Origin of the sequence: Pseudoalteromonas shioyasakiensis (assembly GCA_013391845.1) — a bacterium.
Taxonomy (GTDB): domain Bacteria; phylum Pseudomonadota; class Gammaproteobacteria; order Enterobacterales; family Alteromonadaceae; genus Pseudoalteromonas; species Pseudoalteromonas apostichopi.
The window spans coordinates 1,275,515-1,333,185 of sequence record CP058414.1; the positions used below are offsets into that span (position 1 = coordinate 1,275,515).

A 57,671-nucleotide genomic window follows, 5' to 3' on the forward strand; every position below is an offset into this window, starting at 1 on the left:
TTTACCCACTTCGTTATCGTTAAAGTCGTGGGCAGGCGTGATTTTCACACAACCTGTGCCTTTTTCCATGTCTGCATGCTCATCGGCAACAATTGGAATACGACGGTTTACGATAGGCAGTAAAATTTCTTTTCCGATTAGGTCTTGGTAACGCTCATCATCAGGGTTAACAGCAACACCTGAATCACCTAGCATTGTTTCAGGACGTGTTGTCGCAACAATGATGTAGTCTTTACCATCTTTGGTTTTTACGCCATCAGCAAGTGGGTAACGTAGGTTCCACATGTGACCTTGTTTGTCTTTGTTTTCAACTTCAAGATCAGAAATCGCTGTGTGTAGTTTAGGATCCCAGTTAACTAGGCGCTTACCACGGTAAATTAAATCTTCTTTGTGAAGACGTACAAATACTTCTTTAACTGCTTCAGAAAGGCCTTCGTCCATAGTGAAACGCTCACGGTCCCAATCTACAGAAGCGCCTAAACGACGTAATTGTTTAGTGATCGTGCCGCCTGAGTGGTTTTTCCATTCCCAGATTTTATCGATAAATGCATCACGGCCTAAGTCGTGACGTGTTTTACCTTCTTCAGCAGCAAGCTTACGCTCAACAAGCATTTGTGTTGCGATACCCGCGTGGTCAGTACCTACTTGCCATAATGTGTTGTTGCCTTGCATACGCTTTAAGCGCGTTAGCGTATCCATGATGGTATCTTGGAACGCGTGGCCCATGTGTAAGCTACCCGTGACGTTTGGTGGCGGGATCATAATTGAGTATGCGTCACCTTGGCCAGACGGTTTAAAGTAGCCATTTTCTTCCCAGCCTTGGTATAAAGACTGTTCAATATCTTGCGGATTATAGGTTTTATCCATTACACAGAACCTTAAATAAATGCTTAAATGTCAATTTCTTGCGTTGCAATATGGGCGCCCAGTTGGCGAAGCTTTTTAAACCGCTCACGGGCGGCTTGTTTAGCATTTGGCTCAACGGGTACGAAATCATAAACCTGCTGAAAACGACGGATAAAATCCGGTAGGTGTTCAGCTAAGTTGATTAATATTTTTCTGTTGCCGACAGGTGGAGTCATACCAATCTCAACCGGAGCGCCACCTTTAGGGCCTTCACCTTGTAAGTTGTGAGGTACGAAACTATCTGGTTCAAATGACCAAATAATGTCGTCGATTGTGTGGGCCGTGTCGGTGTTATCGGCGTAAATAAATACGCGATGACCTAGACGATACTGATCTGCAGCAATTTTGGCTGCAAGATCGAAAACAGCGTCTGCCGTTTGGTGGACACTATCATCTTGTTTTAGAACGTAAAATTGTGCGTTCATATTCATAGTGACTTTCGTCCCCACAGATACACAGATCAAAGCAGGGATTTTGACATAGAACGCGAATTGCTTCAATTAATAAGGCGCCATTTGGCGCCTTATTTAGGGTTAGTTTTAAGCTTTCGACAAGGCTTAATCGTGACTTGCTTCACTTATGCCCGCACGGTTTAACAAATACTGGGTTAACATAGGAACCGGACGACCAGTTGCACCTTTGTTTTTACCGCCGCTGCGCCATGCTGTACCTGCGATATCTAAATGCGCCCAGTTGTATTTTTTGGTGAATTTAGATAAGAAGCATGCTGCTGTAATCGTACCTGCAGCACGACCACCTAAGTTGGTAAAATCAGCGAATGGGCTTTCAAGTTGCTCTTGATAGTCATCCCATAGCGGAAGCTGCCATGCGCGGTCGCCACTTTGCTCAGACGCTTTAAGTAGGTCATGGGCAAGTGGGTTATGGTTAGATAGTAAGCCCGTTGCATGTGAACCCAGAGCAATAATACACGCACCCGTAAGTGTTGCTACGTCGACAACAGTATCTGGTTCGAAACGCTCAACATAAGTTAGGGCATCACACAGCACTAAACGACCTTCAGCATCAGTGTTTAACACTTCAACTGTTTGACCTGACATCGTTGTTAAAATATCACCAGGGCGATAAGCATTTGACCCTGGCATGTTTTCACAACCGGCTAAAACACCGACAACGTTGATAGGTAACTGCATTTGTACCAATGCGCGCATAGTACCAATAACACCCGCTGCACCACCCATATCGTATTTCATTTCGTCCATGGCTTCGCCAGGCTTGATTGAAATACCGCCTGAGTCAAAGGTTAAGCCTTTACCTACTAATACGATAGGTGATTGGTCTTTGTCGCCACCTTGATAGTTGATTACTGACATAACTGATTCATTAGCACTACCACGACCTACCGCTAAGTATGAATTCATGCCAAGCTCAGCCATTTTTTCTTCACCAATAATATCAACGCTTACATTATCGAAGTTATTAGCAAGCTCTTGTGCTTGTTCTCCTAAATACGCAGGGTTACAGATATTTGGTGGCATGTTGGCAACGTCTTTACATAATTTGCTACCTGCAGCGATTGCTAAGCCATGCTCAATGGCGCTTTCGCCAATTGTTAACTCGCGGCGTGTTGGCACGTTGAAAACAATTTTACGAAGTGGGCGACGCGGATCGCTCTTTTTGCTTTTCAGTTGGTTGAAGGTGTATAAGCAGTCTTGAGTTGTTTCAACTGCTTGGCGCACTTTCCAGTAGGTGTCGCGGCTTTTAACGTGTTGCTCTGTTAAAAAGCATACTGCTTCCATTGAACCGGTTTCGTTTAGCGTGTTAATCGTTTTTGAGATGATTTGTTTATATTGTTTGTCATCAAGCTCACGCTCTTTACCACAACCGACTAACAACACACGCTCACTCAGTACATTTGGTACATGATGTAATAGCAATACTTGGCCTGGTTTACCTTCAAGGTCACCGCGGCGTAGCAAATTTGAGATATAACCGTCACTGATTTTATCTAATTGTTCACCAATGGGGGATAAACGACGTGGCTCATAAACGCCTACTACAATACATGCGCTACGTTGCTTTTCTGGACTACCACTTTTTACGCTAAATTCCATTGTTACTCCTGATATTGAGTCGTATAACCTTAGTTTATAAGGGTAAGAAATTCTTTTTCGAGTCCTTTCTTACATTTTTTAGTTTAATAGCACTAATCTTAGTACATAAACTATGACTCTATTTATGTGTTTTTGAACTTTATCTTAATGTGAATATCAATATCACATAATAGACGCCATCTGCACCATTTATGCAAGATTATATGTTCTTGCTAGGTATGATATTTAACTTTGATGGCATATAATAAAGTGAGTAAAATAACTAGTTTACTCAAAATTCCTTACTATTCCAGTGAAACTCGATGTTTAACAGGGGCGAGCATTGCTAATTTTTCGTTATTTGACCACTGAAGTCTTCAAGTCGCAGGTCGCCGTATTTTTAACTTTGATGACTATTTTTGTGTCTCAAAAGTTTGTCGTTATCTTAGGAGACGCCTCTGAAGGGGGTCTTCCAGCTAAACTTGTGCTTTCGATGATTGCACTAAAACTTCCTCAACTAGCTTCTCTTATACTGCCTTTGAGTATCTTCTTGGGTATTATTTTGGCGTACAGTCGCATTTATGCTGACAGCGAAATGACTGTTTTCAAAGCCTGCGGTGTTAGTGAGTGGTATGTGGTTCGTGTCACACTTATCTCAAGTACTGCGATGGCTGTTTTAGCTGGGGCGCTGACACTTTATGTTGCGCCATGGGCCAGTGAACAAGAATATCAATTAAAAGAGCAAGCAAAAGCGGATGCTGGCTTATCGGCACTTCGTGCAGGGCGTTTTCAGCAAACTGGAAACGAAAAAGCGGTTGTTTTTATTCACAACATCGAAAATAGCGGAAAAGAGCTACACAAAGTATTTGTTGCTCAGCTACCCGATCGTGAAAAAGGTGACTTAGCACGTTTGGTGTATGCAGAACGTGGTGTGGTGATTGAGCAAGAAAACGGTGAACAGCAACTTGTTCTTAACGATGGTAAGCGCTACGAAACAGATGGCGAGTCTGCTGCGTTAAACTTAACAGAGTTCGATGGTTACAGTGTGCAAATTCAAGATCAAGAAATTGAACATCAGCGCCGTAAGTTAGAAGCTATTTCAACGCTTGATTTATTCAAAATGAAAACCTCTGAAGCCATTGCACAGTGGCAGTGGCGTTTAGCTATCCCGCTTTCAATTCCATTATTAACCTTATTAGCAGTACCGCTAAGTGTGGTGAATCCGCGCCAAGGTAAATTCGCTAAATTGGTGCCCGCAATCAGCTTGTATTTAGGGTATTTCATTTTACTGAATGCCGCTAAATTTGCAGTTGAAGATGGCAAAATCCCACCTTCAATTGGCTTGTGGTGGATTCATTTATCAGCTTTGTTTATTGGTGGTTTCTTGATTATTAAAGGTCGTCCGCTCGGCGCATGGTTAAGGTCAATTGTGACTAAGCGGGAGCTAAGCATATGATGAAAACTCTCGACTGGTATTTAGGCCGCAGCATTATTCAAACAACCGGTTTTGCTTTAATGGTACTGGTGGGTATTAGTACCCTGATTAAGTTTATTGAGCAGTTAAAATCGGTTGGTCGTGGTAGCTATGATATTGCAACCGCGCTGATCTACACCATATACAGCATGCCGGGTGATTTGGTTATTTTCTTTCCTATGGCTGCACTGATTGGCGGATTGACCGGTCTTGGCGCTTTAGCATCCAACAGTGAGTTGGTGGTAATGCAAGCCGCGGGTATGTCACGTCTGCAAATTATTACTTCAGTTATGAAAACCGCTATGTTTATGGCGATTTGTATGATGGCGCTTGGTGAATGGGGCGCCCCTGAAGCACAGCTCAAGGCAAAAGAAATACGCAATCAAGCAATTTATGGTGGTGATGTTTTTAATGCCAAGCAAGGTGTGTGGGCAAAAGATGGCAGCAATTTTATTAATATCGAAGATGTCGACCAGCAAGGTACGTTACGTGGCGTGCATATGTATCACTTTGATAAGTCGTTGCAACTTACTCAGATCACAAAGGCTGAAGAGGCATTAAATCGTAAAGATGGCTGGTTACTTCGTGATGTGAATAAGGTGGTGATCACACCTGAGCAGATCAGTACTGAACAGCACAAGGAAGAGTTTTACGACTCGCAGCTGACCGCTGAAAAGTTAGGAGTTGTATCAGTGAAGCCCGAAGCGCTTTCGTTTACTGGGCTTTGGTCATATTTAGGTTATTTGCAGCAAAATGAGCAAGACACCAGCACTTATGAGTTAGCTTTATGGCGTAAGGTTATGCAACCGGTATCTATAGCCGTTATGTTGTTAGTTGCCTTATCGTTTATATTTGGTCCGCTTCGCACAGTAACAATGGGCGCACGTATTATTATGGGTGTAATAACAGGTATTACTTTCCACCTAACTAATGAGATTTTTGGTCCTGTGGTGATGGTTTATCAAATTCCAGCTGTGGTTGGTGCTGTGTTACCAAGCTTACTGTTTATAGGGTTTGCTACTTATCTATTGAATAAACGAGTGTAATGCTCGTTTAAAATGCACAAAAAAGCGTGGTTTGTTGCCACGCTTTTTTTGTACTTGATGTGTTGCTTAATCACTTAATCAAGTGAGCGATAAATACGTTTATTTTCTTCTTTGGTGAGGGTGATCACTTCAGTTTTTGCGATGTAATCTTGCAATGCGCGCTTATTTTTAAAATCCACCAACACCACTAAATTACCTAAACCTAATAGCGCAGTAATGGCTCTAAGTGCACCTTGTTGCCAGCTAATTAATTGACCATCGAGGGTTTGCACCTTTAAACGCCATGCCCGCATACCAATTGTTTGGCCACTCTTAGCCCAAAAGTAGCTAAAGAAACTAATACTCACTATTACCAATAATGCACTTCGAATGCCATACAGTAATGGCGAGTTTTGAATGAAAGCAGATACATCCTCAGCGTCACCAATGCTTAGTAAGTCTAAAGAAATTAGCCCTTGAACAGCTAATAAATACAGTACGGTAGTCAGCATCGCAAAGGCAATGATAACCAAGGTATCGTAGATTAAAGAGGCAAAGCGGCGCCAGAAACCGGCACGTGGAAACTCAGCTGACATAAACAATCTCATCCAATTAAATTGCGCAGTAGTTTAGCAAAGTCCTTCGCAAACAAGAAATACTTAACGGCCGTTTAGCAAGTCGACAAACAGGTCTGACCTGCTATAGTTGAGAAAATAATAAAAAATGAGCACACAATTATGGCCGTTTCTCAAAGCGAAACCCATCAGGTATTTAATCAACCCAAACCACTTGAAAACTACAATGCCTACGAGGCTGATACCGTATTACAGTATTGGCAAAACCGTTTTGCAGGGCAGTGGGGAACTGTGCATTTAGCTGCGTTTGGGGAGCAAGTGGGTGGCGTATTACTGCAAGCTGGTTTTTTAGCAAACAAACACTTACCAGAGTTAACGACTCACAGTCGGTTTGGCGAACGCATAGACCAAGTTGACTATCATCCAAGCTATCATGAGCTGATGCAGCATGCCATAGAGCAAGGTCACTGCGCATTGCCTTGGCAGCAACAAAAAGCCGGGAGTCATGTTGTAAGAGCTGTGATGGCAGTGCTGCACAATCATGCAGATCCGGGCTCCGGCTGTCCATTAACCATGACTTTTGCCAGTGTGCCAGCTATTGCCAGCCAAGAAAATATCGCAGCTATGTGGCTACCTAAAATAATGGCAAATCATTACGACCCAGATAATAAGCCTTGGTCTGAAAAAAAGGGTGTCACTATAGGTATGGCGATGACCGAAAAACAAGGCGGCTCTGATGTTCGAGCCAATACCACTAAAGCCGCAGCTATTAATGAAAGTGGCGCAGGGCAATTATACGCTTTAACTGGGCACAAATGGTTTTGCTCAGCGCCCATGAGTGACGCATTTTTAGTACTCGCTAACACTGATGAAAACCAATTATCCTGCTTCTTAGTGCCGCGCTGGCTCGAAACTGGTGAGAAAAATGCCATGTATATTCAGCGTTTAAAAAATAAGTTAGGTAATCAATCGAATGCGAGCTCTGAAATAGAGTTCAGAGGCGCGCATGGCTGGTTGCTAGGAGAGCCAGGGCGAGGCATTGCAACTATTATTCAAATGGTCGCTTTGACTCGTTATGATTGTATGCTTGGTTCAAGTTCGTTGATGTTGCAAGCTGTGAAAGAAGCGATATGGCACACTTCAGGGCGAAGTGTATTTGGTAAAAACCTGCACCAGCAGCCACTAATGCTTAATGTACTGGCAGATTTAGCTATTGAGGCTGAAGCTGCACTTGCTATTTCCATGCGCATTGCACATGCTCTTGATAATCAAGGTAATAGCAATGAAGTTGCATTAGTACGCAGTGCCACTGCAATAGGTAAATACTGGATCTGTAAGCGTGCGGTGCAGCAGACCTATGAGGCTATGGAATGTATTGGTGGCGTGGGTTATGTGCAAGACAACATTATCAGTCGACTTTATAAAGAAGCACCTGTTAACTCAATTTGGGAAGGTTCTGGTAATGTACAGTGCCTTGATCTTTTGCGTGTATTTAATCGTGAGCCTGAATCTCTGAAGGTGCTTATGAATGAGCTTGAAAAGGCACGCAGTTTGAGCCTCGACTACGCGACAAAGTTAGATGAACTACAACGAATGCTCACTGATGCCGCGAATCTCGAAATGCATGCTCGACGCATAATTGAAAGGCTTGCGCTACTTTGGCAAGCATCAACGCTATTACAATTTGGCGAGCCACTTATTGCAGACGCGTTTGTGAAGAGTCGTCTAAATGAAGTGAGTTTTAGCCAGTACGGCTGTCTTAGTCATGACATCGATTGTCAGGCTATTGTTTCACGAATGATGCCAAAACTCTAAAGTTAACAACTTGTTTAATTATTGTGCGGTTGAGTAGTGGCACCGCATAAAACGCTTGCTGCCTTACCTATTCTTTGTATAATGCTTGGCATAGAGACAAAAGCAGTTTAAAAAGCTTTTGCTCTAAAGTGGTTTTTCTTTATCTTCTCGTGTTTAGAAGGTTAAAGAAAAATGAAGCCAGTATGATGGAATTGGTAGACATGACGGATTCAAAATCCGTTGCCTTCGGGCGTGGCGGTTCAAGTCCGCCTACTGGTACCACTTTTATGACCCCAGCAGTTTTGCTGGGGTTTTTTTATGCCTGAAAGCTATCAGCTATCAGCCGAGTGATCGCCTATCGCCTAGTACCCAGAACCTAGGACCCAGAACCTAGGACCCAGAGCATATAACTCAAATTTAAGTACCAACTCCACCACTATTAAAGCAACTTTTGTTCTATTTATAACCGACCAAGTTCAAACTATGTTTGATCTACAAATAACCATGAAAAATGTGTGCTTATTTGCTTGGAAAGTAACCGTTTAAGACTAGAGTACGATGGTGTTTGCATGCGTCTTATAATACAATTTGTTTTCTAAACTATAAGTGAGGTCAATCACTTAGTGCACAATATCGGGTAAGGTAACTTAGCGTGGGTACATACGACTTAAAGCGTATAGTTGAAAGTATTTCAAATTTAAAAAGTGAAAACTTTTATAATGCAATATGCCTGTCTTTATCGGAAGTGCTTGGTGCTTCTCATGTTTTTTTAGCTCAAGTTGATGAGTCGACTTTGCATGCGACAACCATCGCTTTGGCTGAGCATGACGAAATTGTAGAAAACATCAGCTACGATATCCGCTGTACGCCATGCAACGATGTAAGGTGTGGCAGTATCTCAAGTTACAGCTCTGGAGTTCAGCAGCTATTCCCTAACGATCAGTTACTTGTTGATATGGGCATAGAAGCCTATGTGGGTGTGCCTTTACAAAGTATATCTGGCAAAACAGATACTATTCTTGTCGCACTATTTCAGCATGAAATAAACGATGCGATGCAAATAGAGTCTTTCTTCTCGTTATTTACAGGTCTTATTCAGCGAGAAATCGAAAAAGACCGCTTTATTGCTAAACTTGATTTTGCAAATCAACTTATCGAGCAAAGCCACGAAGCGATTTTTATTTGCGACCATAATGTACATATTACTTATGCAAATACGGCATTTACTGAAATGACCGGTTACTCGCTGAGTGAAGTATTAGGGCAAAACCCAAAAATTTTAAGCTCAAACAAGTATGATCCACATTTTTACAAAGCGATGTGGCATCAAATTAATACAGAGGGTAAGTGGTCTGGTGAAATAACGAATAAAACCAAACAAGGTAAGCTGTATACGCAATTTTTATCTATTACCAAAATGCAAAATAATGGTGAAGATTGCTATGTTGCGTTTATTTTGGATATCACCGAGAAAAAAGAAGCTGAACAGAAAATCTATTTTCACGCAAACCATGACCAACTCACCGGTTTAACCAATCGTTTTTACTTTAAAGAGTATTTATGCAAGCTAATATCGTCTTTGTCTTACCAAGATGATGCGAATACTAACTTAGCAGTGATCTACTTCGATGTTGATAAGTTTCAAGACATCAACACAGTCTACGGCTTAACGTTTGGTGATAAGGTACTATGCGAGCTGTCAAAACGGCTTAATGGCAGTTTTAAAGAGTGTGCTTTTTCGCGTATTGATGGTGATAGCTTTGCCATCTTACAAACTTATCAGCACGTTAGTGAACTTGAGCATGTTTGCAAACAAATTACCGCGTTACTTGTTGAACCTTTTTCGATTGGTGGAATTAGTCAGCAGGTTTCAGTTACGCTGGGAATGAGTCAATTTGAGCAAACTGAAACGGCTACTTCAAATTATAAAATTGAAAAGGTTGCCCGTCGTTTAATACGCCAAGCTGAACTTGCCACCTTAAATGCCAAGCAAACAGGTGATGAGTACCTGTTTTTCTGTAAAGAGATGGATAACAAGGTCAAAAAACACAATTTGTTAGTAGAACAGCTTACCCAAGCTGTGAAAAACAATGATATTGAAGTGTATTTTCAACCTATTATCGATATTGAAAATAACACAGTTGCTAAATTCGAAAGTTTAGTACGCTGGAATAATCAAGGCCAATGGCTATCACCTGCTGAGTTTATTCCTTTGGCTGAAGAGTCTCGGGTGATTATTCCACTCGGTGAACTCGTGTTGACTAAAACTTGTCAGCAAGTGAAAGAGTTAGAAGCAAAAGGTTATGAAAATGTTGTTTTTAACGTAAACCGTTCTTTATTTGAGTTTACTGAGTATAACCCTGAGCGTAATACATGGCTTGAGATTATTAAAGGACAAGGGGTTAAACCATCCCAAATTTCATTTGAATTAACCGAAAGTGTTTTAGCTCCAGAAAATACCAATCATCTAGATGTGTTAAGGCAGTTGAAGCAAGCAGGGTGTTTAATTTCATTAGATGATTTTGGTACGGGTTATTCGTCTCTTAGCTATTTACGCCGTTTTCCTGTCGATGTACTTAAGCTAGATAAGTCTTTTATAGATGAAGTACATGTTGATTCAGGTGACGAAGCGCTGGTCAAATCAATTATTCAAATGAGTCGTGTTCTGGGTATTAAAGTTGTTGCTGAAGGGGTTGAAGAACGCGAACAATTGGCTGTACTAACAGAAGCTGGCTGTGACTATATCCAAGGCTATTACTTTTCAAAGCCATTGCCAGCAAGCGATATACTGCCATTTTTAACGCAATTTCCTCGAGCGCAGTAGGTAATTACGGTATGATTTTGATATCAACCTGCTAGTAAAAGCTTACTATGTCAAAATCAACTGCAAAGCAAAATATAAAGACGATAGTTTCAGCTATTAAGGCTGAAGAGCAGTCGCTAAGAGCGCTTTATCCTATACTTAATCAGCAAAACACGATTGCTATGGCTATTCTACTCGTGTCGTTATGTTCACTGTTCGGCGTTGCGACACTCTATTATTTAGCTATTATTCCTGCATGGCTGTGTATCATTTTGGCTGCTTTTATTACCTCGATATCGCATGAACTTGAACATGATCTGATCCATAAGCAGTATTTTAGTAATCGTCCTTTTACACATAACCTGATGATGCTAACCGTGTGGCTAATGCGGCCAAATACGGTTAACCCTTGGTATCGCAGAAAAATTCACTTACATCACCATAAAGTATCCGGCACCTCGCAAGATTTAGAGGAGCGCTTAGTGGGCAATGGCATAAAATCACCATTTTTGAGGGTGTTGGTTATCACTGATGGCTTGCTAGGTTTATTAATTAATACCAAGCGATTTAATAAAGAAATTAGTGGCTTTAAGTTTTTACGAGTTTTTAATGCTGGCTTTCCTGTTGCAACAGCGTATTTTGCGACTCTTTATGGGGTAATTGCTTACTATGCTCTGCAATTTGTGCAGCCATTTACATTACCCGCTTGGGGAGTAGAGTTACTTACTGGGGCTGAATTCTTAATGGTGGTACTTATCGTGCCTAATATCATTCGCTCAACGTCTCTTAACTTGGTGACATCTTCAATGCATTATTATGGTGGTGTAAATAATTTGCTAGAGCAAACGCATGTGATTACCAGTCGCTGGTTTTTACCGTTTCAATTATTTTGTTTTGATTTTGGTCGTACACACACAATCCATCATTTTGTACCGAATCAGCCCTTTTACATTAGGCAATTGATCAGCAAAAAAATACATCCTATTATGGCCCAGCATGGGGTACGTTTTAATGACTTACAAAGCTTAAAACATGCCAATCACTACCCAGTAAAAGAGCAGTCATCTCAACAAGGAATTTAATATGAAGGTAACAGGTCGTTGTCATTGTGGTGAGGTAACTTACAATGCAGAAGTTGATGAAAATAAAGTGATTAACTGTCACTGTACAGATTGCCAAATTATCTCGGGTGCGCCTTTTCGCACTGTTGTGGTGTCTGTGCCAGATGGGGTTACCTTTACAGGTGCTGAGCCAAAAGAATATATAAAAATAGCCGAAAGTGGTAATCAGCGTGCGCAAGGCTTTTGTGGTAACTGTGGTACAGCCTTGTACGCGACTTCTGTAGGTGCAGGTGAGCGTATTTATGGCTTACGTATTGGCGCTGTAGAGCAAGCTGATGAGCTTATCCCTAAAGCGCATATTTGGTATCGTTCACATAAGCCTTGGCTCGATAACCTAAGTGATATGAGTATCTTTGAAACCGCACCTAATTAGCTGCCCCTTTTTGTTGTTGGCCGATAGTTAGATTTCGGCCACTTAAATAACCAAACAAAGCACACAGTAGACTTGATGCAATACACAGCCAAAGTGCTCCTTCCCAATTATTAAAATAACTATGTAAGGCACCCGCAATAATAGGGCCGGTTGCAGCCAATAAATATCCGATACATTGTGCCATGCCCGACAAAGCTGCGGCTTGCATTGAGTCTTGAGTTCGCAGGCTTACGAATGATAAACCTAGAATAAAACATGCGCCTGAACAAAAACCTAGAGTGATTGACCAAAACATCGCGAAACTAGGTGCAACTAATAACCCAAGTGAACAAAGCGCCCCAAGTAACGCAAGGCTTAAAGTTAAAATACGTTGATCTTTTAATTTGGCAAGTAGCGGAATAAGCACAATCCCTGGCAGGGCGGAGGCAACTTGAAAGGCGCCTTGTAAAGCACCAGCATGCTGCGCACTATGACCACCCTCTATTAAAATGCTGGGCAGCCAACCTAGCATGATATAAGTGAAAAATGAGTTAAAGCCGAGCAGTGAAGTGATTTGCCAAGCAAGTGCTGAGTGCCAAATTTTGCTTTGTGTACTACTTGGCACAGATGATTTTTTTGGCATGGTATGTTGCTTAAGTTGTGGTAACCACACAACAGTAGCCAGTACAACTAATAGGGCATAACTGGCGAGGGCTAATTGCCAGCCAAGTTCTTTATATTCTGCCAGCGGAATGATTATTGCTGAATAACTTCCGCCAAATATCCCCATTGCCAAAACATAACTAGACGTCATAACAGCCACTTTATGTGGAAAGTCCCGTTTTATCAGGCTTGGCAATAACACATTACCAATCGCGATACCGACGCCAATCACTGCAGTACCAATAAATAACACTGTGGCTGAGTCAATAACGCGAGATACGACTCCTACGCCTATAAGCACAAGGGCAATGAACAGCGATACTTCAAGACCGCACTTTTTAGCAAGGCTCGCCGCCATGGGGGAGGCAATAGCAAACGCGATTAAAGGTAAAGTAGTCAACATACCGGCTTGTGATGCACTTAACTGAAATTGTTCAATGATTTGTTCAAGTACAGGTGCGATCCCAGTGATAGGAGCACGTAAACTGGCTGCAATTAGAAAAATGCCCAGTACTAATAGAAGGTTACGAATTACGTTTTGAGAAGATGACACGCTGTTTGGAAAGAAAGCTATAGGTACTTTTATCATACCAAAACACTAAACAGCGTGGGTGAACTATGAGATAGCTCACCAAATAAAACGGTTACTTAAAACTGATAGCTTGCTGATATCATGGCGTTGCGCGGTCTACCCGGAAAGTAGCGGTCGCCACTAAATGTGGTGTAGTCTGCGCGCTCAGCATAGTGCTCATCGGTTAAATTGTTTATTCGCGCAGTAAGGGTAAAGTTAGGTGTTAGCTGCCATGCTGCTCTTAAGTTAACTAATGAGTGGCCTTCGTAACTATGCTGGTTTTCAGGATCAGTAAAGTAGCTGCTGGTGGTATGCAGCTCAAGTCCAACACGCGTTATGTCGTTTGCTTGCCAAAGTAGCTGTAAGTTAGCGATGTTACGTGGTGCAGTATCAATGAGATTGCCATTGATATTAACCTCGCTGAGTAACTGATTATAACTATATGTGTGTTTGGCGTGGCTTGCGGCTAACTGCATCGATAAGCTTGGCGTAATGGCATAGGCTAATTCAAGCTCAACACCACGATGCTGGGTTTGGCCGTCGTTGACATAATAAAAATCACTGTCGCGGAAAATGGTGTTCTTTTTATTCATTGCATAAATGCTAAATACATAATGCAGCTGTGCTTGTTGACCTTTTAAACCAAGCTCGAGGTTTTTAGCTATTTCAGAGTTAAGATCTGCAACATTTTGTTCGCGTTGTAATTGATAAAGCTCTGCCGCTTGCGGTGCTCGATACCCTTCTGAAGCATTGGCGTAGATAAACTGGTTATCAGCATATTGATAGCTTAAACCAAGCTTTGGCGAGAAGTTCGTAAAGCTATTTACGCTACTTTCTGGTCGAGAATAACGGCACCCGCCCATTGCGCATGCTGTGCCATCTTCTTTTGTACGACCAGCCAACATATGGTTAGTGTAGTCATAGCGCATACGCTCGTATCGACCACCAAGGCTGATGAGTAAGTCATCAAGCTGCCAATCAAGGTTAACAAATGGTGCTAATAGGGTGCTAGTTACTTGATAATCGTAATGTTTACCTTGAGGTACGGTGGCGACTAAAAACGCTGAGCCTCGAGTGGGGCTGTCTTGATATTGTAAAAAATCAGCATCTGTCAGCTCACCATCAAAACCAACAGTTAAGAGGCTTGCACCAGTTAACTTATGCTGCCAGCTTGATTGAAGGCCAACACCTTGCTGAGCATTTTCTTCAAGGGGAGTACCCGGTAAAAAATGCTTAAAGAAGGTCATGTTTTGGTCGCGGATATAAGGCGTTAGGGTAAAGTTGTTAGCCTCATCTTGTGTCCAATTTAGTTTTGACCAAATACGTAAAGAACGCGCTTTACGAAACGCATCTGGATCAAAATTAGACTGTGCTATTTGCTCGTCTTTATAACTTTCAAAGCCTTCTATGTAGCCTGCAGTTTGTTGATCTAAGTGAGTGTAGGTTAGGCCTGTACTTACACTTAGTTTTTCGCCATCAAAACGGTGACGCAGTGATAGCTTTTCTTGGTAAACACTTTCGTCATCACGGTAACCCGTATCTCTGGTGATCGTGGCATTAATGCCTAAACCTTGCTGGCCAAAATCACGGCCAGTGCCCAGTTTGTAGCGGGTGTAGCCAAACGATCCGTAATCAAAACCAAGTTGGTTGTGGTCATAGGTTGTATCTGGGGTGATCACGTTGACTACACCATGTACTGCGTTTGAACCGTAAAGAGCAGAGCCAGGCCCTTTCAGTACTTCGATGCGTTCTGCCATTTCAGTGTGGGCTTCGAATAATTCATTGATGTTGCAAAAACCAGCTGCGCGAAGTGGAATACCATCTTCAGCGGTAAGTAAGCCGCCGCAGGCTCCTGCACCAGAAAGTACAGGCGAACGTAAAGCGGGTAAATACTCTTGGCCGTTACCGTGTTGAAGATTAGCACCAGCAACCTGTTTAAGGGCTTGTTCAATGTGAGTTGGAGCGATAAGCGCCAGTTGCTTTTGTGAAATACTGCTGACCAAAACAGGCAATGGATCTGACAACACTTCGCTACGCGAGGCCGTAGTTGTAATATGTTCTAGTTCATTATTAGCAAAGGCTTGTTGATTAAATAATGAGGTGCTCACAAGCACTGAGAGTATCGACAACTTCATGAAAACCCTTTGGTTAGGTACAACAAAAACCAAAGGGTAACTGCTTTTTAGGATGGGTAAAAGCTTTCGCGATTAATAACTTTGTCTGTTATGAGCTTCGGCGATGCACTGCAAAACCTGCCAGTACTGCAACTAACCAAAACAAGCTACTGCCGCCAGTACCATTTCTGTGCGTGACATTGGCTACTTTATCTTCTTTTACGCGGGTTTTAAATTGCGCCAATTCAGCATCGAGATTTGTGATCATGTCATCAACGGCACCATTAAAGCTTGCCAGCGACTGCTCTTTTGCCATTTCATCTATGCCAATAGCTGTGCTGCGTTGCTCTGCTTTATGAATACCTGGAGCGCGAAACAGCATTTTTCGGCTTTTTACATCAAATACGGCGGTATCTACAAAGGTTTGTACTGAGTTTTCATTGCCCGGAATCACATATAAACCAACAATAGTTAGATATAAAAATGCAGCGTTATTTTCTAAGCTTTGCGACACCTGGTCGTACGAAACAAGCGCCATAATATCCACATCATATAAACGAGATACTTGCTCTAATGCGGTAAACCCTTCACCGCCTTTTAAATAGGTGCTTGGGATCACTTCAATGCGGTCAATGTAGTCATATTGCATAAACTGCTTTTTAACTTTGTTCAGCAGTGCCACTTCGTCACCATGATGCAAGCCATCATTGTACTTGTTAGGTATAAAGGCAATCCCTACAGTGGCAGGTAAGTTCAAAGTTGGGATCGTTGCTTGGTGTGCAGCTCTATCTTGTTGGTCCGGGTAAAGGTATTCAACCAATGAGCTTGATTGCGTTTTTTGATTGCCGTATTGGCTCATCATGGCACTACAGCCCGTTAGTGCAGTAATGCTAATGATCAAACACCATTTTAGTACATTCATAAATTATCCTTATTATGTAGTGAAGAAGCGTTTGTTTGTGTTGGTAAATATAACGACAAACGATGCAAACGGAGCTGTAACTCAGACCCGGTTTTTCATAAATAGTGCCAAAGAAGTTTAAAGAAATGTAAAGATTGGCTTTCTAATGTGTTGATATGTAAATAGTTACGTTTTTAAATTGTAACCTTTCATCTATGATTCAGACTAAAACGTTAGGCTTTTTACCAAGAGCAAACGTTAAGGGTCTCTATTATGAATAAATTAATTACTATCTCAGTTGCCGTTTTAGGTTTAAGTTTGATACCTATGGAAGCAAACGCGAAACATGATCGTGACCATGATAGATACGAACAAAAACACGAACGTAAAAAGCATAAAAAGCACCATAAACATAAGAAACACCACAAGCATTGTCATCATGACAAACATGATCGCTACTATGATCGATATGACCGCTACAGCTATCGTGATTTGCCACCCGGTTTATACAAAAAAGTAGGGCATGGTGGTGGCTTACCACCAGGTTGGTATAAGCGTTATCATCATGGTGATATTCTTGACCGTGATATATATCGCCATGGTCGAGTGATTAAACGTCGTGACCGAAATGGCATTATTGCCATCGAAATCGACGATCGCCTGATTCATCTAGTACACGATACGCGAGAGATTTTATCAATTGTCACTCGCCATCGTTAATCCTGTCGAAAGCCGCTTAGCGGCTTTTTTTTTTGCTTGTTTCATATCCAGTTCAGAAAAACTTGCTACGCTTAACTGAAACTAATAGAAGGAACACTCGCATGAAAGCATTGTTAACTGTTGCAGTGATAGGTTTAAGCCTAGTGACGGCTGGCGCACTTGCAAAAGACAAGGATAAGGATAAAGGTAAAAGTCTCCCGCCGGGCCTTGAAAAAAAACTTGATAATGGTGGTGATTTACCTCCTGGTTGGCAAAAAAAATTACGTAAAGACGATATCCTAGATCGTGATATTTACCGCCGCGGTAAAGTGATTAAATCACGAGATAGAGATGGTCTAATTTCAATTCAAGTCGACGGTACTGTCGTGCGTTTAGTGGAAGACACCCGAGAAATTATTTCTATTTTGAGCCGCTAATTTTGTTTGCATCGATCATGACTTATGGATTGAGTTCACTATTGGCCATGCTGCTAGTGGTCTCAATCTTGCCATTTTCATACTCCCAACATTATCTAATTCGCAGTTGTGATTTTGTACGCTTGCAAGTGGTTTACCTTGCTTGTGCGAGTTTAATTGCGGCAGGTTATTTAATTAGCACCACTGATTCATGGCTTTTTATTGGTTGCGCAGTTGCAAGTATCATTGTGCTGATTTTGCAAGTCGGATGGATTTACCCCTACACAAAACTGGCTAACAAAGAAGTTGCCTCAAGCAATAAAAGCGATAAGCACAGTATTCGTATTATGTCGGCAAATGTCCTGATGTCGAACACTGAATATGACAAACTCATTGGCTTAGTTAAAACGCACCAACCTGATTTACTCATTACTCTAGAGTCTGATCAAACTTGGCAAAATAAACTGAGCAGTTTAGAGCAAGAGTACCCATATCGTGTTTACTGCCCAAAAGATAATCGTTATGGCATGCACTTGTACAGCAAGTTTAAAATCAAACAACAGCAAGTTTGTGAGCTTATAGAAAGCGATATCCCCTCAATTCATATTTTGTTTGAAGATGCCGATGGCGTAGAAGTACAAGGGCACTTTATTCATCCAGCTCCCCCTAGCCCCACAGAGGAGGACAGCTCGCGCCCCCGAGATACTGAACTCATTATTTTAGCGAAAGCACTTAAAAACAGACTGCGACCTTGTATCGTTGCTGGTGATTTAAATGATGTTGCTTGGTCACGCAGCACACGTTTGTTTATGCGTATCAGCGGTCTATTGGACCCACGTAAAGGGCGCGGGTTTTTTAACACCTTTCATGCAAGTTACTTTTTTATGCGTTGGCCACTTGATCATCTTTTTCATAGTAATGAGTTCAGTGTCAAGCGAATAGAGCGTTTGGAAAAATATGGCTCTGACCATTTTGCCCTACTTACAGAGCTTGTTTATAACCCAGACTCAGCTAATCAAAAACAGCTAGAACAAATAGACAAAGAGGAAGCGATTGATGAGTTGAAAATGCCTGCTGCGTCCAAGCAGCAAGTGCCAATGTTTAAAGAGTAATAAATATTAGGTGTAATACCAACCCGCAATAATACTTAATAACTTTGAGTGATTAACCCTCTCGTTACCTACATGAAAAATTTCTGACTTAGAAAAACTAAATAACTAAATTTTTGCCTGCTATCAACGAGCTTCTATTACCTTAAAATTGATCTCTTAATTAAGTGAAGTGGTGTAAAAAAGGGCTCATATGAGCCCTTTTTATTTTAATCGTTGACCATAATGGTTTTAATATTAACGAATTCTCGTAACCCAAATCCGCCGTGTTCACGGCCATAACCACTGTCTTTTACCCCCCCAAATGGCAAGTTTGGTTGCGCAAGACCATAGCCGTTAATATTGACCATACCAGTATCAAAGTGCTGCTTTGCAAGCTCAATGGCTGCCTGTTCGTCTTTTGAGAAAATACCGCCGCCAAGGCCATAGCGAGAGTCATTAGCGATTTGCATTGCCTCAGCATTATCTTTTGCTCTGATAAGTGATGCGACAGGGCCAAATAATTCATCATCGTAAGCAGGCATTCCTGGTTTAACATTCTCAAGAAGGGTAGCGGTGTAGTAAAAGCCGGTGTGCTCAGCAATCTTGCCACCGGTGATAATATTAGCTCCAGCATTGACTGAGTCTGTAACTTGTTGATGCAGTTTATCACGCAGATCTTTGCGAGCCATTGGACCGAGCGTTGTCTTTTCATCATTTGGATCGCCAAGCACAACTTGCTCAAATTGTTCTTTAATTAAGGCTTTAAAATCATCATATAACGCATCAACAACAATAAAACGTTTTGCTGCTACACAGGTTTGCCCATTGTTGATCAAACGACCTTGTGTACATGCGCTAATGGCAGTATTTAAATCGGCATCATCAAGTACGATATAAGCATCATTACTGCCAAGTTCTAGGACGGTTTTTTTCACTTGTTTGCCAGCTTGCTCAGCAACTTTTTTGCCAGTTTCATCGCTGCCAGTAAATGTCACCCCACGAATAGCTGAGTGCGCAATTAGCTCGCTTGCAGTTTTGCCGTCAATCAGTAAGTTTTTAAAGCAATAATCATCAAAGCCTGCTTGTGAAAACATTTGCTCAATCTTTTCGGCCATGCCAAATACATTACCAGCGTGTTTTAGCACCGTGGTATTACCCGCCATGATATTAGCGCAAGCATATCGAATAACCTGATAAAGCGGAAAGTTCCAAGGTTGGATACCTAGAATCACACCAATTGGTTGGTAACTAATAATTGCATGACCATCCTGCATATCTCGCTTTTCATCAGCAAGCACTTGAGGCCCTTGTTCTGCGGTGTATCGACAAATTGCAGCGCACAGCTCAACTTCTTGAAGACCTTGTTGATATAACTTGCCCATTTCATCTGTCATCAGTTGTGCTATTTCTTGCTGATTAGACTCAATCACTTTTGCTAGTTGATTAAGTAATTTTGCACGGTGTTCATGTGATGTAGTGCGCCACTTTAAAAAAGCTTGATGGCATTGTTCAACCTCACTTTGTGCTTGTTGAAGTGACAGTAGATTATAAGTATTTAAAGTTTGCTCATTGGCTGGATTGATTGTAGTAACAGTATCAGTCATCATTATCTCCTTACAAAATTGTAGGAGAGAGTCTGCAAAGCTAATACCTGTTTTTTATTTTTCTATATTTTTGTTTTGTAATAACTTTATTTTTATCTTGTGTTTGCTTCGCTCTCTTTTTATGTAAATACTGCAACAGGCTGCAAAACTTACAAGGAATACGTAATGACAAATTCTGTGTTAAATACTGAACTTGCAATTATTCAAGCACCGATGGCGGGTGTGCAGAATGCTAAGCTGACTGTGGCTGTTTGTGAAGCCGGGGGGCTTGGATCGTTGCCTTGTGCTATGCTTTCGATAGAGCAGCTTAAGTCAGAACTTGATTACATAAGCCTGAGTACTGATAAGCCATATAACCTTAATTTCTTTTGTCATCAGACACCTGACTATACATTGGCTCAGCAAACTGCTTGGCATGGGGTGCTAGCACCTTATTTTGAAGAGTTAAATGTAGATGCCTCACAATTAACCCGTAATGCTTCTCGTCAGCCAATTAATCAACAAGTGATAGATATTATCGCGCCCTATAAGCCCGCTGTTGTCAGCTTTCATTTTGGTCTGCCAAATAAGGATATTGTTTCTCAGATCAAAGCGTGGGGCGGGACTGTTCTTTCATCAGCCACAACGTTAGATGAAGCGCGCTGGTTACAAGCAAATGGGGCCGATGCGATTATTGCACAAGGGATTGAAGCAGGCGGCCACCGAGGGCATTTTTTATCGATGAATTTATCGTTGCAACCCACTACTGTGCAATTAGTACGAGAGTGTGTAGAGCTTGATATACCCGTTATTGCAGCAGGGGGGATCTGTACTTCTGAAGATGTAGCACAGTACCAAGCCTTGGGCGTGATTGCAGTGCAGGTAGGCAGTGCTTACTTACTTTGTGAAGAAGCTACGACAAGTGCTTTACATCGTGAAGTATTAAAAACGGCCGAGCCAGATTCTACAGAATTGACGACCTTATTTTCAGGTCGCCCAGCACGAGGAGTTCGCAACCGAGTCATGCAAGAGTTAGGTGCAATGCCAGAGCAGGCACCGCCTTTTCCTTATGCGTCGATTGCGATGACCGCATTACGCTCAAAAGCCGAAGCCAAAGGCGATAGTGGTTTTTCACCGCTTTGGTGTGGTGAGCGCTTTATTGTTCGAGAAGGTATTAACGCAGAGCAAATTACTACGATATTAATGCAAGGTTGGCAATCTTGACTGATCCCCAGTTACTTCCGCTAGGTGATAGTTATCATCAGCTTGCCAGTGAATTTCGTAACAAGCTTGCTGGGCAATGCTCTATAAAACGTTGCGCTAAAGGTGATGTTTTATTACAACAAGGCGACGAACAAGATGCTGGTTACTTAATTGTGTCTGGGGTGCTTGGCGCATTACATGCATCATCACAAGGCGTGCAAAAGTGTAAAGAGTTTTACTTTCAAGATGAATTTGCACTGCTTTATGGTAATTGGTTAACTAAAACCCCTGCGCTTTACCAACTTAAAGTAATACGTGATGCTGAGCTTATTAAGGTGCCTTTAGTTTTACTCGAGAGAGCCGACTGGCAAGCAATCAAACATAACCTGATTAGTCAGCAGCTACTATTTAAAGAAGCAAAAGAAGCATTTTTATTACTGAATACGCCAGAGCAGCGTTATCAATATTTACGGGATCAAAAACCGCACTGGCTTGAACAACTGAGTTTAAACGAAGTTGCTATGTATTTAGGGATCTCAGCTATTTCTTTATCACGAATTAGGCGGCGTCTTAACTTAAGTTAAGGCGCAGCAAAACAGTGAACATTACACTGCTGATTTTTCAGGAGTCGTTATGTTTATTTTATCTCAATGCTTAGTGGCCATTGCCACATTACTCGATTTGGCTTCATTTCAGTTTAAACAAAGACAAGCAATTTTAGCTTGTTTGTTTAGCTCTGTTTTACTCACATCTGTGCACTTTATGCTGCTCGATAACTTAAGTGCAGCATGTTTAATGCTGATCGCAGCACTACGTTATGGTTACTTTATTTTTGCGCGCAAAACTTGGGTGATGATTGCATTTATGCTTTTGAGCATAAGCGCAGTGCTATTTACTTGGCACACTTGGGTGAGTTTTATTGCCCTAACAGCGACCTTAATTCAGACTTATGCTTCGTTTCAGAGTAAAGATTTGTTACTAAGGCTTTTTATGCTCTTAGGTACACTATGTTGGTTAACACATAATGTTCTGATTTTCTCGCCAGTAGCAGTGGTAATGGAAGCAGTGTTTTTATTGAGTAATTTACTAGGACTTTGGCGTTTTTATATCGCTCCAAAAGCGATGAAAACATGTCAATAGATGCATATTCAAAGTGTTACAGCATGCTTTCCATTTAAATAAAACTAAAGCGAGTCAGCAATTCGTTTTAATAAAAAGGTCTCGCGCTGAATTGATAAGCCCTGTTTATCACTCATTGCCATAGTGGTTTCATTATGTGCTATGGCATCAAAAATATTTACCCATTTAGGGTGCATGCCATTTTGCACTTCGTAATGTTCCATTTTTGGCTCTGCAAATTCATCGCTTATTTCACAGAAGTAGCAATAAGACTTGATATGAACACAGTCGAAGTCGTCTTTGTACCAAGGCCTGATCTCTTCGTATAACCCCAGTGGTCGGTTTACTTGGATGTGTTGTGCGCCTGTTTCTTCACGTAATTCTCGGTGAAGCCCTTGCTCAATGCTTTCGCCTTCATCAACTCCACCACCTGGTAGGCTGTAGTCATCATAACGGGCGGTATATAAAAGTAGTATTTGTTCACCCTTTAATACGATAGCGCGCGCAGTGTTACGAATAAATATCGTGCCATAGTCATTACTTAAACTTGGGTGAATTACTTTTCTTAATAGCTTCATGGGATTACAACTTTAAATTAACGCAAGTACAGCTCAGCTTAATATTGAATGCGCCATAATAACCTTTTTTTCGCATTTAATTCATTATACTTACCCCAAATTGAAACTAATAAGGTAATATAACTGGAATTAAGAACTATTTAGGTATCTAGCGTGTTTGGTTTTCTTTTCGAAAAAAAATTGCGTAGAATGATGAAAAAAGCTTAGGAAATGAATATGTTGAACGTACTTTTGGTCGATGATGACAGTGAATTTAGCGATGTAGTTTGTCACATAGTGGAGTTTCTTGGGCATAATATAAATACCGCAGCAAATTTGGCAGAAGCGGAGCAATGGTTTGAAAACAACACGTTTGATCATGTCTTTTTAGACTTCATGTTGCCAGATGGCAGCGGCCTTCATTTACTTGAGCATTTAAAAGCAATAGGTCAATCTCCTCGAGTCACATTAATTTCAGGGCACCCTTCAGTAAAAGGTAAGCTAGCAGAGATGTGTGAACCTAATGTAGGGCATCTTGTTAAACCTTTACAACGCGAAGATATCGAGCGTGTACTCAACCCGAAAAAATCAGCCCCTAAGAAAAAAGCAACACCAGCAATAAAACGTCATTTTGGCACTCTGATTGGTGAATCTGAGGTGATGCAGAAGCTTTATACTATGATTGAGCGTGTTGCAGCCACTTCTGCCAATGTGATGTTGATGGGTGAAAGTGGTGCAGGTAAAGAAGTGGTGGCGCAGGCAATTCATAATGCGACTGAGTGTGATGGTCCGTTAGTGGCAACCAACTGTGGTGCATTTTCAAAAGAGCTGATTGGTAGCGAATTGTTCGGTCATGAAAAGGGCGCGTTTACAGGGGCTATTGCGCGCAAAGAGGGTGTATTTGAACAAGCTGCTGGTGGTACTTTGTTTTTAGATGAAGTCACCGAAATGCCGATTGATATGCAACCAAACTTACTACGCGTTCTTGAAAGCAAAAAAGTAACCCGAGTGGGTGGCACCAAAGAGCAAGCAGTGAATTGCCGTGTTATTTCTGCTACCAACCGCACCTTAACCGACCTTGCGCAAAACAATGTTATTCGTGAAGATATTTATTTTCGTTTAGCGGTATTCCCCATTGATATTCCACCGCTACGTGAGCGAAAAGAAGATATTCCACTGCTCGCCAATGCCTTTTTAGAGCAACTCAATGAAGAAAACGGCACCGACTTTAAATGGCAAGCAGCGCAAATCAAAGAGCTAGAAGGGCATGATTGGCCTGGTAACGTGCGTGAGCTTCGCCACGCTATTCATCGGGCTTTTATTATGAGTGACCCTAAAGGGGCAGCTATTACCTTGCCTGAATCATTAGAGTCTCCGTTCTCTAAAGTGAATAAAGAGAGCCAAGCAAATCAAGTTGTTGCAGGGCAAACTATTGAAGAAGTTGAAAAAGAATTGATCCACGCTACTTTAGATAAAGTACAAGGTAATAAGACGATTGCAGCACAAATGCTGGGGATCAGTACTAAAACTCTTTATAACCGTTTAAATGCTTATGGAGGCATTGGCGAATATAAATAACAAAGGATGGCTATGAATAATAACGAGTCTTTACGAAAAATGGTGCACGACGCTCGTGCGCCGCTAAACCGTATTTCAATGAATGCAGAGTTAGTTAAGCTCGTATTAGAAAATGATATGCCAAAGCAAAAAGCACTTGAGGCATTAAATAAAATAATAGCTAATTGCCAGCAGTGTAGTGAGCACTTACAAGAAATAAGTGACACTCACGGGGCTGACTAAGCACTCATAGATTAGGAAGTAAATGCACAAACAAAAAGGAAAAATAGCGATCAATTGGGCTGGCTTTATTGCCGTGGTGCTCTGTATCGTGGTGGCTAACGCTTTTTTAGCTATTGATAGTATTCGCTCGCTCACTGAAACACAAAACAGCCTAGATAACACGAACTCGCTCAATACAGCAATTGAGCGATTACACTTATCTTTGGTGCAAGCTGAATCGGGTCAACGTGGTTATTTACTCACTGATCGTGAAGATTACTTAATGCCTTACAATGATGCAATTGCCTCGATGCAAGCACAGATAATGCTTGTGAAAAGTTTGCATTCAGAAATACCGGGTCAGGCAGATCGCATTGCTCGTTTTCTTTACTTAGTAAATGACAAAATTGCGGTAATGACTAAAACGACCGATCTGGCTTTAGCCAATAAAGACGTTAAGGCTCGTAGTTTGTTATTAACTAACCAAGGTCGCGACTTATATAAAGAAATTCGCCTAGCAGTTGATGAAATTCAAATGCGTGAGCTTAATTTCAAGATAGAGCAGTTCACTAAACTCTCGCAAATAAAAGACGATGCTAAGTTAACATTTGCAATTACAGCTGTTACTAGCACTTTATTAATTATTGGTATGTTCTTGTTAACACGTATCAATTTGCGTAACCAAGCCAAGTACCGAGCTGAACTTGAAAATCAAAATGAGAACCTAGCGGCAAAAGTAGCAGAGCGCACCCAAGAGCTGACCATCTATTCAGATGAATTAAGCCGCTCAAATCGAGAGCTTGAAGAATTTGCTTTTGTTGCAAGTCATGACTTACAAGAGCCACTGCGAAAGATTCAAGCTTTTAGTGACCGCCTTGAAAAAATGTTTAAAGATGATCTCGGTGAAAAAGGCATTGATTATATTAATCGCATGAAAAACGCAGCCCAGCGAATGTCTAATTTAATTAATGATTTGCTTGAATTCTCACGAGTAACGACTCGGGGCAAAGACTTTACTGATACTGACTTAAATGAGGTTGTTGCAGAAGTACTTGATGATCTTGAAATCGCGGTTAATGAATCTGAAACCACTGTTAATCTCGATACGTTACCGCACATTCAAGCTGATCCAAGCCAAATGCTGCAATTATTCTTAAACATTCTGTCTAATGCAGTGAAGTTTAGGCGTGAAAATGTGCCGCCTGTAATCAACATTAGTTACCAGCGAACCAAAGAGTTTAGTCAAGTTCATAACGCAGAGGTAGAGTGGGAAATAATTACTATTTCAGACAACGGAATTGGCTTTTCTGAAGAGTACCTAGAAAAAATATTTGTACCATTCCAGCGTTTGCATGGTCGCTCTCAATATAAGGGCACAGGCATAGGCCTATCAGTTTGTCGCCGAATCGTTGAACGCCATGGTGGAGAAATCACGGCGAATAGTCGCGTTAATGAAGGTGCAAGCTTTACAATTAAATTACCTGTGGAAACATCGCTTTTCACACTACAAGGAGAGGCGTAATGCCACTTAATAAAGTTAAACCAATTACTATTTTAATGGCTGACGACGACGAAGATGATCGTTTATTAACCCAAGATGCATTGGCCGAAAGCCGTGTATTGAACGAGCTATTTTTTGTTGAAGATGGTGTAGAGCTGCTTGAATATCTTGAGCGTAAAGGCAAATTTAGTGAAAAAGAAAAATCGCCACGTCCGGGCTTGATTTTACTTGATTTAAATATGCCGCGCATGGACGGTCGAGAAGCGCTCCAAGCAATCAAAGCGAACCCTAACTTGAAGGGCATTCCGGTTGTTATTTTAACCACATCAAAACAAGAAGAAGATATGGTTAGAGGCTATGACTTAGGCGCTGCATCATACATCACGAAACCGGTTACTTTTGAAGGTTTAGTCGAATTGATGCAAACACTAGGAAAATACTGGGTAGAGTTTGTAGAGCTGCCAACATCACGAAACGATTAATTTCGATTAGCGACAATACTTAATTAAGCTAATTGGCATAAGGAGCCAGAATGTTAGATAAGGTAACCCGATTACTCTTAGTAGAAGACGATGAAGATGACTATATTCTCACCTGCGACTACCTAGAACAATTAGGTTCCCATACATTCGATGTTGAGTGGTTAAGCTGCCCAGAGCAAGCCATTAGTGTGCTTAGCGAAAACAAGCATGATATTTGTTTGTTAGATTATCGCTTAGGCGCCTCTGATGGCTTAGAAGTGCTGAAACGGGCCGTTGATAACGGTTTTCGCGGTCCGATTATTATGCTGACAGGGCAATCTGATGAAGCTCTCGATTCTGCAGCGCTTGATGCTGGTGCGGTTGATTATCTTGTCAAGAGTGAGATGAACTCTAGCCGCTTTGCCCGTGCTATTCGTTATGCTTTAGCTCGCCGAGATGTTGAAGATGAGCGTGTAGAGCGCTTAAAAGCCGAAGCAGAAAACCGCTCTAAAGACCGCTTCTTGGCACATTTAAGTCATGAGTTACGTACACCATTGTCATCCATCTTGGGTTACACTGAGTTACTCATGCACAGCGATAAAAATCTACATGCCCAAAATGAGTTGAGCGTGATTTATAGAAATGGTAAGCACTTATTGAGCTTACTCAATGATGTCCTCGACCTATCAAAAATAGCTGCTGATAAACTTGAACTAAACTGCTGTGATGTCAATTTAGATAGTTTAATGACTGATGTTTATACCCTAATGCGTGTCTCAGCGCTTGATAAAGGCTTAACTCTTAATTTTGAGTCACAACAGGCACTACCTCTAGTGATCAATACCGATGCTACTCGGTTGCGCCAAATTCTAATTAACATCATTAATAATGCTATTAAGTTTACTAACCAAGGTGAAATTACCGTTCGTGCTTGGACTGCTTGGGTCCAGGAGCGTGAAATGCTGTTTTTTAGCATTAAAGATACAGGCTTAGGTATTCCAGCAGAAAAACAAGCATTGATATTTAAGCCATTTGAACAAATTGCTGATGTTGAATCCCGAGATGTGGGAGGAGCAGGGCTTGGCCTTGCAATTTGTTCAGAACTACTGAGCCGTATGCAAGGCAGTATTGAACTTGAGTCAACCCAAGGCGTGGGCTCAGAGTTTACTCTTTCTATTTACCCTGGCAACATTCGAGATATTGAACGCCAAGTACTTCGCTTTGATTCAAACCCAGATTTTCAGCAAAAACTAACCACGCTTAAAACAAGTGGGCGGGTATTAGTGGTAGACGACCTAAAAGATTTACGCAATCTGGTTGGTCATATGATCACCAGTACTGGCGCAGAAGTAGAATATGCAGAAAACGGTAAACAAGCGATTGAAAAAGTAGCTAATGCAGAGCAAGCAGGTAAGCCTTTTGATATAGTATTTATTGATTTGCATATGCCCGTTATGGGTGGCAAAGAAGCCACTATTGAGCTTCGCAAAATGGGTTATCAAGGACCCATTATTGCCCTCACCGCCGCCACTATGAAAGGGGTGAAAACAGAATTAAGTGCGCTTGGCTTTAACGATATGATTGCAAAACCTGTTGATGCTGGGTTGCTTTACCAAGTGCTAAATCATTATATTTGCGAAGGTAAAACTGAACCTGTGGTTGAGCAAGATGACAGCCCTGAAATGACCATACAGAGCACTCGCTATTTATTGGTGGAAGATGACAGTGATGCGGCGCAAATCACTCAGTTATTGCTTGAAAGTTTAGGTGTTGAAACGGTAATAGCACCAAACTGTGTTGCGTGTCTTGCGACACTCAAAGACGATCAAAACTTTGATAAAGTCTTACTCGACATGCACTTGCCAGATGGTGAAGGCCTTGATTTAGCAAGCGAAATTAAACAGCGCCACCCTAACTTAAAGTTAGTTATTGTTAGTGGCGCAGAGCCAGAGCCTAAAAAAATCGAACCTCTTGAGATTGAGCAAGTCCTCTTAAAGCCGATTAATCTTGGCTTGTTATCAGAGCTTATTGACAGCTAATTGAATGCCTAACTACTAGCTCAGGTTCAAATAATGTTTGTAGCGGTGGGGTTTGTTTTTGATAAACATGATTTAACACCCAGTCCGCTGCCATACGACCCATTTCATCTATTGGGTAGTTAACCGTGGTCAATTGTGGGTAAACATGGCGGGTGAAAAACACGTTATCATAACCCATAATCGATAATTGCTTAGGTAAAGTTAAACCTAAATCTCTAGCACTTGCCATGGCACCAACCGCCATTTCATCATTGGCACATATCAAAGCAGTGAAAGGATGCGTTTGTTGATGAAGGGCTTTTAATCCTTCATAGCCGCTCTCTTCCATAAAATCACCTTGGAATAATAAGTTTTCATCAAACTCAAGGTTAAACTCATGTAGTGCTTGCTTATGTCCTTCTAGGCGGTCTTTGGCATCTTGTTTCCAAAGAGGCCCGCTGATGTAGGCAATTTTTTTATGACCATGTTCTAAAACATGTTTAGCAGCTAAATAACCACCTTTGATATTGTTAAGCAGAATACAGCGGTCACTGAGTTCACTGATATAGCGGTTGATCAATACAAAGGGAGTTCGACCTTTACTGAGTTTAATAAGATACTCGTCGCTAACTGCTTCAACATGCAAAATAAGACCATCGCAATTACGACTAATCAGAAATTCAATGCCTTGTTTTTCGCGTTCTTCATCACTGTGACCTGCAGCAATAATCAGGTGTTTGCCTTGATTACGAAAGGTATCTTCAATGCCACTCATCATAGGCCCGTAGAATGGACCTTGTAATTCAGAGACCAATAAGCCAACACTGTTAGAGCAATTTGATGCCAATGACTGAGCAATTGAATTAGGTCTATAGCCAAGTTTATCCATTGCAGCAGTGACCTTTTTACGGGTGGCATCACTGACATTTGCATTGTTGTTCATTACTCGTGAAACGGTTGCAAGGGAAACACCTGCAAGTTTCGACACCTCATAAATGGTGGCCATGTTATTCCTTACTAAACAAAGTTATGGATGCTGCTTTAACGATAAGTCGGCACTGATCTGCTCAACTGTTTGATTATCAAGAATATACCTTTTCATGATAAAAGCGACAAGCATACTACCTATTGCAGGGTAAAGGGTAAATGAAATTAAGATACCCGAAAGTGTCTGCTCACTCAGTTCGGTATTTGCTTCATAGCCATAAAATGCGAGTAACCAACCTGCAATTGCACCACCAAGGGCAAGACCAAGCTTAATAAAAAATACTACGCTCGCGTAAACAAGGCCTGTCAGTCTTTCACCAGTTTTCCATTGCCCATAATCTATGGTGTCAGCCATTTTTGCCCACAATAAAGGGGTCGCCATTTGCGTGAAAAAACACCATAAAAAGTACACCACAAAGGCAAGTATCAGCTGCTCGCCAGGCAACCAAAATGCCACGCAACTAATTGCTGCAGAGATATATTGCAAACGAATATAGGCGGTTTTCTTATCAACTCGTTTACTCAGTGGGTTCGCACAAGCACAACCAAGAATGTTACCTATCATACCGATGGTAACAAAATAAGTGACTAGCTCGGCTTCACCAAGTACATATTTTACATAGTAAATGGCAAGGGTTGTACGTAATACCATACTGGTTAACAGCATAAATGCAGCAAAGCACAACACCTTAAATGGGCCATTTTGCCAAAGCGTGCTCATGCGGTTTTTCCAGCTTAATGATGAGCTGTTATGAGCCGCAACGCGTTCTTTGGTAAAGCGAAAACAAATTAAAAATAGAATGACGCCTAAGCCACTCATCAAGGCCATAGTGAGTTGATAGCCTGTGGCGTTGTCACCTTTTCCAAGCCAGTTGACTAAAGGCAAAGTACAGGCACTGACAATTAAGCCGCCGAGCATGCCAAATACAAATCGATAAGACTGAATAGATACTCGCTCTTTAGGGTCGCCACTTAATACTCCCCCTAACGCTGAGTAAGGAATATTAATAGCGGTATAAACCAGCATCAGTAAAGTGTAAGTAACAAAAGCGTATATTACTTTACCTGACTCAGGTAGGTTTGGCGTGGTGAAGGTGATCATACTGATCACCCCGAATGGTAGGGCAAGCCAGAGTAAGTAGGGACGATAACTTCCCCACTTAGTACGGGTTGAATCAGTTAAAGCCCCCATCAATGGGTCAGTAATTGCATCAACGACTCTCACCACTAAAAACAAGGTGCCAACAATAGCGGGTGAAATACCAAAGATATCAGTATAGAAAAAAGTTAAAAATAACATCACCGTTTGAAAGATGATATTACTTGCTGTGTCGCCTAATCCGTAGGCTATTTTTTCTCTTTTAGTCAGCATGTGTGTTCTCGATTGTTGTTATTTTTATCGCTGTTTAAGTAGTGTGCGATATTGTTTTGCGCTTTCTTTTAAAATGCGTTGTTGGTTTTGATAATCAATATAAACTAATCCAAAGCGCTTTTCGTAGCCATACGCCCATTCAAAGTTGTCCATTAAGCTCCACGCAAAGTAGCCTTGAATATCGACGCCTTGGCGAATTGCATCACAAACCGCATTTAAGTGGGTATGATAATAATCTACACGTTCAATGTCGTTCACTTCACCGTTTTCTAACGTGTCGGCCATGGCTGCGCCATTCTCAGTGATATACATTTTTGGCAAATCATATTGCTGATGCAGTGATACCAAAAGCTCAGTTAAACCTTGTGGGTAAACTTCCCAGCCCATATCTGTAACACGTACACCCGCAAGGCTTGCTTCTTCAAACCAGCCATCAGCGGTATTTTTGTAGTGTATGCGGGTATAGTAGTTAACGCCAATAAAGTCGACGGCTTGGCTAATTATCGCCATATCGCCAGCAACAATAGTGGGCTTAACTTCATCAGCTAAATCATTAAATAAAGATGGGTAAGCGCCTTCTAAAACAGCTTTGATATACCATTGATTATGGTACTGATCAGCAAGTTCTGCGGCTTTTATATCATCGGCTGTTAAAGGGTAGGTCGGGCTGAAGTTTAATACGATACCCGCTTCTGTTTCTGGGCAGTTTTTACGTAATACTTGCATGGCAAGGCCATGAGCAAGCAATAAGTGATGAGCTGCTTGACGACCCGCCTGTTGTGATTTAATACCAGGTGCATGTACACCCACCTCATAACCCAAATAGGCACTGCAAAAAGGCTCGTTCAAGGTTGCAAATGAATCAACCAGGTGACCCAAATGGCGAGTCACAAGTTCGGCATATTCTTTGAATTTATAGGCCGTTTCACGATTTAACCAGCCACCATTATCTTCAAGGTATTGGGGTAAATCCCAGTGATATAAAGTAACATAGGTTTTAATATTACGTGCTTTTAAAGCTGTTAATAACTGAACATAAAACGCCATTCCCTGCTCGTTTACCGAGCCATCTTGAAGCATGACTCTAGGCCACGAAATAGATAAGCGGTAAGCATCTACGCTCAAGTCTACAATCATCTCGACATCTTGCTGCCAACGAGCAACATGGTCACAAGCTACATTACCATGACTTTGGTCTGCGATGGTTCCAGGCTTTTCACAAAATGTATCCCAGATACAATCGAGGCGTTGCTCGCGTGCACCTTCAATCTGAAATGAGGCCGTTGCAACACCGAAAGTGAACTCGGGTTTGAGTAAAGGTGAATCAGGTAACAGTGAAATTGATTTATGCACAGTTGATACGCGTCCTTCGGGTTAGTGTAAGACTTAGCTGATTAGAGTTTAGACTCGGCTGTAAGCGCTTACAATTTTTCTGCAAATAAATTGCTAAATATGATTAATATGTTATAAATGTAAGCGCTTACATTTAATGTTGCAACATATTTCGCTATTTGTTGTTAGTGATTAAGTACCAAATTTTGCTGTAACAAACTGATAAATATAATTAACTAGAGAAGAAAATTATGGCTCATGTATCAACTCCTGTTTCGGCTGCTTCAAGCCAAGCAGATATGCCAAAGCAACACTTCGCACTGGCATCATTGACCACATTATTTTTTATGTGGGGATTTATAACTTGTCTAAATGACATATTAATCCCTTACTTAAAAGGTATGTTTTCACTTAACTATACGCAGGCTATGCTCATCCAATTTTGCTTCTTTGGTGCGTATTTTGTGATGTCAATTCCGGCAGGTAAGTTGGTCAGTCGAATTGGCTATCAGCTTGGTATTGTTGTGGGTTTGGTGGTTGCATCCGTTGGTTGTGCACTATTTTACCCTGCCGCTGTTGCCCATGTTTATGAGCTATTTTTACTGGCCTTGTTTGTACTGGCATCAGGTATCACTATTTTACAAGTATCTGCAAATCCTTACGTAAGCGTACTTGGTCCGCAAAAGACAGCCTCTTCACGTTTGACTATGACACAAGCATTTAACTCATTAGGAACGACGGTTGCGCCAATTTTTGGTGGTTGGTTGATTCTATCTGAAATTAGCCAAGCCACGGCAGAAGAAGTGAAGCTACCTTATTTAATGTTGTCGTTAAGCTTATTAATACTTGCCGTTATCTTCGCATTTTTAAAGCTACCAAAACTAGGTAAAGAAAGTGACAGTGAAGCGGCTCATCAAGATTTAGAAGACTTTGTTGATTTAGGCAGTGTTTGGCGTTATCGCCATTTAATTTTAGGCGCCGTAGGTATCTTTGTGTATGTGGGCGCAGAAGTGGCAATTGGTAGCTTCTTAGTGGGCTTTTTGACCCTTGATAATATTGCGGGTTTAGCAGAAAAAGAGGCCGCTCATTATATTAGTTATTATTTCGCAGGAGCCATGGTTGGTCGCTTTATTGGTGCGGCTGTAATGCAAAAATTTAATGCAGGTAAGGTATTAGCATGTCATGGCTTACTTGCCGTAATGCTTGTTGTGATTGCCATGACGGGTGAGGGAAGCCTTGCTATGTGGGCAATTTTACTCGTGGGTCTATGTAATTCGATTATGTTCCCAACGATTTTCAGCCTAGCGCTACATGGTCTTGGTAAATACACCTCTAAAGGCTCAGGCATTTTATGTTTAGCGATTGTGGGTGGTGCAATTATTCCTCTATTACAAGGTATTTTAGCGGATTCTATTGGTGTGCAAATGGCGCTATTTTTACCAATTGCATGTTACTTATACATTACTTACTTTGCGCTGGTTGGCTCAAAAGTATCGACTCAGACTCAGCAATCATCATAGGTGAAAAAAATGAAATTGAAAAAAACATTCACTCTCTGTTCGTTAATGATGGCAAGCGTCAGCATGCTAGGTTGTAGTGGGCAAGACAAGGTTACAAACGTGAACGCTGAGCAAGAAATTTGGCCAAACATCGAAACAGGTATTGCAGCAAATCCAGAGATGGAAGCAAAAATTGCGAAAATACTCACAAATATGACCCTAGAGCAAAAAATTGCTCAAATGATCCAGCCAGAAATTCGCGATATTACCGTTGAAGATATGCGTAAATATGGCTTTGGTTCTTATCTTAATGGTGGTGGAGCATTCCCTAATAATGACAAACATGCCAGCGCCGCTGACTGGATTGACCTTGCTGAGAAAATGTATCAAGCCTCTATAGATGACTCGCTCGATGGTAGCTCTATACCTACCATGTGGGGCACCGATGCAGTACATGGTCATAACAACGTTATTGGTGCGACATTATTCCCACATAACATTGGCTTGGGTGCGACAAATAACCCTGAGCTAATCGAAAAAATTGCAGCTGCTACAGCGCAAGAAGTGATGGTAACTGGTATCGACTGGGTGTTCGCGCCAACTGTGGCTGTTGTGCGTGATGACCGCTGGGGTCGAACTTACGAGGGCTACTCTGAAGACCCTGAAATTGTTAAATCTTACTCAGCAGCTATCGTTAGAGGTTTGCAAGGCGCGGTTGATGACGATTTCTTATCTGATAAGCGCGTAATTAGCACTGTTAAACACTTTTTAGGCGATGGCGGTACAGAAGGTGGTGATGACCAAGGTAATAACACGGCATCAGAGCAAGAGTTATTTGATATTCATGCGCAAGGTTATGTTGGTGGCTTAGGTGCGGGTGCACAAACCGTGATGGCGTCATTTAACAGCTGGAATGGTGAAAAAATTCACGGCAGCAAATATCTACTTACCGACGTGTTAAAAGGCAAAATGGGCTTTGACGGTTTTGTTGTCGGTGACTGGAACGGCCACGGTCAAATTCCGGGGTGTACTAATGGCAACTGTGCACAAGCCGCAAATGCGGGCCTTGATGTGTATATGGTTCCGACAGATGCATGGAAACCACTATACGAAAACCTCATCAAGCAAGTGAAAAGTGGTGAAATTGCGCAAAGCCGAATTGATGATGCGGTAACGCGTATCTTACGTGTAAAAATGCGCGCTGGTTTGTTTGATAAACCAAGCCCAGCTAAGCGTCCGCTTTCTGGTAAAACAGAGATTATTGGCAGTGCTGAGCATCGTGCAATTGCAAAACAAGCGGTACGTGAATCATTGGTGCTTTTGAAAAATAAGCAAGCGTTATTACCTCTATCACCAAATACAAATGTATTAGTTGCAGGTCAGGGTGCTGATAACATAGGCATGCAGTCTGGTGGCTGGACGATTACATGGCAAGGCACAGGCAATGAAAATAGTGATTTCCCGGGTGGTAGCTCTATTTTTGATGGCATTAAAGCAACCGTTGAGCAAGCCGGTGGGCAAGTTCAATACGATGAAAATGGTGCCTTTGAGACTAAGCCAGATGTTGCGATTGTAGTATTTGGTGAACAGCCGTATGCAGAAGGCAATGGTGATTTAGATAACCTTGAATATCAACGCGGTAATAAAACTGATTTAGCACTTCTTAAAAAGTTAAAAGATGCGGGTATTCCTGTGGTGTCACTATTTATTAGTGGTCGCCCAATGTGGGTGAATGCTGAGCTTAATGCTAGTGATGCGTTTGTTGCAACTTGGTTACCTGGTAGCGAAGGTGATGCAATTAGCGATGTTATCTTTAAAAAGCAAGATGGCTCTATCAATCATGACTTTAAAGGTAAGTTATCTTTTTCATGGCCAAATAATCCTGTAGGTAACCAAAATCGTGGTGATAAAGATTATGCGCCACTACTGCCTTATGGCTTTGGTTTAACTTATCAAGATAAAAATACATTAGCGGATGACCTGAGCGAAAAATCACAAGTTTCTGCTAAATTAGAAGACTTAGTATTATTTGAACGTGCCGTAAAAGCACCATGGTCACTACAGTTGCAAAGTGGTTCTGAGCTGCAAGCTATGACCAGCAGCCGTGCAGCATTAAATGCTGTTAGCGTAAAAACCTTTGATAAAGACGTGCAAGAAGATGCGCGCGCAATCAGCTTTAATGGTAAGGAAGCAGCTGCTGTTCGTTTAATGGCGGCGTTCCCGTCGGATCTGCGCTCATACGTTGAAAAAGCTGGTCAGTTAGAAATGCAAATTAAAGTAGATCAAGCTGCTGATGCGCCGTTAATGCTAGGTATGCAGTGTGGTGAAAACTGTGACGGTCAATTTGATATTAGCAAACAAGTTAAAGGTACAAGTGATTGGCAGACGCTAACCGTTGATTTGAGCTGCTTTGCTGAACAAGGTGTGCAGCTTGGGCAAGTGTTCTCACCGTGGCAGTTAGCTACTGAAGGTGCATGGCAAGTATCAATTGCTAAATTATCATTAAGTAGCTCACACACGCAGGACTCTTCAGTCTCATGTCAGTAAAACCATATGTCGTTATTTTGCTAACAGGTGTACTTAGCGCCTGTCAGCAAACTGCTGAGCCTGTCAAAGCTAGCTTAGGTGATGGATGGCAGTTAGTTTGGCAAGATGAATTTTCACAAAATACTCTTGATTTGGCTAAGTGGCAACATGAAGTCAATTGTCGAGGTGGCGGTAATGATGAGCAGCAATGCTACACCGCACGAAGTGAAAACAGTTTTGTCAAAAATGGCTTATTGCATATTGTTGCTCGGCAAGAGCAATACACTGGGCCTTTACATAATCGCGATGAAGTAAGCAGCGATGCTGAGCGAGAAAAGGTGGCAACACAGCCTTTTACTTCTGCACGTTTACGTACTAAAAACTTAGCTGATTGGCGATATGGCCGTTTTGAAATTCGCGCTAAATTGCCTGCAGGACAAGGGGCGTGGCCTGCGATTTGGATGTTACCTACTGATTGGCATTATGGCCGCTGGGCATCTTCAGGCGAAATAGACATCATGGAAGCTGTGAATCTAAAGACCCTTACTGATGACAAAACAGCGCCAGCAGGTAGCCTTGAGACACGCGTACACGGCACTTTGCATTACGGTGGTCCTGCGCCAGAAAATGTCTACAGTGGTACGCCTTATCGTTTCAGCGAAGCAGATAACCCGGCTGATAATTTTCATGTTTATGCCCTTGAATGGCAACAAGATGAAATTCGTTGGTATGTTGATGATGTTCATTATGCGACATTTCACCACGACCATTGGTATTCAACATCACAACAACAAGGCGGCTCGTTTATAGAAAATAAGGGGTTTGCTCCATTTGATCAGCGTTTTCACTTACTCCTTAACTTTGCTGTAGGCGGAAACTGGCCTGCAAATGTGAATGACAAAGGCGTTGATTTTGCGGGTTACCCTAAGCAAATGCTGGTCGATTATGTACGTGTTTTTCAATGTAGTAAAAATATTGAAACAGGCATTGGTTGTGCAACTACACAGCCATCTGCAGTACAAATAAAGGGTAAGTAAATTATGAGCCAAAAGCCGGCAGATACATCGCCGAACTCGTTGTATCAGCTGGCTTTTGGTTCATTCTATCGGTTGAGCTTTTGTAGTAATAGCTGTCTTAATCTTCTCGCTGTTATTTCGTCGATATCTGCTAATATCCCTTGTACAGGCTCAGCTACATGGCTTGCTAAATCCACATCATCAGCAAAGACATAATGATTAAATAGTTGCTGCCATTTCTGCTTGTGCTCGTTTGGTAAGTCTTTAATCGCCAACATACTGTGCAGCATGGCATCAAATGGGTTTGCCAAATACTCTGGGGCTTGTCGCCACCAATAGTTTACTAATACATTAAATGGACTGGTCGCGCTAACCTGATGCCACCATAGAGCAGGTATATAGATAGCATCGCCAGGGGTAAGGGTAGCTGATTGAGCCTTTGAAAGAGCCTCTTTAAAACGTGGAAAACGGCTCAAATCTGGGTTACTAAAATCAACTAAGCTAATTGCTTGTCCAGCAGGTGTAAACTCCAGCGGGCCAACGTAAAGGTTATTGACCTGATCGGTTGGCATTAGAGTAAAAGTGCGTTCACCAGCTGCAACACAAGCTAGGTTATCGGCATTGTCATAGTGAGCCGCAATCTGGCTATGATTCCCCACCCAGAGGCTTGTAAGGCAATTATAATCGGTCACTATTAATGGGTTCTCAAGGCTAAAGCCCGGAGCGCAATACTCTACTGCAGTGGAACCCATATACAACGAATCATTATCGGTTTGCGACAGTTTTAATGCTAGTTTTTGCAATACAGCCTGAAGACTATCGGCGTGCTGTGAAAAATTAAGCCCCGATAAATCAGCGTTATAAAAATACCGACCATGATGAATTGCCTCGCTACTAAAGCTTCGCACCGGAGCATTATTGGCAAGACCTAAAAGATAGTCTAAAGCGCTTTTAGAGCCTTGTTTAGCTGCAATTACTTGGGGCCAATCAGCACAGAGATCTCTTATTACCAGTGGTTCAGTAAGCTCAGCTAAAAAAGGTTTAAGATCAGCAATGCTTGAAGCCTGGCATTCTTTTATTGGCGCAGCCGCAAACATTACTGCTGAGCCCATTTTCTATTAAGCAAATGAGGGATTTTTTCCATTGATGCCAACACCATATAAATAGCCTGCAAGTCACCTTGCTGTTGTAACTGCTTAAGTTGCTCAGCGGTTAAATCATGTAGTACCTGTTGGTTAATGGTATAAAAGCCGTTCACTGTGACTTTTTCGCCATTTTTATCCGCATATTCAATACTGAAAGATTCGAGTAAATTAACGCTAAGCAAACGCTCAAAAAAGTGGTTAATTGTTTGATGTTCTTGATGTAACGCGTTAAGTACTTGAGCAATATGGTTTAAATAATCGCTATTACCACCATGTTCAAGAAAAATTGCTTCGCCATCGCGTGTGCTTATGCGTGGGCTATCTAAATCAATATGTACCACCAGTGATTGCTCAGGAATGCCATTGTTATACTGAGTTTGTTGACCAATTAAAAATGGCTGGCGCTGCATACTCAGTGGTAAGTAACTCAGCTGTAATTCACCTTGTTCGTTTAGCAGTAAGTTCTCGCCATTTTCAAAACCAAATAAAGCTAAGGCTTCGAATTGACCTGTTTGAGGGTGCTTACGAAATACGATAGGTTGATTTGCTTGGACTTTAGCAAATTCACTTGGAAATACGGTAGCGCAGCTAATATTATCGCCCCAGTTAGCACCGCGTGTGGTGATGACTTTTAGGTCTTTATGGCTGATGTTATCAAGTAATACATGATTGGCCATTGGGCCTCCTAATGCTGAGATTAAATAGGTTGTATGCCAAATTGCTGAATATGATTTAACAGCTCACGGTTAGTTGGTAGTTGTTGTAATCCGCGTTTGGCTTGTTGTTGGTTAGTACTAAAGTGCTCAATAATAGCCGTTGGCATTGCAAGTACAGGGAATTGTGGTAGTTGTTTCATACCATAAAGTACATACTGGTAACTGGCCGCAGAGAAGACCTCTTGAGTGCGGTCAAAGTCGTTTAGCCACGGGCTTTGATATTGCCAAAGTGCTAAGTTTTCTTGCAGCTGCGCAGGGATTGAGTTTGCCTCTTTATGAGCTTGCCAATAGGGGCTAGTGCGCTTTGACAGCACATAATGCAGCTTTAAAAACTCAATGATACGTTGCCAGCGATAATGGCATTGCTCATCAAAACGCTTTGCCAGTGTCGGCATTGCAGCACGATGAGTGGGGAAATTGGCAAGTAAATTATTAAGACCAAGTTCCACCATGACTAACGCTGAGGCTTCAAGTGGTTCAATAAAGCCTGCAGACATACCAATAGCTAAACAGTTTTTATACCAAAAACGGCGTCTATAGCCGGGGTTAAAACTGATTTCACGAAATGTCAATTCACTTTGTTCTGTGCCAGGCTGGGTTTTTGCAATGTATTGGCTAAGTGCATGTTTCGCATCTTCGCTACTGGCAAAGCGGCTTGAGTACACCATACCAAGACCACGGCGGCTTTGTAGGCCAATATCCCAAATCCAACCCGCATCTTGAGCAGTGGCTTTGGTATAAGAAAGAATCTCTTGTTGCGGGTTTAAATAAGGTACCTGAACGGCAACTGCTCGGTCGTTAAATAGCACATCTTGTTGCTCGATTAGTTCGATACCGTAATGCTGATGTAACAGCTTTGCGTGGGTGCCAGAGCAATCAATAAATATATCACCCGTGATAGCGCCATGATCGTGTGTTTGTAATGAACTAATATAGCCATCCTCATCACTATTGATGCTTTCAACATGGCTGACGATATGCTCAACTTTTAATTTTGTAGTGCAGTGCTGTTGCAGCAGCATGGCAAACTTACCAGCATCTAAATGATAGCCATAGTTTGCTTCACCTTGATAGGCGCTATGTAAGTGGTTTTTCGGCGCTTTATGGTGATCGCACAAGTAGGTTTGGCTTGCGACTGCGTGACTAAAACTCACGGCATCTTTGTTGGCAAACCAGTAAGGTGCAATATTTAATTGCTGATAAGCCACCGGTAAGCTGAATGGGTGATAATAATGTGCGTCGCCTTCATCGTCGCACCAGCTATCAAAGCGTGAACCCTGTTTAAAAGACGCATCACAGCGTTGAATAAATTCACTTTCGCTAATGCCGATGGTTTTTAAGGTTTGTCGCATGGTTGGCCAAGTACCTTCACCAACACCTATAGTGGCAATATCTGGCGATTCAATTAGTGTAATGTGTGCGTTGTGAGTTAAGTGGGGTTGGGCAGCAATTAAGCCTGCAGATAACCAACCCGCAGTACCCCCACCTAAAATGACGACTTTTTTTACTTCATTCTGTTGCATGTTCAAGGCTACCTAAAATGCTATATAGACAAACTAGCATAATTGCGAAAAAAAAAGCCGCTGTTGAGCGGCTTTTTTGACAACAAAATGCTAGAACGAGTAGCGGAAGCCGATGTTATAGCGCGCACCGTATTGGTTTGCACGTAACAGCTGCTCTGAGTAACGAACGTAGGTACGTTGCGTTTCGTCTGTAAGATTTAGACCTTCAACAAACACCGTTAGTTTTTCATTAACTGCGTAGTTCACATTGATATCCCACTGGCCGTAAGACTCAGTAAAGATAGGTGAAGCATGTTGGTCAAAGCCTGTTAAGAACTCATCACGCCAGTTATAAGAAATACGTGCTGATAAACCGTCTAAATCATAAATTGCTGAGAAGTTAGCTGAATCACTTAAACCAGGTAAAGCAAATTGATAGCCGATTGCATCTCGGTCAGCTTCAACATCACCAAATACGAAAGTCGCGTTGGCTGCAATACCAAAACCTGAATCGCCAAACATATGTTGAGCTGCCAGTTCCCAGCCCCATAGATTTGCTGTTTCAACGTTGTTATCACGCGAAATGAAGAAGCTTGCGAGTGGATCTGTATCGTTACCAACGATAGGCGTGCCTTCTTCTGTACCTTGGTTTTCGTTGATCTTATCGTGAATTGCTTGGTCAGATGGTTGCTCACCTGCTGCTGCTAAATCTTCACGAGCTTGCTCTGCACGATCACCAATGAATGGGTCAGTAATGCCGTCGATCGTTTCTTCAGTTGTAATATTAACTAAGAAGTTATCAACTTGCTTACGGTAGTAACCTGCTGATACATAGCTGCCTTCACCGTAGTAGTACTCAAGTGATAGGTCGATATTGTCAGCGGTATAAGGTTTTAAGTTTGGGTTACCTACAGCAACTTTTCGTTGACCAACTTTAGGGTTACCTAAAAATGACGTTGTTGAACGAAGCGCGCCAACTGGAGGGCGAGCAAGGCTTCGGCTGTAAGAGAAACGAGCGATGACGTCTTCAACTACTTCGATGTTCATATCGATGCTAGGTAAAAACTCTTTGCTGCTACCTTCACCATTTGAGAAAGAGCGCTCATCAGCGTAAATGTATGACCACTCGTTACCGTTAACCCATTCCATTGCAACAGCAGGGCGCTCTAAGCTGTTTGCAGTAACATCCGTTGATTCGTAACGTAAACCCGCAGTGATGTTCACTGGCATACCGTTGAACTCTGTTTCGAAGTTAGCTTGTGCGTATACGGCTGTTGTTTCTTCGCTGACACGGTGATCGTCATCGATTGGACCTGATTGCACCATACCATTTACATCAGCAGGCCAGCTACATGCACCAATGCCGCCATCTGGGTGATCACAGTCAATGCTTTCTGCAATCGCAACGATGTCATCAAAATCAGCATCATAATAGTAATTTAATAACTTATCGCTACCACCGCCAGAGAAACCGTCAAGTAAACCAGAGCTATCTACTCGAGTGAACATGCTGTCATCGTACCAATCAGCAGAGTTTAACCACCAACCAGCAGCTAGCTGACCTGAATAAGCAGTCGTGGTGCGGAAGTCGATTGTAGTGTGTGACATACCAAAGTTAATGCTCGAAAGAGCACCGCTGTCCTCATTATACCAAGTACCTTTTAGTTGATATTGGTCAAGGTCATTCGTGTTAGTGTCTTTGTTTACACCGGCAAAAAGCGTCCCCATGTCGCTAGGTAAAATTTCTGCTTGGCCATTAGTTAAGGTCATATCGATTAGCGGAATTTCGCCTTTGCTGAAGTCAGCCATTTTTTCGTCGATATTGACGGTTGGGTTTTCACACCATGAACATGAGGTGTTACCGATGATCATAAATGCATCATGGCCAATACCAACACCGGCACTTTCTGCCGATGAGTTGTGCGCATCAAACTCAATGTTTAAGTTGTCTGTTACTTGCCAATCAATGTTTAAACCAAGCGATTTATTTTCGTTGGTTGTCGCGCCACGATTTAAGTTTGTAGAGTAGTCACCACCAATCTCAGTTACTTGAGTGTAAGTACCGTTTTCATTGATAGTTGCAGCACTTACGTTACCGCCATTATTGAACCAAACACCAAAGCTACGACCATCTTTTTCAAACTCAAGCTTTGAATACGTGTAATCGACTGTCGCTGTAATACGGTCATTAGGTGCATATTGCAGCACAAGTTGGCCATTGGTACGTTTACGTGAATTGTCAGAAAACGCGTAACCAGCATTCTGCGGATACCAAGTAGCACCATCAGCGCGTTGGTTGTTATCTGTGACAGCTAAATCAGGAGATGATGAAATATCAACATTTGGGATCCAGTTATCAACCGCCATTGATTGTTCACGGTTATCACGCTCTTGCACTGAACCTGAAATTAAGATACCAAATTTGTCATCGTTGAATGTGTTGCTGTAAATACCTGAAAGTTCAGGTGTTACATCGCTACCTGTTTCGTTTGATGTATCGTGAACGGCTTTTGCGCCAATCGATGCGTGTAGGCCAGGATTAGAGAGAGGTTTTGCAGTGGTGATATTAACGGTTGCACCAATACCACCGCTAGGGATATCAGAGCGAGCTGTTTTGTATACTTCAACACCACTCACACTTTCAGTTGCGATATCACCAAAATCAAATGAACGACCACCGGTTGTTGGCATTTGACGATTGTTAAGCGTTACTAAGTTAAATTCAGGACCAAAACCACGAACTGTAATTTTGCTACCTTCACCGTTACTTCGGTCAATAGACACACCGGTAATACGTTGTAAAGATTCAGCTAAGTTGGTATCTGGGAATTTACCAATATCTTCTGAAGTAATTGCATCAACAACACCTGCAGATTGACGTTTGATATCCATTGATTTTACAAGACTTCCGCGAATACCGGATACTTGTATTACTTCAATATCACTCGCTTTGTCGGGCTGTTCTTCGGCGACAGCTGAGTGAGGAACTAGCGCGCTTAGACCCATTGCCATAGACAGGCTAATAGCAAGCTGCTTTTTCTTGAAAAGTGTGTGGTTCATGCAAATCTCCAGATTTGGTTTTAAATAATGTTGTCGTCTATTTTTTGTAAGCGCTTACATTTTTTTCCAAAAAAAATCGCCGAACCCGATTTTATAAATGTAACCGCTTACATTACGTTATTGGAAAGTAAAACAATCGTCAATATAAATAACGAGTTAAGATCAGGGTAAATTTCTATGCTTATGTTATTATTAGAAATATTTTATAAGTAAGTTTCTGTTTTTTAGGTACAAATCCTGCAGGTTTAAGCTGGAATGAGAAAAATATAGTCTTTTACATTTGTTAAATTGAGGAGGTTGCGTGCAATCAGTAAAATGGAATGGTGATGTATTCACCTCAAGTAAAATTATTTGTGTTGGTCGTAATTTTGCAGCGCATATTGCAGAGCTTAACAATGAAACACCCGCTAGTATGGTGTTGTTTGCAAAACCAAATAGTGCCATCACAGATATGCTTAATAGTGAACACTTAGGTGAAGCTTTACATTACGAAACTGAGCTTTGTTTTTTAGTTAAAAACAAGCAACTGGCAGCGGTTGGACTTGGCCTCGATTTAACCAAACGTGAACTACAAAGCATACTTAAAGAAAAAGGCCTACCTTGGGAGCGTGCAAAAGCCTTTAATGGCTCAGCATTGTTTACTGAATTTGTCGCTGTTAATGACAGCTTGCATTATCAATTTAGTCTAAAGATTGATGGTAAAGAAACTCAACTAGGTGACACAAAGCTAATGTTGTTTAACGCTGAGCAAATTTTAGCTGAGATCAGTGAATTTATGGACTTAGAGGATGGCGATATAATTATGACAGGCACGCCTGCCGGGGTAGGGAAAGTCGCGGCTAATTCCACCTTTGCTGTAACACTTATGGATGGTCAACAGGAGTTACTATCCCATCAGTGGCAGGCTCTGTAAGTGGGTCTAAAATGTAGCGCTGATAATAAGTTGAAAACTCAGGAAAGCTTTGTTCGAGCCAAGTTCGTTGGCTTTGCTGGTACCTCTCACTTGGCAACACCTTGTTTTTCAGCGCCTCATTAATCTGTGCTAGTACTTTTTCGGCATAATGATTAGGCGCATTCGTTGAGCAACCAATGGCGCCAAAAACAATACTCTGTGCTGGATTAACGATAGTGAGTTTTTGAATATTCTGTAGGTTTTGCTGGTTGTAATAATCAGCAACAAATGGGTAATCAATAGTGTAATCAATGTAGCCGTGTTCTAGCTGTGATAGCAGAGCAAAATTTGGGCTACTGCCGTTACCACTTAGTGCTGCACTTTCGTAGAGTTTGGTATTTTTCGCAATCTTATCTAATTTACTGCCAAACTTACGCGCACTATTTTGACCATAAATAAAATTAGCATCAGTGAATAAAGAGATTAGTGGCACTGGATCGCCATGTTTTTGTTTAATCTTTAATGATTTTTCTTCAGTACTTAAAACACTGAATGGTGGGTACACTGTGGTTGGGATTGAGTAAGTAACATGATTATTTTTTTTACCTCGATGGATCATACAGGCATAGCATGCCATTTTCCCGTCAGCGAGATATTTACTGCCACGCTTTTGCGGTAATATCACTTCGCTGTGGTTAATTTCGGGTAAGGCTTCAATCAACATATCGGTAATTTCATTGCATAACCCACCATGGGGGTTAGCTTTGCTTTTCTCGATAAAGAAAGGCTTAGCATCATTTTCAAACCAGGTAATAGTGAGTTGTTCTGAGGCATCAGTTTTCGGGGCAAAGAACGCCCCCGCAACCACGCATAATACTTGTTTTATGTATTTACTCATCAACAACCTTGCAAGTTAAGTGCTAAGAGTAACTATACACTATAGTATTAGGAAGCGTGTAGTTTGAATAGATAAATGATGAATAAGTATTGGTTTTCGTTTAATCCAATTGCTTCGCATTGAAGAGCAAGTTCAAGCATTTACCTATTCATTTTCTAGTGTTTTTTTGTATTCTTTAAAGCCAACCCCTGTCCAACGTTTGAATGCTTTGGCAAAAGCACTTTCATCTACATAGCCAAAGTACAAAGCAAGGTGTGCTTGATTCGCACTACCTTGGCGTATCAACTTCTTGGCTAGTTCACAGCGAACTTCATCACTTAACTTTTTAAATGAGTAGCCTTTTTCAGCAAGCTTGCGATTTAAGTGCCTTTCACTCACAGCCAATAAATTACTTATTTGTTCACGTTTTAAATTGGGTTGCTTAAGTAAAATTGCACTGACTTTATCAACATAACTCTGTGGTTGCAGTTGCTTTAGTTGTTGCTCTGCCAGTGATTGCATTTGTTGTTGCACAGCTTGATTAACGTTACGTTGTTGCAATTGCCAATCATCATCATGATAAATTAAGTAATTTTCGTTGGTGTTAAAAAGCAATTCGGCGTCTCCAAAAATGGCGCGATAGCTTGCTATATTCCCTTGCTGAGAATGCGTAAATGCAACCACCTTGGGCTTTATTGGTGCACCAGAGATCCATTTCGCGCCACAGGCAACACAGGCAAGAACTGCCTCTATCCTTATTGCTGTAGGAGTGCTAAAAAAGGCATCAAAAGTGACTTTCCAGCCATTTTTTGAATGTGATTTACTAAACTTACCACCTTCACCTATTAAGGCTGAATAGGCAATTAAGCTGTCGACAGCATCACCTAGAGTCGGACAACTAAATAGTAAGTAGCCGAGCATATCGTAACTATCGGGCTTTAAACTTAAGGCTATTTTAAGACCAAGTTCATTGTCATTTAAATCTGTCAAAGCTTGCCAAAGCGCATCTTGTAGCGCCATCGGCAGTCTTCCTTCACTTGGGAATTTTTGAATTTGCTGGCATAAATTAGCATCTAATTGTACATCTAACGCGGGAAGAATATGCAAAATAGCCTTGCTAAAGCCAGGTGTTACGCTGTTTGTAGTCATGTGTGTTCTTCTTATTGTTGTGTGATTTTTATAGCACAACTAAGAAATGATGTCTCGTTTTAACTGGTTTTTGTCCTGTCATCGCTATTACAAGTTTTTAAAAAATAGTTAATCTGGTTGTCACACTTTGATTTATCTATGTAGGAATGAGTATGCATCCATACGTTGTAATTGGCGCAGGCCCAATGGGTCTTTGTACTGTTCGTCGACTAGCTGAGACTGGCATTGATGTGATTGGTCTTGAAGCACACAGTGATGTAGGTGGTTTATGGGATATTAATAGCCCAACCAGCACCATGTATGAATCAGCTCATTTAATTTCATCAAAGAGAATGACCGAGTTTGCTGATTTTCCAATGGCAGAACACGTCGCAACATATCCAAAACATGATCAAATGCGTGAGTATTTTCAAGCCTACGCTAAACATTTTGACCTCTATAAGCATTACCGCTTTGGAGCATGGGTTTCTCATTGCGAGCCAGAAGGTGAGTTTTGGCGAGTTAGCTATGTGCAAAATGGCCTGCAAAAAGAAATTTTAGCGAGCGGTTTATTGCTCGCTAATGGTACTTTGCATCACCCTAATCGGGGACAGTTCAAGGGCTCTTTTGCAGGAGAGCAAATTCATTCAAGTGAATATCGAAGTGCAGGCTTATTTTCAGGTAAACGTGTTCTGATAATTGGTTGTGGCAACTCTGCGTGTGATATCGCAGTCGATGCGGTTCATCGTGCAAAATCTGTAGATATGGTGGTACGCAGAGGTTATTACTTTTTACCGAAATTTGTCGCAGGCAGGCCTACAGATACACTTGGTGGTAAAGTGCGATTACCGAATAAATTGAAACAAATAGTCGATGGTACATTAGTTAGGCTTATTTCAGGCAAACCAAGTTCATATGGCTTACCTGATCCAGACTATAAAATGTATGAATCGCACCCTGTGGTTAATTCATTGTTTTTACATCACATTGGTCATGGTGATATCAAAGTTAGACCATCAATTGCTGAGTTAACCGAGCAGGGAGCCGCGTTTACTGATGGCAATAAAGCTGACTATGATTTGATTTTAGAAGCAACGGGTTACAAGTTGCATTACCCGTTTTTAGACCAAGCCCACCTTAACTGGCAGGGAGATGCTCCTCGCTTGTATTTAAATGTGTTTAATCCATTACATCAAAACTTGTATGTGATGGGGATGGTTGAAGCAACTGGATTAGGTTGGCAAGGCCGTGATGATCAGGCAAAGCTAGTTGCTAAAGTGATCCGAATGCAACTAGATAACCCTACTAAAGCGGCTAAGTTTGCTGAAAAAGTGAAGCGTAAAGCAGCTGTCAGAATTGACGGTGGTATGAATTATTTAGAGCTTGAACGCATGGCGTATTATGTTCATAAAGCTGACTACCTAGCGGCGATTAATGATGAAATGCGCCAATTAAAAATGGGATAAATGATGTCTCAAGCAAGCTTAATCACTTTAAACTTAATTTTGGCCATGATGATGTTTGGTATTGCGCTTAGTCTCAAACTTGCAGACTTTAAGCGTGTACTTAAGGCACCTAGAGGACCTATTACAGGGTTATTAGCTCAGTTTATTTTACTGCCGCTGATAACGTGGTTACTTACTTTAATGGTTCCTATGCCTGCTGAAGTTGCATTGGGACTTATTCTTGTTAGTAGTTGTCCTGGAGGTAGTTTTTCTAACATTGTTACTTTCCTAGCAAAAGGCAATACCGCGATGTCGGTAAGTATGACAGGAGTAGCAAGTCTTGCTGCAACTGTAATGACACCGTTTAATTTTATGCTTTATAGCAGTTTGAACCCAGATACGGCTGTGTTGCTGACCCAAATTAATGTCCCTGCAAGTAATATTCTTGTGATTGTTGCTCTAGTGCTGGCGTTACCACTAAGTTTGGGACTACTTGCAGCTAAATTGTGGCCTGTATTCGCAGCTCGTAGTGAACCCTTTTTTAGATTTATTTCTCTGCTTACCTTGTTCTTATTTGTATTAATTGCACTTACCAGTAATTGGTCCGCATTTATTGCTGGTGCCAGTATTTTTCTGCTGGCGGTGATTGTTCATAACGCGATTGCACTATTGGTTGGTTTTTCGAGTGCCAGAATTATGAAACTGAATAAAGCGGATACGCGTGCGATTACGCTTGAGGTAGGGCTGCAAAACTCTGGTTTAGGCTTGGGTATTATTTTTACTTTTTTCGATAATTTAACAGGCATGGCCATTATTGCAGCAGCATGGGGATGTTGGCATCTAATTTCAGGTTTGGGGCTATGTTTTTACTGGCAACAGCATGATCGTAAACACGGTATAAAGATCGCAAGTAATAAAGAGGTTCAATGTGGCTCATAAGATCATGATAACAGGTAGCCAAGGCTATATCGGCAAACGGTTAGTCGAGTCGCTATCAACACAGCATAAGCTGGTAGGTATTGATATTGTTGATCTCCCTCAAACTGGTTGTCATTACTATCAACTTGATGTGCGTGATACGCGACTCGCAGAAATTATGCTTGAACACAATATTACACATGTTGTGCACTTAGCGAGTATTTTACAACCGTCTAAAGATGCCGTTCGAGACTTTGATATCGACGTCAATGGCACTCGAAATGTGCTTGAAGCATGTGTTAAGGCAAATGTGCAGCATATTACGGTAACGAGTTCTGGAGCTGCCTATGGTTATCACGCTGATAACCCTAGCTGGTTAACCGAACAACATCCGTTAAGAGGTAATGCTGAATTTGCTTATAGCCATCATAAACGCTTAATCGAAGAGCTATTAAAAAACTATCGATATACGCATCCGCAGCTAAAACAGTTAGTACTTCGCCCGGGGACTGTGCTTGGTAAAACTACTAATAATCAGATTACTGATTTATTTAATAAGCCAAGAATAATTGCCATTAAAGGCAGTGACTCTCCTTTTGTGTTTATCTGGGATGAAGATGTCTTAGCGATTATTTTACAGGGGGTTACAGAAAATCGTGAAGGCAGTTTTAATTTAGCTGGTGATGGAGCTATGGGCATAAAAGAAATTGCTAAAGCCCTAAACAAACCTGTCATTGAGCTTCCAGCTTGGCTTTTAAAACTCAGCTTACGGGTCGCGAAGCTATTCGGAATGACCCAGTATGGCCCTGAACAACTTAATTTTTTACGTTACCGCCCAGTACTTTGCAATCAAGCACTGAAACAGCAATTTGCCTACCAGCCACAAAAATCGAGTAAAGAAGTATTTGCTTTTTATCTCACTAATAACATTAAGAGGCATCCATATGATTAATCCATCGTTACCCGTTGCTGTGATTACTGGTGCGGCTTCTGGGTTGGGTTTAGATTTAGCAAAACAGTTAGCAACTCAATATCAATTAGTATTGATTGACCTAGACCTTAAGCTGTTGCAAGAGCAATGCGGACAAATAATTAATGCGCAATTATATGGCTGTGATTTAGCGAACAAGGACGAGCTTGATGAGTTAATAACGCAGATCAAAGCTAAGCATTGCTCAATAGCGTTACTGATTAATAATGCAGGGATTACGCATCGTTCTTTGGCTCGCATTACTCGTCCAGAGGTAATAGAAAAAGTAATGGCTGTTGATTACTTTGCGCCTGTACGTCTTGTGTCAGGCTTAATCGAACCATTACAGCAAGCACATGGCAAAATCGTAAATATCAGTTCTATGGCTGGATGGATGCCTGTTATGGCCAGAGCAGGCTATTGCGCAGCTAAATCTGCGTTACACCAATATTTCGAAACATTTCGCGCTGAAATGCGCCCAACGGGCGTGTCGGTGTTGATGGTATATCCTAGTTTTTTAGATACTCCGATTGATAAAAATGCATTAAATGGCGATGGCGGAAAAACCAACCATGCCCGCTCAATGGTTGGTAAAATGCGTACGAGTGACTGGATGGCAAAGCAAATTTGTGAAGCTATTCGACTTGATAAGCAACGGCTTTTCCCTGATAGATTTACATATTTTTCGGCGTTGTTATACCGCTTAATTCCACGTTTATACATGCATTTTATGGCACGTAAATTTGCCAGTGAGTGGGAGGTTGCGTAATGGTTTTAATAGGCTTAGGGGCGGCTATTATTTTTGCCTTTGCAGTGGAAGCTATGACTGGCTTTGGTAGCATCGTTATTGCCTTAACAATTGCAGCATTATTTATGGATATTCAGCAAGCAATGCTGTTACTCGTGCCACTTAATTTACTAATGACTTCAGTGATGGTGTTTAAGCTGCGTGCGTATATTCAGTTGAATTTGTTAGCAAAGCAGATTTTACCTCCAATGCTGCTTGGCACAATGATTGGTGCTTTACTAACGCCTTATTTTCCAGCGCAATTAACAAAAGTATTATTTTCTTTATTAATCATTTGGTTTGCGGGACGTGCCATTTGGCAAGCGTCAGCTATGCCTTTGAGTAAGCCTGTACAGCTTTCCGTGATAGGTGGTGCAGGTATTACGCATGGTTTATTTGCATCAGGAGGGCCTCTTCTTGTATATGCAATGGCTCGCAGTGGTTTAGACAAAACTTCATTTCGCGCCACGCTTCTAACTATTTGGCTTATTTTAAATAGCTGTTTAACTCTTTGGTTTCTCATCTCAGGACAATTAGCAGGGCAGTTGGGCCACTTTCTAATGCTCGCCCCATGTGTTCTGTTTGGGGCGCTTATTGGTAACTACTTTCACCATACAATTAATCAAACACAATTTTTACGCTTAGTCTTTATCACTTTATTACTGCTTGGAGTGTTGCTGTGCTTAACCGCACTGTGGCAGTGGTAGTAGGTGGCTATGTAAATTGCTGAATATCAGCACTCTCTGAGGAATTTGAATGCACACAAAAACAAAAATTAATGCCATTACCTTAGGAATAATCTTAGCAACAGGTAGCATGGCTGAAGTAAAAGCAGCAGATGACAAAGAACTTGAAGTAATCTTAGTTTCGGCCCAAAAACGTGTTGAAAGTGTCAAGGATGTGCCTTTATCGATCACTGCCATATCGGGTAAAGAGCTACAAAGTAAAAACATTAACGATAGTGAGGAGCTGTCATCACGTATAGCAAACTTTAATATCAGTCAGTCAGGGCAGGGCTACAATATCACTATGCGCGGTTTAGGCTCTGGCCCAAACCAAGGTTTTGAGCAAACCGTGGGTACTTATGTTGATGGCGTTTATCGTGGTCGTGCTTATCAAATGCGCAGCGCTTTTGTTGATCTCGAACGCTTTGAAGTATTGAGAGGGCCACAATCAACGTTATTTGGTAAAAATACCACCGCAGGAGCTCTGAATATAACGAGCGCAGCACCCACTGAGGAGCTATCAGGTTATGCAAATCTTAGCTATGAGTTGAATAATGGCAGTACTTTTGATGGTGCTATTAGTGGAGGCGTAACTGAACATTTTCAGGCTAGAGCAGCGGTAAAAGTAATTGACCAAGATGGTTATTTTTACAATACACTGCAAAAGCGTGATGAAGTTGGGCGCGATGGGGTTTTTAGTCGTTTAACTTTGACTTGGCAGCCTTTAGAGAGCTTGGATGTCTCTTTGAAGTATCAACATGACGAAGAAGATAATATTGGTATCACACCCAGCCAGCCAGTTGCAGAGCCTGTTTTATATAATGCGCCATTACCTGCCGTATTTGGGGATGTAAGTAGTTATGTAATCGGCGATAAGCTTAACAAAGGTTTGTCCACTTTAGGTGAAAATGAGCAAGGGGAGTTCAAGGCTGATTATTGGACTTTAAATGTTGAGTGGGATTTAGGCCAACACGTACTTAGTTCGGTAACAGGGTGGCAAGATTATACTATGTTGCAAAGTAATGATGGTGATCATGGCCCTGCACCTCTAACCTACCGCCAAGCGAGTGATGAAAGTTTTCAGCAGTTCAGTCAAGAGCTGCGTATTAGTTCGTATAATGATGGTCCGTTTAATTATATTGCGGGTCTATACTTTCAAACCACAGAACTCGACTTTTCTGAACTGTATCGAATTTATCCACTTAATGCGATAGGTCCACGTGATTATCAATCTGACAGCGATACACAAGCTGTATTTGCAAAGTTTGATTATCAATTTGCACCTAATTGGCAGGCATCATTAGGTTTACGATACTCGCAAGAAGATAAATCAGCATCAAGACGTTTAAGCATGATCGAGCTAAGCTCAGGTACACCTATCAATGATATGGCACAGGTGAATGTCCCAGCAACTTTGCAAGCAATGGGGTTACCTGCAGTTTTACCTACATCAATGTATTTAGGAGTTTTAAGCTCTCAACTAGGGCTTGAGCAACATCAAGTAAATGGTGAACGTGATGAAAATGAATTCAACCCATCGCTTTATATCTCCCGTAAGTTTGATGATGCAATGGCCTATGTATCAATGTCGACAGGGTCTAAAGCTGGTGGCTATGACGCGAGAGCTAATTTAGCATCAAATTGGCAATTTGAACCAGAAAAAGTAATAGCCTATGAAATGGGCGCTAAATTTACCTTGGATGACGGTGCTGCTGATTTGAATATCGCAGTATTTAGTATGCAGTTTGAAGATTTACAAACATCAACATTTGATGGTGTTGCAGGTTTTTATGTTGAAAATGGCGCTGAATCATCAAGCCAAGGCGTTGAACTCGATGGTCGTTGGTTAATTGCCGACAACTGGCAGTTGTCAGGCAATATTGCGTATCTTGATTTTAGCTGGGATGAGTTTACAGGTGCCAAATGTTTTAACAGTGCGATGTATCAACCATCAAACCGTGAAAGCTCAGGTAAAACCTGTGACTTAAGTGGTAAAACAGGGGCGTATGCGCCTAAATGGTCGGGCAGTATTAACCTTGATTATATTAAAGAGTTTGGTTCAGCGATGGAGTTTACTTTTAATCTTGAGAGTGAATTTAAATCGCGTTATTTCACTAATTACGATCTAAATCCATATACAGCGCAAAGTGGCTACGGCAAAGTCAATATGCGTTTCGGTTTAATGGATTTAGAGTCTGGATGGTCTGTTGCATTGTTAGGTAAAAATTTAACTGACAAGATGACTAGTAGCTACAGTACAGATATGTCGTTCGCACCGTCAGGAATGTATGCAACATGGGTTGAGCCAGGTAGAAGTATAACTTTGCAAGCAGGGTATCGATTTTAACTAAGTTCATTGTGTGGTTAAAGCCCTGCATAATTAACTGCAGGGCTTTTTACTTAGAAAGGCATTGGATAGTTTTTGAATACCTGTGCCACTTTTTCAAGAGCTTCATCTGTTAAGTCAATTGAAAAAGCATCGATATTTTCTTTTAACTGCGCCATAGATGTTGCGCCTATGATTGTTGAGCTAACGCCATCTACTTGATTACACCAAGCAAGTGCGAGTTGTGAAGGTGTTAAATTAAAGGCGTTAGCAATTTCAACATATTCAGCAATCGCAGCTTGTGATTGTGGTGTGTCTCTGAATAGGCCATTACGTTGCACTAGTGTCCAACGGCTTCCTTCAGGACGTGCGCCATTTAAGTATTTACCACTTAGCATGCCGCCACCAAGGGGTGACCAAGGCAGATAAGCGATATCTTCGTGAATACATTGTTCTATTAAATATGGCCAATCTTTAGCGTGCAATAAACTAAATTCGTTTTGAATCGATACCATACGCGGTAGATTGTGTTGCTCACTTAAACGCAGGTATTGACTAATGCCCCAAGGGGTATCGTCCGATAAACCACAATGTTTAATCTTACCTGCCTTTACACAGTCATTCAGACCTTCGAGAATATCTAACATGCCAGCGATATTTTGCTCAGTGTTTGCCTCTGAAAAACGAACGATGCCAGGCCATTGTTTAGCAAAGTGTGGTGAAGTGCGGTTTGGCCAATGTAATTGGTATAAGTCTATAACATCAGTTTGGAGACGTTTAAGTGAAGCATCGACGGCTTCAACCACCCCCTGACGGGTAATGTCGCCTGCATCGCGTACCCAAGGTAAGCCGTTACCTGCAATTTTAGTTGCAATGACAAGGTCATCACGTTTGTCTTTATTACGCGCTAACCAATTACCGATGATCTCTTCTGTTTTACCGTAGGTGTCTGGAGAAGGTGGTACGGCATACATTTCAGCGGTATCAATAAAGTTAACGCCTTTATCTAATGCATAGGCGATTTGTTCATCGGCATCGGCTTGGTTGTTTTGCATACCCCATGTCATGCTACCTAAGCAGACACGAGATACATCAATACCACTTCGACCAAGTGGGCTATATAGCATAATAGATCCTTGTTAATCGCTAGAATGGGCTTTAAGTGCAGTTAATAACTCATCATTTAACTGGGCTTTTTTACCCGTTTTAAAATTAAACATAACCACTTGTGATGAGCCAATTGTTGTTACTGTGTCTTGGCTCTCACTAAATACAGTGTAATGCATCATAAAACGATCTTGTTCAATATCACTAATCTTAACACCAACATGCACTGTATCAGGAAATGTCACCGGACGTTTATAGCGAGCATTGTTTTCGCTGATCACCGGGCCGACACCTGTTACTTGTAAATCTTTAAGAAAGCCTAGTTGAGTAAAAAAATCGATACGGGCAGTTTCAAAGTAACGAAAATACACCACATTATTGACGTGTTGCAGGGCATCCATTTCACCCCATGCAACATTAATTTTTGTTCTGATAGGATGTTGTTCTATAAACGATTGCATAGTAAATCTTAGTTGATTGTGAGAAAACTTAGGTTAGCAATATGCTGCTTTTAGCTCAAGGAAATTAGAAAAGTCAGTAGATTGTGCTAGATTTATAAGTTCACGCTTACGTAAAGTGTGAGCAAAATGAACACACATTAAAGGACCTTAATTATGCAGCAACTAACCTTGAGGGTGATAAAGTGGATCGCACTTTTCATCTTACTTGCTCTAGCTTTGCTCTGTTATAGCATGGGCACAATGTCAGGATTTATCGCTTTAATTGTCGTGGGCTTGTTATTAGAAGCCGCGTTTTGGTTATTTGGTTCACGGCTTATCAGCCGTAAAAAGCCAAACCAACAAACAAGCCAAACCTCTTAGCTTGCACTCTCAGGAAGTTTAAATATAATAACTGTATATATAAACAGTTGTTATATTCCTGATGAAAAAATTCATTCATATCGATATGGACTGCTTTTATGCAGCTGTAGAGATGCGTGATAACCCCGCGCTTGCCAATGTGCCACTGGCTATAGGCGGTAATAGTCGTCGCGGAGTGCTTTCAACAGCCAACTATATTGCCCGTAAATATGGTGTTCGCTCGGCGATGTCTAACTATCATGCCAAGCAATTATGTCCTGATTTGGTTATCGTGCCTGGACGAATGCAGGTCTATAAAGAAATCTCAACGCAAATTCGAGCTATTTTTGCAAAGTATACTGACCTTATTGAGCCTTTATCTTTAGATGAAGCCTATCTAGATGTAACCGACAGTACTGCTTGTAGGGGCAGTGCTACGCTGATGGCACAGCAAATTCGCCAAGAAATCTATGATACGACGGGGTTAACCGCATCAGCAGGCGTTGCACCGATTAAATTTATTGCCAAAATTGCCAGTGATGAAAACAAGCCTAATGGTCAGTTTGTCGTATTGCCTGATCAAGTTGATGACTTTTTGGCGAGTTTACCGCTTGGCAAAATTCCCGGCGTTGGCAAGGTGACATTAGAAAAGCTGCAACTTAAAGGGCTTTACACAGGGGCTGATGTGCGCGCGAAAGGGGTTAACTGGATGCAGCAACACATTGGTAACTTTGGCGTGTCATTATATCAAAAGTGTGCAGGTGAATACGTTGGCAAAGTCTCGACTGAGCGAGTACGTAAGTCACTCAGTGTTGAGCATACCTATGAATACAATAAAAATAATTTAGACGAGTGTTTAAGCCAGTTACCTCGTTTGATGGACGAATTAACTCGTCGCCTTGATAAACAGCAATTAAGCAACTGCATCAATAAGTTATCGGTAAAAGTAAAATTTGCCAACTTTGTTGTTACCAGTGCCGATCAAAGCCACCACCAATTAGACGAACGCATTTTTTCTGAGTTAATGAGCAAAGCCTATGAGCGAGGTAATAACCAGCCAGTGCGCCTGCTAGGGATAGGTGTCGGAATAAAGAGCCAAGCGCATGAGCATTTTCAGCTGAGTATATTAGACTAAAGGTTAACACCTTGGTGCTTGAAAGTTTGTTAGTGTCTAGTTGGGGTGCTAGGCCTATCTAGTTCAACACCTTAGACAACATTATAACTTAAAAAGAGAGATGACTATGCAATCGGTCGTAATCGTGCTGCTCGGAATAGTCGGTATGTTGTTCGGATGGTTCTTTTATTCGAAATTCATCGCCGAAAAAATATTTAAAATGGATGATAATTTTATCACACCAGCTCATGAACTTGAGGATGGTGTGGATTATGTGCCAACCAACAAAGTTGTGTTATGGGGCCACCATTTCACCTCTGTTGCAGGTGCTGCGCCAATTGTTGGCCCTGCGATTGCCGTATATTGGGGCTGGGTGCCTGCGGTACTTTGGGTGGTATTTGGTACTATCTTTTTTGCTGGTGTTCACGACATGGGGGCTCTATGGGCCAGTGCGCGTAACAAAGGCAAATCAATGGGCGCTTTATCTGAAAGCGTAATCGGTAAACGCACCCGTGCGTTATTTATGATTGTGGTGTTTTTAGTGCTGCTGATGGTGAATGCGGTATTCGGTGTGGTAATAGCCAAATCATTTGTATCACAGCCTAACGCGGTATTCCCTGCTTGGTCAGCGATTGTTGTGGCCTTAGTAA

50 protein-coding genes and 1 tRNA gene (2 of these 51 running past the window's edge) are annotated in these 57,671 nt (G+C 41.6%); 31 read left to right on the forward strand and 20 right to left on the reverse strand.

All coding sequences use genetic code 11. The features are described from left to right. From HYD28_05845 to pepA, 3 genes are all read right to left on the reverse strand, one after another. Window positions 1-867: the 5' portion of a valine--tRNA ligase gene (locus tag HYD28_05845; protein ID QLE08525.1), read on the reverse strand. 1,989 nt of this gene lie to the left of the window's left edge; the window shows 867 of its 2,856 coding nt (coding positions 1-867); its start codon is at window positions 865-867; its stop codon lies beyond the left edge, outside the window. A 23-nt stretch (window positions 868-890) separates the two neighbouring features. Further along, window positions 891-1,337 (reverse strand): DNA polymerase III subunit chi, encoded by a 447-nt coding sequence (locus HYD28_05850; GenBank protein ID QLE08526.1) that lies wholly within the window; start codon window positions 1,335-1,337, stop codon window positions 891-893. Between the two features lie 126 nt (window positions 1,338-1,463). Next, window positions 1,464-2,978: a leucyl aminopeptidase gene (gene pepA / locus HYD28_05855; protein ID QLE08527.1), complete on the reverse strand. Its 1,515-nt coding sequence runs from the start codon at window positions 2,976-2,978 to the stop codon at window positions 1,464-1,466. A gap of 322 nt (window positions 2,979-3,300) precedes the next feature. Between pepA and lptF the strand changes: the two genes are divergently transcribed. Both lptF and lptG read left to right on the forward strand, forming a co-directional pair. Further along, window positions 3,301-4,413, forward strand: coding sequence for an LPS export ABC transporter permease LptF (lptF, locus tag HYD28_05860; GenBank protein QLE08528.1), 1,113 nt, complete (start codon window positions 3,301-3,303; stop codon window positions 4,411-4,413). Beyond that, window positions 4,410-5,477 carry an LPS export ABC transporter permease LptG gene (gene lptG, locus HYD28_05865; protein QLE08529.1) on the forward strand — a complete coding sequence of 356 codons (1,068 nt, stop codon included), beginning with the start codon at window positions 4,410-4,412 and terminating at the stop codon, window positions 5,475-5,477. Before lptF ends, lptG begins: the two co-directional genes overlap by 4 nt. Window positions 5,478-5,551: 74 nt before the next feature. On the opposite strand, the gene HYD28_05870 is transcribed toward lptG, so the two are convergent. Next, the gene (locus HYD28_05870) at window positions 5,552-6,052 is read right to left on the reverse strand and encodes an RDD family protein (protein QLE08530.1); all 501 of its coding nucleotides are present in this window, start codon (window positions 6,050-6,052) and stop codon (window positions 5,552-5,554) included. Window positions 6,053-6,193: 141 nt separating this feature from the next. On the opposite strand from HYD28_05870, the gene HYD28_05875 reads away from it, so the two are divergent. From HYD28_05875 to HYD28_05895, 5 genes are all read left to right on the forward strand, one after another. Continuing rightward, window positions 6,194-7,846, forward strand: coding sequence for an acyl-CoA dehydrogenase family protein (locus HYD28_05875; protein ID QLE08531.1), 1,653 nt, complete (start codon window positions 6,194-6,196; stop codon window positions 7,844-7,846). Between the two features lie 176 nt (window positions 7,847-8,022). Next, a tRNA-Leu gene (locus HYD28_05880) sits at window positions 8,023-8,107 on the forward strand. 370 nt (window positions 8,108-8,477) lie between these two features. Further along, window positions 8,478-10,649: an EAL domain-containing protein gene (locus HYD28_05885; protein QLE08532.1), complete on the forward strand. Its 2,172-nt coding sequence runs from the start codon at window positions 8,478-8,480 to the stop codon at window positions 10,647-10,649. A gap of 47 nt (window positions 10,650-10,696) precedes the next feature. Further along, on the forward strand, window positions 10,697-11,710 hold the full coding sequence (locus tag HYD28_05890) for a fatty acid desaturase (GenBank protein QLE08533.1): 1,014 nt from the start codon (window positions 10,697-10,699) through the stop codon (window positions 11,708-11,710). 1 nt (window position 11,711) lies between these two features. After that, a complete protein-coding gene (locus HYD28_05895) occupies window positions 11,712-12,122 on the forward strand; it encodes a GFA family protein (GenBank protein ID QLE08534.1) in 411 nt (136 codons plus the stop codon). Here HYD28_05895 and HYD28_05900 read toward each other — a convergent pair. The 3 genes from HYD28_05900 to rhlP form a co-directional block, all read right to left on the reverse strand. Then, entirely contained in the window at window positions 12,115-13,353 is a 1,239-nt protein-coding gene (locus HYD28_05900; GenBank protein ID QLE08535.1) for an MFS transporter, read from the reverse strand. The genes HYD28_05895 and HYD28_05900 overlap by 8 nt on opposite strands. 59 nt (window positions 13,354-13,412) lie before the next feature. After that, window positions 13,413-15,470 (reverse strand): TonB-dependent receptor, encoded by a 2,058-nt coding sequence (locus tag HYD28_05905; GenBank protein QLE08536.1) that lies wholly within the window; start codon window positions 15,468-15,470, stop codon window positions 13,413-13,415. 88 nt (window positions 15,471-15,558) lie between these two features. Next, window positions 15,559-16,371 (reverse strand): rhombotarget lipoprotein, encoded by an 813-nt coding sequence (gene rhlP, locus HYD28_05910; protein QLE08537.1) that lies wholly within the window; start codon window positions 16,369-16,371, stop codon window positions 15,559-15,561. A gap of 252 nt (window positions 16,372-16,623) precedes the next feature. Here rhlP and HYD28_05915 point away from each other — a divergent pair, with 252 nt between their 5' ends. The 3 genes from HYD28_05915 to HYD28_05925 all read left to right on the forward strand — a co-directional run bounded on the left by HYD28_05915 (window position 16,624) and on the right by HYD28_05925 (window position 18,577). Then, window positions 16,624-17,070 (forward strand): hypothetical protein, encoded by a 447-nt coding sequence (locus HYD28_05915; protein ID QLE08538.1) that lies wholly within the window; start codon window positions 16,624-16,626, stop codon window positions 17,068-17,070. Between the two features lie 101 nt (window positions 17,071-17,171). After that, window positions 17,172-17,486, forward strand: a complete 315-nt coding sequence (locus HYD28_05920) for a hypothetical protein (protein ID QLE08539.1) — start codon at window positions 17,172-17,174, stop codon at window positions 17,484-17,486. A gap of 17 nt (window positions 17,487-17,503) precedes the next feature. Beyond that, window positions 17,504-18,577, forward strand: coding sequence for an endonuclease/exonuclease/phosphatase family protein (locus HYD28_05925; protein ID QLE08540.1), 1,074 nt, complete (start codon window positions 17,504-17,506; stop codon window positions 18,575-18,577). Between the two features lie 206 nt (window positions 18,578-18,783). On the opposite strand, the gene HYD28_05930 is transcribed toward HYD28_05925, so the two are convergent. Continuing rightward, the gene (locus HYD28_05930; protein ID QLE08541.1) at window positions 18,784-20,160 is read right to left on the reverse strand and encodes an NAD-dependent succinate-semialdehyde dehydrogenase; all 1,377 of its coding nucleotides are present in this window, start codon (window positions 20,158-20,160) and stop codon (window positions 18,784-18,786) included. Window positions 20,161-20,325: 165 nt separating this feature from the next. Between HYD28_05930 and HYD28_05935 the strand changes: the two genes are divergently transcribed. The 3 genes from HYD28_05935 to HYD28_05945 are packed head-to-tail and all read left to right on the forward strand — an operon-like array spanning window position 20,326 to window position 22,482. After that, the gene (locus HYD28_05935; protein QLE08542.1) at window positions 20,326-21,363 is read left to right on the forward strand and encodes a nitronate monooxygenase; all 1,038 of its coding nucleotides are present in this window, start codon (window positions 20,326-20,328) and stop codon (window positions 21,361-21,363) included. Beyond that, complete coding sequence (locus tag HYD28_05940; protein ID QLE08543.1) at window positions 21,360-21,926, forward strand: Crp/Fnr family transcriptional regulator; 567 nt, start codon at window positions 21,360-21,362, stop codon at window positions 21,924-21,926. The genes HYD28_05935 and HYD28_05940 overlap by 4 nt, the downstream gene beginning before the upstream one ends. 49 nt (window positions 21,927-21,975) lie before the next feature. Then, on the forward strand, window positions 21,976-22,482 hold the full coding sequence (locus tag HYD28_05945; GenBank protein QLE08544.1) for a YgjV family protein: 507 nt from the start codon (window positions 21,976-21,978) through the stop codon (window positions 22,480-22,482). 44 nt (window positions 22,483-22,526) lie between these two features. Here HYD28_05945 and HYD28_05950 read toward each other — a convergent pair whose 3' ends face one another. Continuing rightward, window positions 22,527-23,039: an NUDIX domain-containing protein gene (locus HYD28_05950; GenBank protein QLE08545.1), complete on the reverse strand. Its 513-nt coding sequence runs from the start codon at window positions 23,037-23,039 to the stop codon at window positions 22,527-22,529. Between the two features lie 216 nt (window positions 23,040-23,255). On the opposite strand from HYD28_05950, the gene HYD28_05955 reads away from it, so the two are divergent. The 5 genes from HYD28_05955 to HYD28_05975 are packed head-to-tail and all read left to right on the forward strand — an operon-like array spanning window position 23,256 to window position 28,798. After that, entirely contained in the window at window positions 23,256-24,596 is a 1,341-nt protein-coding gene (locus HYD28_05955; protein ID QLE08546.1) for a sigma-54-dependent Fis family transcriptional regulator, read from the forward strand. A gap of 6 nt (window positions 24,597-24,602) precedes the next feature. Next, window positions 24,603-24,818, forward strand: a complete 216-nt coding sequence (locus tag HYD28_05960) for a histidine kinase (protein QLE08547.1) — start codon at window positions 24,603-24,605, stop codon at window positions 24,816-24,818. Window positions 24,819-24,840: 22 nt separating this feature from the next. Then, window positions 24,841-26,319: a CHASE3 domain-containing protein gene (locus tag HYD28_05965; protein ID QLE08548.1), complete on the forward strand. Its 1,479-nt coding sequence runs from the start codon at window positions 24,841-24,843 to the stop codon at window positions 26,317-26,319. Further along, window positions 26,319-26,780, forward strand: a complete 462-nt coding sequence (locus HYD28_05970; protein ID QLE08549.1) for a response regulator — start codon at window positions 26,319-26,321, stop codon at window positions 26,778-26,780. Before HYD28_05965 ends, HYD28_05970 begins: the two co-directional genes overlap by 1 nt. Window positions 26,781-26,830: 50 nt before the next feature. Next, complete coding sequence (locus HYD28_05975; protein ID QLE08550.1) at window positions 26,831-28,798, forward strand: response regulator; 1,968 nt, start codon at window positions 26,831-26,833, stop codon at window positions 28,796-28,798. Here HYD28_05975 and HYD28_05980 read toward each other — a convergent pair. The 3 genes from HYD28_05980 to HYD28_05990 are packed head-to-tail and all read right to left on the reverse strand — an operon-like array spanning window position 28,785 to window position 32,489. After that, window positions 28,785-29,783 carry a LacI family DNA-binding transcriptional regulator gene (locus tag HYD28_05980; protein QLE08551.1) on the reverse strand — a complete coding sequence of 333 codons (999 nt, stop codon included), beginning with the start codon at window positions 29,781-29,783 and terminating at the stop codon, window positions 28,785-28,787. The two genes, HYD28_05975 and HYD28_05980, sit on opposite strands and share 14 nt — an antisense overlap. 21 nt (window positions 29,784-29,804) lie before the next feature. Beyond that, window positions 29,805-31,136 carry an MFS transporter gene (locus HYD28_05985; protein QLE08552.1) on the reverse strand — a complete coding sequence of 444 codons (1,332 nt, stop codon included), beginning with the start codon at window positions 31,134-31,136 and terminating at the stop codon, window positions 29,805-29,807. Window positions 31,137-31,160: 24 nt separating this feature from the next. Beyond that, window positions 31,161-32,489, reverse strand: coding sequence for a beta-glucosidase (locus tag HYD28_05990; GenBank protein QLE08553.1), 1,329 nt, complete (start codon window positions 32,487-32,489; stop codon window positions 31,161-31,163). A gap of 230 nt (window positions 32,490-32,719) precedes the next feature. Here HYD28_05990 and HYD28_05995 point away from each other — a divergent pair, with 230 nt between their 5' ends. From HYD28_05995 to HYD28_06005, 3 genes are read left to right on the forward strand one after another with little or no spacing between them, the layout of a single operon-like run. Continuing rightward, entirely contained in the window at window positions 32,720-33,988 is a 1,269-nt protein-coding gene (locus HYD28_05995) for a sugar MFS transporter (protein QLE08554.1), read from the forward strand. A 9-nt stretch (window positions 33,989-33,997) separates the two neighbouring features. Continuing rightward, window positions 33,998-36,514 carry a glycoside hydrolase family 3 protein gene (locus HYD28_06000; GenBank protein QLE08555.1) on the forward strand — a complete coding sequence of 839 codons (2,517 nt, stop codon included), beginning with the start codon at window positions 33,998-34,000 and terminating at the stop codon, window positions 36,512-36,514. Next, a complete protein-coding gene (locus tag HYD28_06005) occupies window positions 36,505-37,530 on the forward strand; it encodes a glycoside hydrolase family 16 protein (protein QLE08556.1) in 1,026 nt (341 codons plus the stop codon). The genes HYD28_06000 and HYD28_06005 overlap by 10 nt, the downstream gene beginning before the upstream one ends. A gap of 65 nt (window positions 37,531-37,595) precedes the next feature. On the opposite strand, the gene HYD28_06010 is transcribed toward HYD28_06005, so the two are convergent. From HYD28_06010 to HYD28_06025, 4 genes are all read right to left on the reverse strand, one after another. Continuing rightward, the gene (locus HYD28_06010) at window positions 37,596-38,621 is read right to left on the reverse strand and encodes a cupin-like domain-containing protein (protein ID QLE08557.1); all 1,026 of its coding nucleotides are present in this window, start codon (window positions 38,619-38,621) and stop codon (window positions 37,596-37,598) included. Further along, window positions 38,606-39,331 carry a SapC family protein gene (locus HYD28_06015; protein ID QLE08558.1) on the reverse strand — a complete coding sequence of 242 codons (726 nt, stop codon included), beginning with the start codon at window positions 39,329-39,331 and terminating at the stop codon, window positions 38,606-38,608. The genes HYD28_06010 and HYD28_06015 overlap by 16 nt, the downstream gene beginning before the upstream one ends. A gap of 20 nt (window positions 39,332-39,351) precedes the next feature. Then, on the reverse strand, window positions 39,352-40,893 hold the full coding sequence (locus tag HYD28_06020) for a tryptophan 7-halogenase (protein ID QLE08559.1): 1,542 nt from the start codon (window positions 40,891-40,893) through the stop codon (window positions 39,352-39,354). Between the two features lie 90 nt (window positions 40,894-40,983). Then, window positions 40,984-43,884, reverse strand: coding sequence for a TonB-dependent receptor (locus HYD28_06025; GenBank protein ID QLE10497.1), 2,901 nt, complete (start codon window positions 43,882-43,884; stop codon window positions 40,984-40,986). Window positions 43,885-44,233: 349 nt separating this feature from the next. On the opposite strand from HYD28_06025, the gene HYD28_06030 reads away from it, so the two are divergent. Beyond that, window positions 44,234-44,845 (forward strand): fumarylacetoacetate hydrolase family protein, encoded by a 612-nt coding sequence (locus tag HYD28_06030; GenBank protein ID QLE08560.1) that lies wholly within the window; start codon window positions 44,234-44,236, stop codon window positions 44,843-44,845. Here HYD28_06030 and HYD28_06035 read toward each other — a convergent pair. Both HYD28_06035 and HYD28_06040 read right to left on the reverse strand, forming a co-directional pair. Then, window positions 44,796-45,722, reverse strand: coding sequence for an ABC transporter substrate-binding protein (locus HYD28_06035; protein QLE08561.1), 927 nt, complete (start codon window positions 45,720-45,722; stop codon window positions 44,796-44,798). The genes HYD28_06030 and HYD28_06035 overlap by 50 nt on opposite strands. 144 nt (window positions 45,723-45,866) lie before the next feature. Beyond that, on the reverse strand, window positions 45,867-46,850 hold the full coding sequence (locus HYD28_06040; GenBank protein QLE08562.1) for an AraC family transcriptional regulator ligand-binding domain-containing protein: 984 nt from the start codon (window positions 46,848-46,850) through the stop codon (window positions 45,867-45,869). A 152-nt stretch (window positions 46,851-47,002) separates the two neighbouring features. On the opposite strand from HYD28_06040, the gene HYD28_06045 reads away from it, so the two are divergent. From HYD28_06045 to HYD28_06070, 6 genes are read left to right on the forward strand one after another with little or no spacing between them, the layout of a single operon-like run. Continuing rightward, window positions 47,003-48,295, forward strand: a complete 1,293-nt coding sequence (locus tag HYD28_06045) for an NAD(P)-binding domain-containing protein (protein QLE08563.1) — start codon at window positions 47,003-47,005, stop codon at window positions 48,293-48,295. Window positions 48,296-48,298: 3 nt separating this feature from the next. After that, entirely contained in the window at window positions 48,299-49,213 is a 915-nt protein-coding gene (locus HYD28_06050; GenBank protein ID QLE08564.1) for a bile acid:sodium symporter family protein, read from the forward strand. A 4-nt stretch (window positions 49,214-49,217) separates the two neighbouring features. Further along, entirely contained in the window at window positions 49,218-50,144 is a 927-nt protein-coding gene (locus HYD28_06055; GenBank protein ID QLE10498.1) for an SDR family oxidoreductase, read from the forward strand. Then, entirely contained in the window at window positions 50,137-50,931 is a 795-nt protein-coding gene (locus HYD28_06060; protein ID QLE08565.1) for an SDR family NAD(P)-dependent oxidoreductase, read from the forward strand. The genes HYD28_06055 and HYD28_06060 overlap by 8 nt, the downstream gene beginning before the upstream one ends. Continuing rightward, the gene (locus HYD28_06065) at window positions 50,931-51,656 is read left to right on the forward strand and encodes a sulfite exporter TauE/SafE family protein (protein QLE08566.1); all 726 of its coding nucleotides are present in this window, start codon (window positions 50,931-50,933) and stop codon (window positions 51,654-51,656) included. The genes HYD28_06060 and HYD28_06065 overlap by 1 nt, the downstream gene beginning before the upstream one ends. A gap of 49 nt (window positions 51,657-51,705) precedes the next feature. Beyond that, window positions 51,706-54,021, forward strand: coding sequence for a TonB-dependent receptor (locus tag HYD28_06070; GenBank protein ID QLE08567.1), 2,316 nt, complete (start codon window positions 51,706-51,708; stop codon window positions 54,019-54,021). Window positions 54,022-54,074: 53 nt separating this feature from the next. Here HYD28_06070 and HYD28_06075 read toward each other — a convergent pair whose 3' ends face one another. Then, window positions 54,075-55,127 (reverse strand): aldo/keto reductase, encoded by a 1,053-nt coding sequence (locus tag HYD28_06075; GenBank protein ID QLE08568.1) that lies wholly within the window; start codon window positions 55,125-55,127, stop codon window positions 54,075-54,077. Between the two features lie 12 nt (window positions 55,128-55,139). Further along, the gene (locus HYD28_06080; protein QLE08569.1) at window positions 55,140-55,568 is read right to left on the reverse strand and encodes an acyl-CoA thioesterase; all 429 of its coding nucleotides are present in this window, start codon (window positions 55,566-55,568) and stop codon (window positions 55,140-55,142) included. A 153-nt stretch (window positions 55,569-55,721) separates the two neighbouring features. Between HYD28_06080 and HYD28_06085 the strand changes: the two genes are divergently transcribed. The 3 genes from HYD28_06085 to HYD28_06095 form a co-directional block, all read left to right on the forward strand. Further along, window positions 55,722-55,928 (forward strand): hypothetical protein, encoded by a 207-nt coding sequence (locus HYD28_06085; GenBank protein ID QLE08570.1) that lies wholly within the window; start codon window positions 55,722-55,724, stop codon window positions 55,926-55,928. A gap of 61 nt (window positions 55,929-55,989) precedes the next feature. After that, window positions 55,990-57,042, forward strand: a complete 1,053-nt coding sequence (gene dinB, locus HYD28_06090) for a DNA polymerase IV (protein QLE08571.1) — start codon at window positions 55,990-55,992, stop codon at window positions 57,040-57,042. 106 nt (window positions 57,043-57,148) lie between these two features. After that, on the forward strand, window positions 57,149-57,671 hold the 5' portion of the coding sequence (locus HYD28_06095; GenBank protein QLE08572.1) for a carbon starvation protein A. The gene runs 1,160 nt beyond the window's last position; the window shows 523 of its 1,683 coding nt (coding positions 1-523); its start codon is at window positions 57,149-57,151; its stop codon lies beyond the right edge, outside the window.

Coding starts and splice junctions, on each gene's coding strand:
- HYD28_06060 (QLE08565.1), top strand. CDS start 50,137: ATGATTAATCCATCGTTACCCGTTGCTGTGATTACTGGTGCGGCTTCT.
- HYD28_06070 (QLE08567.1), top strand. CDS start 51,706: ATGCACACAAAAACAAAAATTAATGCCATTACCTTAGGAATAATCTTA.
- HYD28_06050 (QLE08564.1), top strand. CDS start 48,299: ATGTCTCAAGCAAGCTTAATCACTTTAAACTTAATTTTGGCCATGATG.
- HYD28_05915 (QLE08538.1), top strand. CDS start 16,624: ATGAATAAATTAATTACTATCTCAGTTGCCGTTTTAGGTTTAAGTTTG.
- HYD28_05900 (QLE08535.1), bottom strand. CDS start 13,353: ATGATAAAAGTACCTATAGCTTTCTTTCCAAACAGCGTGTCATCTTCT.
- HYD28_06015 (QLE08558.1), bottom strand. CDS start 39,331: ATGGCCAATCATGTATTACTTGATAACATCAGCCATAAAGACCTAAAA.
- HYD28_05925 (QLE08540.1), top strand. CDS start 17,504: ATGACTTATGGATTGAGTTCACTATTGGCCATGCTGCTAGTGGTCTCA.
- lptG (QLE08529.1), top strand. CDS start 4,410: ATGATGAAAACTCTCGACTGGTATTTAGGCCGCAGCATTATTCAAACA.
- HYD28_05970 (QLE08549.1), top strand. CDS start 26,319: ATGCCACTTAATAAAGTTAAACCAATTACTATTTTAATGGCTGACGAC.
- pepA (QLE08527.1), bottom strand. CDS start 2,978: ATGGAATTTAGCGTAAAAAGTGGTAGTCCAGAAAAGCAACGTAGCGCA.
- HYD28_06055 (QLE10498.1), top strand. CDS start 49,218: ATGATAACAGGTAGCCAAGGCTATATCGGCAAACGGTTAGTCGAGTCG.
- HYD28_06025 (QLE10497.1), bottom strand. CDS start 43,884: ATGGCAATGGGTCTAAGCGCGCTAGTTCCTCACTCAGCTGTCGCCGAA.
- HYD28_05995 (QLE08554.1), top strand. CDS start 32,720: ATGGCTCATGTATCAACTCCTGTTTCGGCTGCTTCAAGCCAAGCAGAT.
- HYD28_06040 (QLE08562.1), bottom strand. CDS start 46,850: ATGACTACAAACAGCGTAACACCTGGCTTTAGCAAGGCTATTTTGCAT.
- HYD28_06020 (QLE08559.1), bottom strand. CDS start 40,893: ATGCAACAGAATGAAGTAAAAAAAGTCGTCATTTTAGGTGGGGGTACT.
- HYD28_05905 (QLE08536.1), bottom strand. CDS start 15,470: ATGAAGTTGTCGATACTCTCAGTGCTTGTGAGCACCTCATTATTTAAT.
- HYD28_05850 (QLE08526.1), bottom strand. CDS start 1,337: ATGAATATGAACGCACAATTTTACGTTCTAAAACAAGATGATAGTGTC.
- HYD28_05965 (QLE08548.1), top strand. CDS start 24,841: ATGCACAAACAAAAAGGAAAAATAGCGATCAATTGGGCTGGCTTTATT.
- HYD28_05895 (QLE08534.1), top strand. CDS start 11,712: ATGAAGGTAACAGGTCGTTGTCATTGTGGTGAGGTAACTTACAATGCA.
- HYD28_06010 (QLE08557.1), bottom strand. CDS start 38,621: ATGGGCTCAGCAGTAATGTTTGCGGCTGCGCCAATAAAAGAATGCCAG.
- HYD28_06000 (QLE08555.1), top strand. CDS start 33,998: ATGAAATTGAAAAAAACATTCACTCTCTGTTCGTTAATGATGGCAAGC.
- HYD28_05985 (QLE08552.1), bottom strand. CDS start 31,136: ATGCTGACTAAAAGAGAAAAAATAGCCTACGGATTAGGCGACACAGCA.
- HYD28_05870 (QLE08530.1), bottom strand. CDS start 6,052: ATGTCAGCTGAGTTTCCACGTGCCGGTTTCTGGCGCCGCTTTGCCTCT.
- HYD28_06045 (QLE08563.1), top strand. CDS start 47,003: ATGCATCCATACGTTGTAATTGGCGCAGGCCCAATGGGTCTTTGTACT.
- HYD28_06065 (QLE08566.1), top strand. CDS start 50,931: ATGGTTTTAATAGGCTTAGGGGCGGCTATTATTTTTGCCTTTGCAGTG.
- HYD28_05930 (QLE08541.1), bottom strand. CDS start 20,160: ATGACTGATACTGTTACTACAATCAATCCAGCCAATGAGCAAACTTTA.
- rhlP (QLE08537.1), bottom strand. CDS start 16,371: ATGAATGTACTAAAATGGTGTTTGATCATTAGCATTACTGCACTAACG.
- HYD28_05875 (QLE08531.1), top strand. CDS start 6,194: ATGGCCGTTTCTCAAAGCGAAACCCATCAGGTATTTAATCAACCCAAA.
- HYD28_06075 (QLE08568.1), bottom strand. CDS start 55,127: ATGCTATATAGCCCACTTGGTCGAAGTGGTATTGATGTATCTCGTGTC.
- HYD28_05960 (QLE08547.1), top strand. CDS start 24,603: ATGGCTATGAATAATAACGAGTCTTTACGAAAAATGGTGCACGACGCT.
- HYD28_05890 (QLE08533.1), top strand. CDS start 10,697: ATGTCAAAATCAACTGCAAAGCAAAATATAAAGACGATAGTTTCAGCT.
- HYD28_06005 (QLE08556.1), top strand. CDS start 36,505: ATGTCAGTAAAACCATATGTCGTTATTTTGCTAACAGGTGTACTTAGC.
- HYD28_05935 (QLE08542.1), top strand. CDS start 20,326: ATGACAAATTCTGTGTTAAATACTGAACTTGCAATTATTCAAGCACCG.
- HYD28_06085 (QLE08570.1), top strand. CDS start 55,722: ATGCAGCAACTAACCTTGAGGGTGATAAAGTGGATCGCACTTTTCATC.
- HYD28_05945 (QLE08544.1), top strand. CDS start 21,976: ATGTTTATTTTATCTCAATGCTTAGTGGCCATTGCCACATTACTCGAT.
- dinB (QLE08571.1), top strand. CDS start 55,990: ATGAAAAAATTCATTCATATCGATATGGACTGCTTTTATGCAGCTGTA.
- HYD28_06080 (QLE08569.1), bottom strand. CDS start 55,568: ATGCAATCGTTTATAGAACAACATCCTATCAGAACAAAAATTAATGTT.
- HYD28_05920 (QLE08539.1), top strand. CDS start 17,172: ATGAAAGCATTGTTAACTGTTGCAGTGATAGGTTTAAGCCTAGTGACG.
- HYD28_06035 (QLE08561.1), bottom strand. CDS start 45,722: ATGAGTAAATACATAAAACAAGTATTATGCGTGGTTGCGGGGGCGTTC.
- HYD28_05980 (QLE08551.1), bottom strand. CDS start 29,783: ATGGCCACCATTTATGAGGTGTCGAAACTTGCAGGTGTTTCCCTTGCA.
- HYD28_05955 (QLE08546.1), top strand. CDS start 23,256: ATGTTGAACGTACTTTTGGTCGATGATGACAGTGAATTTAGCGATGTA.
- HYD28_05950 (QLE08545.1), bottom strand. CDS start 23,039: ATGAAGCTATTAAGAAAAGTAATTCACCCAAGTTTAAGTAATGACTAT.
- HYD28_05975 (QLE08550.1), top strand. CDS start 26,831: ATGTTAGATAAGGTAACCCGATTACTCTTAGTAGAAGACGATGAAGAT.